36 protein-coding genes and 11 pseudogenes (1 of these 47 running past the window's edge) are annotated in these 57,671 nt (G+C 67.2%); 21 read left to right on the top strand and 26 right to left on the bottom strand.

Annotated elements, in window-relative coordinates; genetic code table 11:
- The 6 genes from AWW66_RS07120 to AWW66_RS07095 form a co-directional block, all read right to left on the bottom strand.
- Nucleotides 1–416: the 5' portion of a hypothetical protein gene (locus tag AWW66_RS07120; protein WP_157527235.1), read on the bottom strand. It extends 331 nt beyond the left edge of the window; only the first 416 of its 747 coding nucleotides appear in the window; the start codon lies at nucleotides 414–416; the stop codon falls past the left edge of the window.
- A 397-nt stretch (nucleotides 417–813) separates the two neighbouring features.
- A complete protein-coding gene (locus tag AWW66_RS07115; protein WP_067361511.1) occupies nucleotides 814–2,013 on the bottom strand; it encodes an McrC family protein in 1,200 nt (399 codons plus the stop codon).
- Entirely contained in the window at nucleotides 2,010–4,181 is a 2,172-nt protein-coding gene (locus AWW66_RS07110; RefSeq protein ID WP_245647982.1) for an AAA family ATPase, read from the bottom strand. The genes AWW66_RS07115 and AWW66_RS07110 overlap by 4 nt, the downstream gene beginning before the upstream one ends.
- A 71-nt stretch (nucleotides 4,182–4,252) precedes the next feature.
- Nucleotides 4,253–8,371 (bottom strand): Eco57I restriction-modification methylase domain-containing protein, encoded by a 4,119-nt coding sequence (locus AWW66_RS07105; protein WP_067361508.1) that lies wholly within the window; start codon nucleotides 8,369–8,371, stop codon nucleotides 4,253–4,255.
- On the bottom strand, nucleotides 8,368–11,265 hold the full coding sequence (locus tag AWW66_RS07100; RefSeq protein ID WP_067361505.1) for a helicase-related protein: 2,898 nt from the start codon (nucleotides 11,263–11,265) through the stop codon (nucleotides 8,368–8,370). The genes AWW66_RS07105 and AWW66_RS07100 overlap by 4 nt, the downstream gene beginning before the upstream one ends.
- Nucleotides 11,262–16,412 carry a DEAD/DEAH box helicase gene (locus tag AWW66_RS07095; protein ID WP_067361503.1) on the bottom strand — a complete coding sequence of 1,717 codons (5,151 nt, stop codon included), beginning with the start codon at nucleotides 16,410–16,412 and terminating at the stop codon, nucleotides 11,262–11,264. The genes AWW66_RS07100 and AWW66_RS07095 overlap by 4 nt, the downstream gene beginning before the upstream one ends.
- Before the next feature lie 285 nt (nucleotides 16,413–16,697).
- Between AWW66_RS07095 and AWW66_RS07090 the strand changes: the two are divergent.
- Nucleotides 16,698–17,238, top strand: a pseudogene (locus AWW66_RS07090) (transposase family protein); the annotation flags it as partial.
- An 8-nt stretch (nucleotides 17,239–17,246) separates the two neighbouring features.
- On the opposite strand, the gene AWW66_RS07085 reads toward AWW66_RS07090, so the two are convergent.
- A complete protein-coding gene (locus AWW66_RS07085; RefSeq protein WP_067361571.1) occupies nucleotides 17,247–18,485 on the bottom strand; it encodes an IS110 family RNA-guided transposase in 1,239 nt (412 codons plus the stop codon).
- 324 nt (nucleotides 18,486–18,809) lie between these two features.
- Between AWW66_RS07085 and AWW66_RS32495 the strand changes: the two are divergent.
- Nucleotides 18,810–19,061, top strand: a pseudogene (locus tag AWW66_RS32495) (transposase family protein); the annotation flags it as partial.
- A 31-nt stretch (nucleotides 19,062–19,092) separates the two neighbouring features.
- Here AWW66_RS32495 and AWW66_RS07080 read toward each other — a convergent pair.
- Nucleotides 19,093–23,214, bottom strand: a complete 4,122-nt coding sequence (locus AWW66_RS07080; protein WP_169807064.1) for a DEAD/DEAH box helicase — start codon at nucleotides 23,212–23,214, stop codon at nucleotides 19,093–19,095.
- A 425-nt stretch (nucleotides 23,215–23,639) separates the two neighbouring features.
- Between AWW66_RS07080 and AWW66_RS07075 the strand changes: the two genes are divergently transcribed.
- The gene (locus AWW66_RS07075) at nucleotides 23,640–24,659 is read left to right on the top strand and encodes a hypothetical protein (protein WP_157527233.1); all 1,020 of its coding nucleotides are present in this window, start codon (nucleotides 23,640–23,642) and stop codon (nucleotides 24,657–24,659) included.
- 255 nt (nucleotides 24,660–24,914) lie between these two features.
- Here the strand turns inward: AWW66_RS07075 and AWW66_RS07070 are convergent, their stop codons facing one another.
- The 3 genes from AWW66_RS07070 to AWW66_RS07060 all read right to left on the bottom strand — a co-directional run bounded on the left by AWW66_RS07070 (nucleotide 24,915) and on the right by AWW66_RS07060 (nucleotide 30,664).
- A complete protein-coding gene (locus tag AWW66_RS07070; RefSeq protein WP_083978288.1) occupies nucleotides 24,915–26,165 on the bottom strand; it encodes an IS701 family transposase in 1,251 nt (416 codons plus the stop codon).
- A gap of 155 nt (nucleotides 26,166–26,320) precedes the next feature.
- Nucleotides 26,321–27,901 carry a hypothetical protein gene (locus tag AWW66_RS07065; RefSeq protein WP_157527231.1) on the bottom strand — a complete coding sequence of 527 codons (1,581 nt, stop codon included), beginning with the start codon at nucleotides 27,899–27,901 and terminating at the stop codon, nucleotides 26,321–26,323.
- Nucleotides 27,902–27,979: 78 nt separating this feature from the next.
- Nucleotides 27,980–30,664 (bottom strand): LysM peptidoglycan-binding domain-containing protein, encoded by a 2,685-nt coding sequence (locus AWW66_RS07060; protein ID WP_245647980.1) that lies wholly within the window; start codon nucleotides 30,662–30,664, stop codon nucleotides 27,980–27,982.
- A gap of 237 nt (nucleotides 30,665–30,901) precedes the next feature.
- On the opposite strand from AWW66_RS07060, the gene AWW66_RS07055 reads away from it, so the two are divergent.
- The gene (locus tag AWW66_RS07055; protein ID WP_067361491.1) at nucleotides 30,902–32,842 is read left to right on the top strand and encodes an Hsp70 family protein; all 1,941 of its coding nucleotides are present in this window, start codon (nucleotides 30,902–30,904) and stop codon (nucleotides 32,840–32,842) included.
- A 245-nt stretch (nucleotides 32,843–33,087) separates the two neighbouring features.
- Nucleotides 33,088–33,615, top strand: a pseudogene (locus tag AWW66_RS07050) (DUF6244 family protein).
- A 1,466-nt stretch (nucleotides 33,616–35,081) separates the two neighbouring features.
- On the opposite strand, the gene AWW66_RS07045 reads toward AWW66_RS07050, so the two are convergent.
- The 3 genes and pseudogenes from AWW66_RS07045 to AWW66_RS34255 all read right to left on the bottom strand — a co-directional run bounded on the left by AWW66_RS07045 (nucleotide 35,082) and on the right by AWW66_RS34255 (nucleotide 37,640).
- Nucleotides 35,082–35,300 (bottom strand): hypothetical protein, encoded by a 219-nt coding sequence (locus tag AWW66_RS07045; RefSeq protein WP_067361489.1) that lies wholly within the window; start codon nucleotides 35,298–35,300, stop codon nucleotides 35,082–35,084.
- 225 nt (nucleotides 35,301–35,525) lie between these two features.
- A complete protein-coding gene (locus AWW66_RS34260) occupies nucleotides 35,526–36,101 on the bottom strand; it encodes a tyrosine-type recombinase/integrase (RefSeq protein WP_245647987.1) in 576 nt (191 codons plus the stop codon).
- A gap of 335 nt (nucleotides 36,102–36,436) precedes the next feature.
- Nucleotides 36,437–37,640 (bottom strand): annotated as a pseudogene (locus tag AWW66_RS34255) (IS110 family RNA-guided transposase).
- 386 nt (nucleotides 37,641–38,026) lie between these two features.
- Here AWW66_RS34255 and AWW66_RS07030 point away from each other — a divergent pair.
- The 5 genes and pseudogenes from AWW66_RS07030 to AWW66_RS07010 all read left to right on the top strand — a co-directional run bounded on the left by AWW66_RS07030 (nucleotide 38,027) and on the right by AWW66_RS07010 (nucleotide 40,703).
- On the top strand, nucleotides 38,027–38,428 hold the full coding sequence (locus tag AWW66_RS07030) for a hypothetical protein (RefSeq protein WP_211271858.1): 402 nt from the start codon (nucleotides 38,027–38,029) through the stop codon (nucleotides 38,426–38,428).
- 25 nt (nucleotides 38,429–38,453) lie between these two features.
- A complete protein-coding gene (locus AWW66_RS07025; RefSeq protein ID WP_067361486.1) occupies nucleotides 38,454–38,795 on the top strand; it encodes a cupin domain-containing protein in 342 nt (113 codons plus the stop codon).
- A 376-nt stretch (nucleotides 38,796–39,171) separates the two neighbouring features.
- A pseudogene (locus AWW66_RS34250) lies at nucleotides 39,172–39,576 on the top strand (CdiA C-terminal domain-containing protein).
- A 17-nt stretch (nucleotides 39,577–39,593) separates the two neighbouring features.
- On the top strand, nucleotides 39,594–40,046 hold the full coding sequence (locus AWW66_RS07015; RefSeq protein WP_067361481.1) for a SitI3 family protein: 453 nt from the start codon (nucleotides 39,594–39,596) through the stop codon (nucleotides 40,044–40,046).
- Nucleotides 40,047–40,253: 207 nt separating this feature from the next.
- Entirely contained in the window at nucleotides 40,254–40,703 is a 450-nt protein-coding gene (locus AWW66_RS07010) for a SitI3 family protein (RefSeq protein WP_067361478.1), read from the top strand.
- A 156-nt stretch (nucleotides 40,704–40,859) separates the two neighbouring features.
- On the opposite strand, the gene AWW66_RS35135 is transcribed toward AWW66_RS07010, so the two are convergent.
- Both AWW66_RS35135 and AWW66_RS35910 read right to left on the bottom strand, forming a co-directional pair.
- A complete protein-coding gene (locus AWW66_RS35135) occupies nucleotides 40,860–40,997 on the bottom strand; it encodes an excalibur calcium-binding domain-containing protein (protein ID WP_245647985.1) in 138 nt (45 codons plus the stop codon).
- Between the two features lie 42 nt (nucleotides 40,998–41,039).
- A pseudogene (locus AWW66_RS35910) lies at nucleotides 41,040–41,255 on the bottom strand (excalibur calcium-binding domain-containing protein); the annotation flags it as partial.
- Between AWW66_RS35910 and AWW66_RS36330 the strand changes: the two are divergent.
- Both AWW66_RS36330 and AWW66_RS33480 read left to right on the top strand, forming a co-directional pair.
- Nucleotides 41,155–41,757 (top strand): annotated as a pseudogene (locus tag AWW66_RS36330) (DddA-like double-stranded DNA deaminase toxin); the annotation flags it as partial. The pseudogenes AWW66_RS35910 and AWW66_RS36330 sit on opposite strands and share 101 nt — an antisense overlap.
- Nucleotides 41,758–41,863: 106 nt before the next feature.
- Nucleotides 41,864–42,271 carry an Imm1 family immunity protein gene (locus AWW66_RS33480; RefSeq protein WP_067361475.1) on the top strand — a complete coding sequence of 136 codons (408 nt, stop codon included), beginning with the start codon at nucleotides 41,864–41,866 and terminating at the stop codon, nucleotides 42,269–42,271.
- Between the two features lie 26 nt (nucleotides 42,272–42,297).
- Here the strand turns inward: AWW66_RS33480 and AWW66_RS06995 are convergent, their stop codons facing one another.
- The 4 genes from AWW66_RS06995 to AWW66_RS32470 all read right to left on the bottom strand — a co-directional run bounded on the left by AWW66_RS06995 (nucleotide 42,298) and on the right by AWW66_RS32470 (nucleotide 43,566).
- A complete protein-coding gene (locus tag AWW66_RS06995) occupies nucleotides 42,298–42,651 on the bottom strand; it encodes a helix-turn-helix domain-containing protein (RefSeq protein ID WP_083978286.1) in 354 nt (117 codons plus the stop codon).
- Nucleotides 42,584–43,165: a helix-turn-helix domain-containing protein gene (locus AWW66_RS36325; RefSeq protein ID WP_083978285.1), complete on the bottom strand. Its 582-nt coding sequence runs from the start codon at nucleotides 43,163–43,165 to the stop codon at nucleotides 42,584–42,586. Before AWW66_RS36325 ends, AWW66_RS06995 begins: the two co-directional genes overlap by 68 nt.
- Nucleotides 43,162–43,326: a hypothetical protein gene (locus AWW66_RS33475; RefSeq protein WP_157527228.1), complete on the bottom strand. Its 165-nt coding sequence runs from the start codon at nucleotides 43,324–43,326 to the stop codon at nucleotides 43,162–43,164. Before AWW66_RS33475 ends, AWW66_RS36325 begins: the two co-directional genes overlap by 4 nt.
- Nucleotides 43,327–43,413: 87 nt before the next feature.
- The gene (locus AWW66_RS32470) at nucleotides 43,414–43,566 is read right to left on the bottom strand and encodes a type II toxin-antitoxin system Phd/YefM family antitoxin (protein ID WP_083978284.1); all 153 of its coding nucleotides are present in this window, start codon (nucleotides 43,564–43,566) and stop codon (nucleotides 43,414–43,416) included.
- Nucleotides 43,567–44,158: 592 nt separating this feature from the next.
- Between AWW66_RS32470 and AWW66_RS06990 the strand changes: the two are divergent.
- The 3 genes and pseudogenes from AWW66_RS06990 (at nucleotide 44,159) to AWW66_RS06985 (ending at nucleotide 45,706) form a co-directional block, all read left to right on the top strand.
- Nucleotides 44,159–44,687 (top strand): annotated as a pseudogene (locus AWW66_RS06990) (DUF6244 family protein).
- Nucleotides 44,688–44,872: 185 nt separating this feature from the next.
- A pseudogene (locus AWW66_RS32465) lies at nucleotides 44,873–45,245 on the top strand (CdiA C-terminal domain-containing protein).
- A gap of 14 nt (nucleotides 45,246–45,259) precedes the next feature.
- Nucleotides 45,260–45,706, top strand: a complete 447-nt coding sequence (locus AWW66_RS06985) for a SitI3 family protein (RefSeq protein WP_067361470.1) — start codon at nucleotides 45,260–45,262, stop codon at nucleotides 45,704–45,706.
- A gap of 572 nt (nucleotides 45,707–46,278) precedes the next feature.
- Here the strand turns inward: AWW66_RS06985 and cas2 are convergent.
- Complete coding sequence (cas2, locus tag AWW66_RS06980; RefSeq protein WP_245647977.1) at nucleotides 46,279–46,605, bottom strand: CRISPR-associated endonuclease Cas2; 327 nt, start codon at nucleotides 46,603–46,605, stop codon at nucleotides 46,279–46,281.
- 582 nt (nucleotides 46,606–47,187) lie between these two features.
- Complete coding sequence (locus AWW66_RS33465) at nucleotides 47,188–47,442, bottom strand: hypothetical protein (RefSeq protein WP_157527226.1); 255 nt, start codon at nucleotides 47,440–47,442, stop codon at nucleotides 47,188–47,190.
- Between the two features lie 543 nt (nucleotides 47,443–47,985).
- Between AWW66_RS33465 and AWW66_RS06975 the strand changes: the two genes are divergently transcribed.
- Nucleotides 47,986–48,180, top strand: a complete 195-nt coding sequence (locus AWW66_RS06975; protein WP_067361467.1) for a hypothetical protein — start codon at nucleotides 47,986–47,988, stop codon at nucleotides 48,178–48,180.
- Nucleotides 48,177–49,289, top strand: coding sequence for a hypothetical protein (locus AWW66_RS06970; RefSeq protein WP_067361465.1), 1,113 nt, complete (start codon nucleotides 48,177–48,179; stop codon nucleotides 49,287–49,289). Before AWW66_RS06975 ends, AWW66_RS06970 begins: the two co-directional genes overlap by 4 nt.
- Nucleotides 49,290–49,786: 497 nt before the next feature.
- Here AWW66_RS06970 and AWW66_RS06965 read toward each other — a convergent pair whose 3' ends face one another.
- A complete protein-coding gene (locus AWW66_RS06965; protein WP_281179569.1) occupies nucleotides 49,787–50,938 on the bottom strand; it encodes an AbiJ-related protein in 1,152 nt (383 codons plus the stop codon).
- Between the two features lie 356 nt (nucleotides 50,939–51,294).
- Between AWW66_RS06965 and AWW66_RS33460 the strand changes: the two genes are divergently transcribed.
- The 4 genes and pseudogenes from AWW66_RS33460 to AWW66_RS35905 all read left to right on the top strand — a co-directional run.
- Nucleotides 51,295–51,840: a hypothetical protein gene (locus AWW66_RS33460; RefSeq protein WP_157527222.1), complete on the top strand. Its 546-nt coding sequence runs from the start codon at nucleotides 51,295–51,297 to the stop codon at nucleotides 51,838–51,840.
- Nucleotides 51,841–51,854: 14 nt separating this feature from the next.
- Nucleotides 51,855–52,541 carry a hypothetical protein gene (locus tag AWW66_RS33455; RefSeq protein ID WP_157527221.1) on the top strand — a complete coding sequence of 229 codons (687 nt, stop codon included), beginning with the start codon at nucleotides 51,855–51,857 and terminating at the stop codon, nucleotides 52,539–52,541.
- Between the two features lie 190 nt (nucleotides 52,542–52,731).
- Nucleotides 52,732–53,514: pseudogene (locus AWW66_RS06955) on the top strand (IS256 family transposase); the annotation flags it as partial.
- A gap of 36 nt (nucleotides 53,515–53,550) precedes the next feature.
- A pseudogene (locus AWW66_RS35905) lies at nucleotides 53,551–53,643 on the top strand (IS5 family transposase); the annotation flags it as partial.
- 43 nt (nucleotides 53,644–53,686) lie between these two features.
- Here AWW66_RS35905 and AWW66_RS06950 read toward each other — a convergent pair.
- Genes AWW66_RS06950 through AWW66_RS06940 form a run of 3 tightly spaced genes read right to left on the bottom strand, consistent with a single transcriptional unit; the run spans nucleotide 53,687 to nucleotide 57,451 of the window.
- Nucleotides 53,687–55,816, bottom strand: coding sequence for a hypothetical protein (locus tag AWW66_RS06950; protein WP_067361457.1), 2,130 nt, complete (start codon nucleotides 55,814–55,816; stop codon nucleotides 53,687–53,689).
- Complete coding sequence (locus AWW66_RS06945) at nucleotides 55,809–56,447, bottom strand: hypothetical protein (protein ID WP_157527219.1); 639 nt, start codon at nucleotides 56,445–56,447, stop codon at nucleotides 55,809–55,811. The genes AWW66_RS06950 and AWW66_RS06945 overlap by 8 nt, the downstream gene beginning before the upstream one ends.
- A complete protein-coding gene (locus AWW66_RS06940; RefSeq protein WP_067361453.1) occupies nucleotides 56,444–57,451 on the bottom strand; it encodes a hypothetical protein in 1,008 nt (335 codons plus the stop codon). Before AWW66_RS06940 ends, AWW66_RS06945 begins: the two co-directional genes overlap by 4 nt.
- Nucleotides 57,452–57,671: the final 220 nt, after the last annotated feature.

Here is a 57,671-nt window from a genome sequence, read left to right as displayed (position 1 = left end):
ACTTTGTCGTTGACCGCTCGCGCCAGCCGAGCGGCATCGACAGGACCGGCTACTCCACTCGGCCCGGCAAATTGCGCGAGTAGTCCATTTTGCGAGGCGATCGGGCCGAAGCGATCAGCGAGCACGAGAAAGGTGTAACCGTAGGCGGTGACGCTGGAGGTCGATGGCGACTGCAGTAGGCGCCGACGTACCTCCTGGGCGACCTTCTTAGCCGTGCCCGCGTCGGGTGCCGTGGGCGGCATGTTGCCAGCCTTCAGGACGAGCACGACACCGACAGGAATCTTCGCGATGCGTTGTTCGAGCGCCTTCCAGGCTCGTTGGCGGGCAAACGTCTCTCGGGGCGGCTGGTCGGTGTGAACCTCGACGAACATGACTGGGTTGCCGTCGGGCGATAGCACCGTCCAGTCCGGAGTCAAGCCACCGTACTGGCGTTCGTACGCTACGAGGTACCCCAGCCGACCGCAACGCAGCGCCTGCCGCCAACTCGATCGTGACCGGCCAGAAGAACTCATCCTTCCAGAGTCTGCCAGCTAGCTGCTCGGCGTCTGACTGAGGAAGCAAAGCGAGTTGCTCGTCGTACCAGTCCCGCCAGTGTTCAAACTCCGGCTCCACTGCGATGTCGAAGGTCAGCCGGCGGCGGTCGGGGGGCAGGCTGCCGAACTGCTGTCGATGGCGGGCAACGAAATCCTGCCCGAAGAATCTTGCAGACGTCACAGACTGATCATCAACCCGGAGTCAAGCAGGATCGCGCTGAGGGGCTCGTCCTGGGGTGAACACCGTCAGGACGCGAGCTGCGGACCCATTGAGATCATCTCAGCGAAGGGTGATTGCCCGATGCTGTGCGAGGACGGCGTCCCGGGCGAGGTTGTCGAGATCGGTGAGGATCTGGTGGGGTATGGCGGTCAGGTCCAGTGGGTGGTGGACGATGTCAATGCCGGTATGGCGGATCCGGCGGCGGGATGGTGCTGTGCCTTGGGCGTAGATGAGCCAGCCGGTGGGGAGATCGAGCGCGGTGCAATAGGCGAGCATCTGGTAGGCGTCGGCGTTGGGGTATCGCGAGCTGGGTCCTTCGAGTTTGTATTTGGCGTCGAAGACGGCGACCGGTCGCCGGTTGACGACGTGAACGACATCGGGCCTGATCGGGATGCTGCGGTCGATGTCGAGGTGGTCCTGGTACTGGGCGGCGGTGTGACCGGGGTACGGGGCGAGGGCATCGCGTAGCGCGGTGGTGACGAAGTCTTCGAACACTCTGGCCATGTTGACGACGAACGCCGCGATCGTGAGGTCACCGGGGCCGGGTTCCGCGGACTGGTATCGCAGGGTGATCTGGGCGAGGCGCAGCGCGGCGTTGTAGCGCTCGTTGAGCCGGCTGGGCCGCCATGACGGCAGCGGTGTCCCGGTGGGGAGGATGTGGACGCCGTCGAGCCGGCCGTCGAGGTGGGTGATCCGAGCGCGTGCGCCGGCGGGGAGGCGTGGCACGGTTGCCATCCGGCGCAGGGCGGTACGCAGGATCTGGTTCTCGGCGATGTCCGTGGCGTACTCGTCGTAGCGGACCTCGATGGGCAGGAGCACGCCGGGGCGGCGGGTGAACTGGTCGGCGAACCGGATGCGGCCTCGGACCAGGGGTAAAGCCTCGTCGACGGAGACGTAGCCTTGCAGGACGCCGGGCGCCAGCGCTCGTTCAGCCTGGCGGATCAGTGATTCGGCCAGGGCCGGCCAAAGGTCTGGTTCTGCGGTGGCGGTGACGTCTTCCGGGCGGAACCCCGGGTCGAGGGCGTAGCCGAGAAGGAACAGCAGCCGGGTGATGCCGGTCTTGGGTCGTACCTGGACGTCGAGGTCACCGATGCGGACAGCGCCGACCTTGCCGGTGGGCAGCAGGTGCCACCAGCCGTGGCCGTCGGGGTGGACCTCGACCAGCCGGGTGCTGCTGAGCGCGGCGGCGATGCCGTCGTCGAGACGCCGCCGTGTCCCTTTGGTGTCGAGTTCGTCGAGGGCGATGGGCGGTTCGCTCATCGTGCGGGTTCCGGCGGGTCGGCCGGTGGGGGTGGTGTGATGCGGTCGCGGATGGCGGCCAGTCCGAACCGGTTACGGATCTGGGCGCGGTTGAGCCGGCCGTAATAGTGCTCCTCCAGCAGCGGCATCAGGTCGTATCGCCAGACCCGTTCGAGGGCGGCGTCGGTGCCGAGGCCGGGGCGCATCAGGTAGGACGGGCCGATTTTGAAGTCGTGGTCCTGTTCGTCGTCGATACTGTCGTTGAGGGCGGCGAGCAGCGCAGCGCGTTCGTCATCGTGATGGTCGTTGGCGGCCAGCCAGTTGCCGAGGACGTCGCGGACCGGGGGTTCGTCGGGGTGCAGCTCGATGAAGGCGAATCGGCGCCGGATCGCGGCGTCCACCAGCGAGATCGAACGGTCGGCGGTGTTCATGGTGCCGAGGATGAACACGTTGGGCGGCAGGTTGAACGCCTCGGACGGGGAGTATTGCAGCCGTACAGTGGCGTGGCGGTACTCCAGCAGGAAGTACAGCTCACCGAAGACTTTGGCCAGGTTCGCCCGGTTGATCTCGTCGACGATCAGGACGTACGGTCGTTCGGGGTTGTTGCGGGCCTCGGCGGCGATCTCGCGTAGCGGGCCGGGTGCCTTGGCGAAGCTGACCGTGCCGGGAGCGGCACCTTCGACCGGGCGAAATCCTTCGAAGAAGTCCTCGTACGCGTACGACGGGTGGAACTGCACCAGTCGCACGGCGTCGCGGTCGGCGACGTGAGCCGCGAGTGCTCGCGCGAGGTAGGTCTTGCCGGTGCCGGGTGGGCCGTAAAGGATGATCTGGGATCGGTCCTGCCACACCTCGATCAAATCCTGCAGCCAGGGCCGTTCGATGTGCAGCTGGGCCGCAAGCGTGTCGGTCGCCGCGGTCAGTTTCGGCACGGCGAGCGGCGCCGGCTGCGAACGCTCAGCCGTGTCGGACTCCGGCAGGGTCTCGCCGTCGGCGTCGGCGCCGATCAGGCTGGCGAGGATGTCTAGGGCACCGGTCAGGTCAACCACGGTGCCCTGCTGGTCCAGTTCAGCGGGCAGCGGTGCCGGCAGCATCGCCACACCGACCGCGTCGTGGGTCAGCCACGCCGCGGATCTGCGTAGGCGGGCGCCGCTGTCGTCCGGGCTGTACTCCGCGTCGCCGTCGAGGATCGCGCCGTACAGGTGATCGTCGAGCAGGGTGACCACGATGTCGTCGGCGGCCATCTGCGACAGGAACGCGTGGTATTCGGTGGCCAGGCTCATCCGCTGGGCGTAGTCCAGGTGCTGGTAGCCGGCTTCCACCGCGGCACGGACCGCGGCCCGGGAAGCGCCGGGCGACGTCTCGCCCAGGTGGGTCGCGGCCAGCGAAACGAACGACTCCGCCCGCCATCTGCCCACCAGGTCGGAACCGCCTTGCCGAGGCCGTACCAGCCAGGCCCGGCGTTCCCCGGGCGGCCGTTCGGCCTGCTTACGCCATTGTGCGGCGAACGGTGGCCGGTAGTAGTCGACCGGCTGCCCCGTCTCCTGCTCGATCCGGGTCGTGATGGTGAACAGATCCCGGTTGAGGTCACCGGAGGACCGTTCGCCTTGGCCGAGGAAGGTGTCGCGGATCGCCTTCTTGTCGGTGATGCTCAGGATCGGCAGGAAGTGTGTCGGGAACGCCAGATACAGCAGTTCCTCGCGTAGAGATGGCATGAAACGGCGCTGGTAGACGGCGTCCTGCCAAGCCCACGGGTCGGCGAACGCGCTGGCTTGTTGCTGCTGCGGGACCTGCCACCAGTTGCCGAGGAAGTTGACCGCGTCGACCAGCCATTTCCACAGCATGGTGTGTGCGCCGGTGCCGCCGTTCCAGGTGCCCTGGGCGAACGCGGCCTGCACGTGCTCCGGGATGCTGACCGGCTCACGCATCCAGCTCAGCACCTCGACGATCCGTCCGTGCAGTGTCGCGGCGGTCAGGTTGAGCAGCGGTAACCCTTGCAGGGTGAGTAGTTCCGCCGCGAGCTGGATGGCATCGTCGGGCGCACCGTCGAGCTGACGGCGGAGCTTGGCCAGGAAGTGATCTTTGCTCGCGTCGGGTCGCTCGTTGTAGTGGCTGTGCAATTCGGCCGTGGTCTCTGCGGTCCAGACTCGCCGATGCGGGGTGAACAACGACCGGCCCTGGAGCAGGCCCAACTCCAGCAGCTCCCGCCCGACCTTGCGGACAAGGTCGTCCGGCCGCGCCGGCGTAATCAGCCCAGCCTCGCTCATCCGAGCGCTTCCTTCCGGGCCGGGTGGCGGATGCCGGCGCCGGGTGGCGGATCAAGGGTCGTGACGTACGGAACGCCGGTCACGGTGGCCTCCTGCATGGCGTCGAAGATCTCCAAGATCATTCGTTTGGTGCGGTATTCGCCGTACGCTTTCTCGTCGCGCTCGCGCACCACCTTGAAGGTGTTCATGATGTAGTCGACGTCGTCACGGGTCACGCCGTAGAGGTGGAAGTAGGCGGCGTCGAGTTCCGCCCGCAGCGTGGCCCGCCGGGAACGATCCCACACGAACGGCGGCCCATCGTCTCCCAACTCGACGGCATAGCCTTCCAGGTCGTACGCGGTGTAGCTCAGTTCAAGCACCCGAGGCGTGATCCAATCGCTGAGGCTGGCTGCACCAGACCAAGGCGATTCCTGTGCGTATATTTCAGGCGGCAGGATGGGAAGCTGCCGCATGAGGAAATACTTGAATGATGCTCCCGTGGCTTTCTGCCGTGCCGTAAAATCCAGAACGAACGCACTCAAGTTGGCCTGGAGTGCGGCAACGGGTTGATGTTGGGCGCGAGCGAGAAGGAATTTGTCGCCGACGGCCGTCCGGGGAATCACCGTCGAGATGATGGTGCGCTCGTCGACACTGCGGGCGATATCGCGCCAGCCGAGGAGCCAGTCGTGCGGCCATGCGGGTTTGCCTCGTTCGGGATCACCAGCGAGTTTCTCTTCGACCAGGGATTCGGGTACCCAGTAACGGGGTTTTACGCCGAGGGATGGATCGGCGTGTGCGGCGTCTTCGAGTCGCGGCAACGTGCCTTTGTTTAGCTGCTCCTGTGTGGCACCTTCGTATGTAGAAAACCGGTGGTCATAGTGATGAGCTAGCTTGGCCTCGTAAAGCGGCAACAGATTCTCGCCGTCTTTTGTGAACCGATTTCCTTCTAGGATCCAACCGGATTCCATCGCTACATCAGCATTGATGAAGTGCCGGGATCCGGTGGCCATGTTGAACAGACCTTGAGCGAAAGAAACGCTCCATGGGTTACCCAGGGGATCTTGGTCTCGCCAGAGCACAGGAATCCGATTGTAGATTCCGATGGTGATCTCGGCATCGCGACGCGCGACGAAGACGGGGCAGGTTCCAGTGTTCGGATTTAGGCGAAGGATCTCGTCGGGTGTGATCGTGTAGGAGCGCTCGGCGATCTGCCGAGCCTGTCGTGCCCGGAATGCCAAAACCGCTTGCCCGGATGGTCGGCCGGAAAGCACGAGAAGCGCGAACCGATATTGGTTGTGCACGCTGGGAAAGACTTTTTCCTCGTTCTCGAAATCGAAGATGGCAACCAGGCTTCGACGTTCCACTAGGTCGCGGAAGTAATGCTGCGTCGTCGCATCCGTCGCGATTCCGGTGGGAACGATGATGCCGAGCCGCCCGATCGGGCTCATTAGCGATCGAACTGTTTCGGCGAACACTGCGTAGGTATTCAGGCGGCCGGACGACGTAAGCAGATAACGGTCGGAGTATCTAACAAATGCGGTAACGCCTTCGATTCGGCGGCGCTCCTGCCGATACTTCGAAAAGAGAACAGGGTCTTCCTCGGCAAGTGCATCGATCAGCAATTCGCGGGCTGCATCGTTGGCTGCCTCCGCGATTGCAGGATCACGCGACGCGAAGAACTCCTGTTTGTTCACCTCGATCTTTTCCCAAGGTGGGTTACCGAGGATGCACGAGAACCCGCCGTCCCAACCTTGCGCAGTGGTCTCGATGGTGGTCTCGTCGACCCGGAAAATCTCGGGGAATTCGAGGTGCCAGTGGAAGAACCGGTACTGCGCGGCGAGGTGCTGGGCGTACCCGGTGAATTGGTCGTTGGTCCTGTCGAGAGGGTCGGCGGCGATGGCGCGCATGATGGCGTTGGTGGGTGGTTCGGGCACCGGGTATTCAGTGCCGGGGACGCGGGCGGGCATCGGCCAGACGAACGCGGCGCACCAGGTGTCGGCGTGGCGGTGTTTGGCCTGGTAGGCGTCTGACTGTTCGTGTTCTTCCCAGCGGGCGGCTTGGGAGCGGATCGCGTTGACGTCGTCGGGCAGGTCGAGTAGGGCGGCTCGCTGTGCGGCGAGGTCGGCGTTCGAGACGTCCGGCCCGCTGCTGAAGACGAATGCGTCCTGGGCGTATCCACGTTCGTTGCCGGCTTGGATCTCAAGTCTGACGGTGGCTTGCGCCTTGTTGTTCTTGCGGACGGCGGCGGCGGTCGCTTTGTCGTCGCCGTCGAGCTCTTTGAAAGCGCCGTCGGGAAGATCCCTGTGCAGGAGGGCCGGGGTGGCGCCGAGCAGGGAGTTGCCGATGCGGATGCGGGCATCGAGGAAGCCGAGGGGTTTTCCGGGTTCGAGGGCTTCCATCCAGAGCGAGACTTTGGCGAGTTCGGCGGCGAGGTCGTTGAGGTCCACGCCGTAGATGCAGTTGCCGGCGACTTCGCGTAGCGCGTGCTGGACTTGGGCGGGGGTGGGTTCATCGTCGCCGGAGCGGACTTGGGCGAGCCGGCGGGCGATGCGGCGGGCTGCGGCGACGAGGAAGTGGCCGGAGCCGCAGGCGGGGTCGCAGACGGTCAGGGCGAGCAGCCGGGTTTCCGCGTCGGCGGGATTGGCTGCGCCGGTGAGGGCCTCGTCGAGAAGCGGGTCGAGGGCGGTGTCGAGCAGCGCGGAGACGAGGCTGGGCGGGGTGTAGTAGGAGCCGGTGGTTTTGCGGTCGTTGCCGGAGATGGTGACGAGTCGGAACACGCGGTCGGTGAGGTCGAGGCGAGGGACGAGTTCAAGCAGCGATTCGTAGACGCTGCCAAGTTCCTCGGCACCGAGGTTGTGGTAGTCGACGGGTTGGATCCGTTGTCCGGGCAACGCGACCCAGGCGAGTTTGCGGATGGCGCTGAGCAGGTCTTCGTTGGTGAGTTCGCAGCCGAGCAGTGGGTCGAAGGGCAGGCCGTCGAGGGCGGGCAGGTGCGGGTCGGGGTCGAATAGCCCGGCCAGGGCGGGTAGGCCGAGGCCCGGATGTCCGTCGCCGCCGAGAGCCCGCAGTACGAGGCGCTGGGCGTGCCAGAGGTCGGGATGAGGGCTGCCAGCGCGGCTGCGGGACAGCCGGCGCAGGCGGGCGGTGGAGAAGTATTGCTGATACCGCTCTCGGGCTTGGGTGGCGGCGTCGGGGTGCAGGAGAGCGTTGCGGTCTTCGGCGACGAAGCAGAACAGCAGCCGGTAGACGAGGCGCAGCAGCGCGCGGTGGTATTGGGCGGTGCTGAGGTTTCCGTCGCGAAGGGCGGTGGTCAGCGGCTGGTTGGCGGGGTGGCGGATGAAGCCGGTGCCGAGTGCGGCGAGGGCGTCGGCGACGCCATCGCGGAGCCGTTCGAGCAGCCGGGTGCCAGCGTCGGCGGCTTCACCGCGCCAGATTTCGAGCCAGCAGCCTGCCGGTGTGGTGGTGCCGGTGTCGTCGGGGCGCTGTTCGAGCCGGGAGACGTGGCAGAGCTGCCAGAGCAGCAGGAATTCCGGGTACAGCTCGCCGTCGAAGATGGTTTCGAGGTCGAATTCGAGGTAGGCGGATCCGGCGAGGGCGGTGGAGTCGCGCAGCAGCCGCAGGCGTAGCCCGTTGGAAAGGATGCCCCACAGGTGGTCGTCACTGCGGTTGAGTAGCTCTTGCAGCATGGCCTGCGGGGCGCGGGCTGCGCCGGGCAGGTCGGGGTTGCGGTGGTTCAGGTCGGCGGTGGGGCCGAGCAGGTGGATGGGCACGTGTTGCCAGGCGTGACTGACCGGGTAGTTGCGGTCGTCGATGGTGTAGCCGCTGGGGAGGGCGGGGACCTGGCCGTAGCCGAGTTCGCGGAGCAGAACGAGTAGCCATCGTTGTTGGGCGGCGGTGGTGCCGTGGGCTCCGGGTGCCTGGGTGGCGGTGTGTTCGCGCCAGGCGGTCCAGGCGCTGCGCAGGTAGGACCAGGCGCGGCTGGCGGCGTCGCGGACGGTTTCTCGTCCGATGAGGTGGTAGGAGGCCGGGGTGAGGCCGGCCGGATTCTTGAGTTCTCCGGCTTGGATGCGGGCCAGCAGGCCCGGTGGGACGACACCGCCGACGGCGTGGATGGCCTGGAGTCCGGGACTGCTCACGCGGTTGCTCCCGTTTTCGGGTGTGCGGGGCGGTAGAGGTAGACGCCGAGGACGTCGACGGGGAGTTGGGGTTCGACGCTGAGGCCCCGGATGCCGAGCGCTCCGGCGCGGTCGCCTCGGGCTGCGGTGCGGACCCGGACGTGCGCGTCGCGCAGGGAATCGGCAAGGTCGTGGGCGATCTGGTTGAGGTGGCCCGTGATAGTGGGCAGGGCGGAGAGGATCCCGGTCATGATGTTGCGGGCGATGTCGGGGCTGAGGTTGTGGTCGGGCCGGGCGGCGAGCAGGATTTCGACTGCGTCACGGGCGAGCCACTGCGGATCGGACGGCTTGCCGGTGAAGGCGAGTGGGCGGGCTTCCTCGGCGACCTGGGTGTGCGGGCCGTGGCGGCCGGGGAGTGTGAGACTGGCGCGGATGCGGGTCAGCAGTAGCACGGTCGGGGTGGTGACGGCGTCGGTGACGATGACTCCGCACCGCCGGGCGGGCCGCGCCTCGGCCGGCAGAGCGGGGTCAAGAGCGGCGTCGAGAACATAGCGGGCGATGCCGGCCGAAGTGCTGTCGGTGCGGGTCAGGACGGCAGCGCCGCGCGGGGCGGGAAGGTCCCGGTAGAACGGCATGGCTTTGGCAGGTTGGCCGAGGGCATCGCGCAGACCGACGGGCAGGCCGGTGGGTTCGACGGTGAATCCGTACGGTTCGCGAGTGAGGATGCCGCCGCACTCCTGTAGGGCGGTGGCGACGAACCCGGCTACGTCGTCGGGGCTGCCGAGTGCGGCGCGCATGGCCTCGACCTCGCGGCGTACTTCGTCGGGGCGGATGGTGTGGTGGGCATAGCGGCTGCGACTGCGGCGTTCTGCCTCGGCGCTGCTCTGCCAGTCGAATTCGAGTTGCCGGGTTTCGGGCAGATCGAGTTCGAGGGTCTCCTGAACGTAGGTGGCGCCGCGTTTCATGACCCCATCCAGCAGGGCGGTGAGGACCTGGTCGCTGGTGGCCGGGACGGGGACGCTGATGCCGAGATCGCGGCGGATCGCCTCGTGCTTGCGGATCAGGACGTCCATGACGATCCGATCGATGACGTTGTCGGCACCGAAGAGGGTGACCGCGCGGACAACGTCGCGGGGCTGGCCGAACCGATCGACGCGACCTTCGCGCTGTTCGTGGCGGGTCGGATTCCAGGCCAGGTCGTAGTGGACCACGGCCTGGAAGTCGTGTTGCAGGTTGACGCCCTCGGAGAGACAGTCAGTAGCGATGAGGATCTTGTTGGTGGTGCCGGCCCGATCGGCGAGGTCCCGGACCCGGGCGGCGCGTTCCTCCGGGGGCAACTCGCCGGTGACCACCTCGACGACGGCTTTCGGGAATACCTCCATAAGGTGGTCGGCGAGGTAGTGGGCGGTCGGGATGAACCGGCAGAACACGATAGGGTGGAAGCCGTCCTTCAGCAGCCGTTTCACGGTGGCGGTGACCAGCGCCAGTTTGGTGTCCAGGCTGTTACGTCGTTTGGCGTCAGGCTCCTGCGCGATGGCCAAGGCCTGGCTGCGCAGATCATTCAGCCGGTCTGCGGCACTGCTGCCGGGGCTGTCGTCGACGACTGCTCCGGGTACGGCGTCGGCGACGTCGAGCGCGTCGTCGTTCATCAGGTCGAGCACCAGGGCGGCGCCGGTGGTGTCAGCCGCCTGTTCCGTGCTGGTGCCGGCGGACGCGGCCCGGGTGGTGAGGGTGGCCGCCGCCGCGGCGGGTGAGGAGGCGAGCGAGCGCAGCAGCGACAGGGCGGACCACCATCGGATGCGTTGCTGTACGCGGCTGCCGCTGCGGTCGGTGATCTGTCCCTGGACGTAGCCGAGGACGTCGTCGAGCAGGGTGCGGTATTGCGGCGACAGGTCGTAGGTGCGTTCGTCGGTGGCCCGGTCCGAGGGGAACTTCGTGTCGGCGCCGAGGTATTCGCGGATGTCGGCACGGCGGCGTTGCACCATGCGGGAAGCCAGGGTGCGCCGGCCGGTCTCGCCGGCCAGGTCGATGTCGCGCAGGGCCGGGTCGAGCAGCCCGATCAGGTTGCGAAACGTTTCTTCCTTGCCGCTGTGCGGAGTAGCCGTTACCAGGATCAGGTGCCGGTGAGCGTCGGCGGCGAGGTCTTTGAGCAGCCGGTACCGCTGGGTGCGGCCCCGGCCTCCGGCTCCGGTCTCGTCGCTGACGCAGGCGTGTGCCTCGTCAACGATGACCAGCTCCGGTGCGGCTCGCAAGAAGTCGTCGCGGCGCATGTCCGACTTGATGTAGTCGGTGGAAACGATCGTGTAGGGGTATCGCTCGAAGATCGACTGCCCGTACTCCAAGCCTCTTTCCAGACGGCGGACGGTCCCGGGTAGGACCGGTTGGGCCACGATCCCGAACTTCGCCTGCAACTCCGTCTGCCACTGCTCGGCGAGGCTGGGTGGGCACAGCACCGTCATCCGGCGGGCGCTGCCCTGCGCGACGAGTTCGGCGGCGACCAGGGCGGCCTCGACTGTCTTGCCGATGCCGACGTCGTCGGCGATCAGCAGCCGGGTGGTCTCCTGCCGCAACGCGAGTAGCAACGGCACGAGCTGGTACGGGCGTGGGTCGACGGCGAGCGAGGCGATGCTGCGGAACGGGCCGCCGCTGGCCCGGAAACCGATCCGGAGCGCATCGCGAAGCAGGCGGGCGCTGCGGTCGTCGCCGAGATCGGTGGCGTCCGGTGCGGAGAAGGTGGCGTGCGCGACGCCCTCCTCGACGAACACTCCCGCGATGTCGGCGTCACCCCCGGCAAGCGGCCTCAGGATCAGAAAGTCGGGGTCGCTGCCGGGCAGCACCACCCACTCCCGGCCTCGGGCGCTGACCAGCGAGCCGATTGGGAAGCCGGGCTGCGCCGGCAGGGAGATGGCGGTCATCGGCTGGCCTCGCCGAAGACGCCCGGGTTGGCGCGCACGACGCCGAGCACGTCGTCGTTCGCGTTGATGTGGATCACGTTCCAGCCTCCGAAGATCAGGGGTTCGGTGTCCCGGCTGCTGCGTCCCTCGAGGTCGATGAGGACAACGGTGGGTACGGCAGCGTTCGGGTAGACCCACTCGGCCTTGATGCCTTCGATCTCCACATCGGTCTGGCTGGGCAACACGTAGCCGTGCTTGCGCAGCAGCCGCAGCAGTCCGCCGAGCGCCCCGGACTCATTCACAGCTGCCTCGTGGACGTCTGTGCTTCGTCCGGCGGGAGGGCGTTCGTCGACCGGCTGGGTGCTCGCCTCGGCGAGGCGTCGCAGGGCAGAAACGATGAGGCGACGGTCGATCTGCTCGTGGACGAGCTGGTTGCCGTACGACAGCAGGCATCGGTAGCAGCCCCGTACACAGGCATCGACTTCCTCGGCTCCGGTGGCGGGGTCGACATGGATGATCTGCAAAGCCTCAATGGCGATACGCCGCAGAGCGTCCGGTTCTGACTGCAACCTGCGCAGCACCCCGGCGCCGCCCTCGGCCGCCTCGACCAGCAGGACTCGGCCGCGGTCGTCGGCGTCCGGCAGCAACTCGCTGGACAGCTCGGCGTCCTCGAGCTGGAATACCGCCTCGATGCCCCGCTCGACGGCGTACTGCAGAGTGATCGCTTCCTCGACGCTGACCGGCTCGGCCCACCGCAGCACCATGATGTTGCGGCGATCCTGCACGTACGGGGTGATCAATGCTTTGCGGTTGACGTCCTCGAAGCCGGCTTCCATCTCCTCGTCGGACGAGTCGGCCTCGGCGGTGCCTTCCTTCTCCGACAGCCAGCGCCCTTTCACCAGATCGAGCCAGAAGCCGTGGGTGTCCTTGTTCTTGCGGGCACGACGGCCGAGGTTGGTTACCCGGATCTCGGCGGCGTCGCCGTACGCCATCGTCGCCACCGGCATCAAGTCGGCGGTGAGGACCTCGGCCACGAGCCGTCCCGGCCGCCCACCGCGCGGCACGAACCGGTAGGTGGTGCGCAACTCGAACCCGATCCGGTTGCGTTCCTCCTCGTCCGCGCTGATCCGCTCACGCCGCCGGGTGATCACCGTCTGCATCTGCAACAGGTCCCGCCATGTGGTGCTGAGCCGCTGTCCGCAGTTCTCGCATACTTCGATACCGACCTGGCGAGGATGGTGATAGCCGCACGCGTCACACACCCGGGCTGAGGTGCGGACCACTTCGCCGCTGCCCTGGTCGTCGCCGCCGCGCGGCAGGCTGATCCTGGTGACCTGATAGCGGGCGCCCTCGTGATAGATCAGCGCCCCCGGCCCGAACTCGGAAACTGCGAGGAACCGGGGCCGCTGCAACCAGGTGTTGCCCCTGCCTCGGTTGCCGGGCACATACGCCGCCAGCGGCAGCCGCGGAAACGAGTATCCGGGCAGGAACCCTTCCGACGCGAGGTACCGGTAGGTATAGAAGTCGCTCTGCCCGGCGTCGTCGGACTGGTTCAGCAGCAGCTCGATACGTTGACGCGCCTCCCGGTAGCGCTGGTCGGCGTCTTCACGGACCTGCCGGGAGACCGTCGCATCGGCGGCTAGCTCCGTCGCCGCCTGCCGTTCGGCGTCGGCCGTGGTGTAGAGATCCCGCCACCGTCCGCATGCCGCGTCGAAGGTGTCGAACGCCGCGTCGACTACCTCACCGACCCAGTTCGGCGACCACCAGGCAGACTCTTCGAGCGCCGGGTGCAACGGACGCAGCAGCTCCTGCGCGGCATGCCGGGCCGCCGTCGCGACCTCGGGCAGCCGCAGTTTCGCAGCCAGTTCCGGACGCACCGGCTGCTGCGGCAGGTCCAGCGCCAGCACCTCGGCCATCGACCGGTCCAACCGCACGCCGGTCTCGGCCATCCACACCGCGTGCACATGGGAGCGGATCAGGTCCTCATTCGCCAGGTCCAGCCGGGGCGCCTGAACCTGCCCGGACACCATCAGGTGGGATCGCTCGAAATAGTACGAGTCGTGGCTGTTGCCGCTGGCACAGTACGTGACGACCAATGCCGGCTGGCCCGACCGCCCCGCACGACCGCTGCGCTGAGCGTAGTTCGCGGGCGTGGGCGGAACATTACGCATCCCGACCGCGTTCAGCGACGAGATGTCGACCCCGAGCTCCATTGTCGGCGAGCAGAACAGCAGCGGCAGCGCTTTTCCCTCCCGGAACTGCTGCTCGCGTTCCTCCCGGGCCTCCTGACGCACCTGCGCGGTGTGCTCGGCCGCTCGCAGCCCGGCGAGCTGGGAACCCACATCGAGGTAGAGGTCGCGGAAGAACGGCACCACCCTTGGACGCTGATCGGCCTCGAACCGGCGCCGAACAGGGTCCGGCGCGCCCGCTGTGCCCTCACCGGCCCGCAGCAGCATCGCTGACGACTTCATCCGGTAGGCGGTCTCGCCCCGCTCGATGATCTTCGCCAGCACGCCGTGTTTCTCCAGCAACTTCATTAGCGCTGCGATGACGTCATCGGCCACCGCCGGTGACAGCTGCTTCCCGAACCGGTCCTTGTGCCGCAGCCATCGACCAAAGCTGCCCAGCCCGGACAGGAACAGCGAATGCCGGGGCCGATACTGCCCACCTCGACCCGGGATGGCCAGCCCGATCACCGGGTCCGGTTCGGTATCGGGAACGGTCCACAGACCGGTCAGATGCTCGCGGCTCAAACGGCGCAGCCGGTCCACGAACTCCGGCGTCAGCGCCTCCGCATCGACGGCCAACACCCGCCGCATCTCGTCTAGCAGCACCCGCATGACCTCGTAACGTTGGCCCGGCTCCGCCTCGACCAGCAGCTTGTGCGTGCCGTTCCACTCTTCCTCGCTTTCGGACAGCGGCACCAGCAACGGGTAATCGATCACGAGCAGCCCCGACTGCTCCAGGTTAGGCAACGTAACCCGCCAGCCACGCTGGATGTCGCGCAGCACCCGGAACTCGACAACCGCGCGCAGGGCACGTTGCGCAGTGCGCAGATCCAGCGACTTCGGCGCCAACGCAAAGTCGCCCGGCTGCAACCCCAGCCGCCGGGTAACTTCGACGCCGATGTCGAGTGGGTCCAGACCGTCGTCGCCGGCCGCCGCAGCCCGATGCAGCGCCGCACGCAACTGCACCACGAGCGCGAAATCGTTGAAGTGGCCCGCCTGCAAACTGGCATCCTGGCGGTTGTCGACGAACGTCAACAGTTTGCGGGCGTCCAAACCCAGCGCGGCTTCCGGCTGCCCCCGCAGCGCCCGCACGACACTGGCGGCCACCACCGTCATCGCGCTGCTGCGGCCCTCCCGATCCAGGGTGACGAGCTTGCCGAACTCGTTGCTGCGGACCTGCTCGTACGACACGCCACATCTGAGGCAGAACCGGAACGCACCCGGCATCCAGGCCGCGATCACCCCGTCGACATCGCCGGCGGCATCCGCCAGCTCAGCGGTGCCGTCGGCCGCCGCCCGATACCGGACCGGCACGTCACGCCGTCGCGCCGGCACGATCTCGTGACCAGCGTCGTCGGCCCCTAGCCACGACACCGGCAGACGGCCCGCCGCCACCGGATCGGCCGGCCACTCCCGATCCGCCGACACGAACAGATAGCCGTCATCGCGGTCGGTGATCCGCAGCCCGTGACGGGCCCTGAACACCGCCCTCTTCAGGTGACTCTGCCGCCGGACGATCAGGTACTCCTGACCGCATTCACGACAGAACGCCAGCGGATACAACCGCCGCTCCGGACTGCCTGGTAACACAACCTGGAACGTCGTCTCGATTTCCCTGGCCGCGACAGGCTCCAGGGTGGAATAGACTGTGCCGCCCTTGGACAGGAACTGATGCAGCCGGAAGGCGAACAACGGCCGGCCGGTTTCCTCGTCACGGGCACGCGACCCCGCCAGCAGTGTCGCCCGGATAGCAGTGGCACACTCGGAATCCGGACGGCCGGTGATCCCGGACAAGACCGCTGCCGCGTCGTCGACCTTCATCGGCGTCTGCCGCACCAGACGGCCGCTCTCCGGCTCAGGCCGCACCCCAAAGTTGTCCTCAATCCACGAAGCCAACGGATCCGAGCCGAGCCGCTCATATCCGGCGCGCAACACTGGATCGTCCGACTCGGCATCGCCGCGAGCGGCAACCGCCGACGCCAGCGCCGCCGCCGACGCGTCGCGGGTGGTGGTCGCCCGCACCAGAGTCTCGGTGATCACATGATCCGGAATGACCGGCGCTCCGAAGATTCGGGAGGCCACATCGGCCACCTCGATCTGCTGCCGGGCCACCGTGTCCGCGTTGGCCATCGTCGCCGACGTCCCCACGCACTGCAATGACTGCCCCGCACCGCACGCATCGCGGACACGGCGGACCAGCATCGCCACGTCCGCACCCTGCCGGCCCCGATAGGTGTGCAACTCGTCCAGCACCAGAAACCGCAAGCCGTGCGCTGCCTCTACCAGTGGGCGCCTCTCATCCGGCCGAGTTAGCACCAGTTCCAGCATCACGTAGTTCGTGAGCAGGATGTCCGGCGGGTTCCGCAGGATCGCCCTGCGCTCATCCTCCGTCTCCTGGCCGGTGTACCTGGCGAACGTGACCGGCGGCCGGCCGCCGTACCCGAACTCCAGGAACTTGCGCATCTCCTCCCGCTGACTGTTCGCCAGCGCGTTCATCGGATACACCACGATCGCCCGGACGCCCTGCCCGGCGCCCTCCCGCAACACGCGATCCACGATCGGCACCATGTACGCCAACGACTTACCCGACCCTGTGCCCGTGGTCAGCACGTACGACGACCCGGTCCCGGCCACCCGCACCGCATCACTCTGATGCCGATGCAGCGTGATCGGTACCGAACCCCGATCCTCCGGCGCCTTCTTCACCCGGAAGATGCGCGAGCACTCCTGATGCAGCAAACCTTCACGAACAAGCTCGTCGACACGACCCCCGGACGCGAAGGACGGATTCAACGACGACCACGGCGCCGGCCACTGAGCCCCCCGAGCGCTCTCCTGCTCCACCCGAGCCCGGATCCGCTCGTCGTGGACATCCACGAAGCCCTCGCTGAAGGTGCGGTAATCCTCGATCAGTCGACGATGAACCTCGAACGCGTCCAAAACTCGCCTCCCGACCGCACCGATGCCGACAGCCCATTGGATCAGACAACCTCCAACACCAGCAGCCACGGGCTGTCGGCCAGAAACCGAGAGCTACCAACCAAATCCCGGCAATCCGGGCGCGCCCAGCCCACAAGTGCAGACCGAAACAACTATCAAAGAGCCTTTTCCAAGCTGATCTTGCAGGTCAGGGCGGGTGTGGCGAGCCCGGAGGTCGATGAGGGCAAGGCTCCAGGTAGGACAGCAGTCGACCAAGATCCGATGCTTCGACCGGGAGCCTCGCCTTTGCTGTCTTACCCTTCCGCGATCCCGCTGTCCAGCCGCACCCTGAACCACCTCGCCGAGCGCATCCGAGCGCACCGCAACCAGCGGCGATCCCGGTGGCGACGTCCCAACCCGGGCCGGCAGGCGCTGCTCGCCCTGGCGCACCTGCGCAACTGTGACACCGACAACCGCCTCGCTACTGGCTTCACCGTCGGTGTCGCCACCGCCTGGCGCCGCGTGCAGGAAGCGATCACGCTCCTCGCCGCGGTCGCCGAGGACCTCGCCACGGCGATGCGGCGCATCCGCCGCCTGGCGTACGCGATCCTGGACGGCACCCTAATTGCGATCGACCGCGTCGCAAGCCAGAAGCAGTACTACTCCGGCAAGCACAAGCGCCACAGCGTCAACGTACAGGTCATTGCCGACGCGGCCGGCCGACTCGCCCTGGGCCTCACCGGCACTGCCCGGTTCGACCCACGACCTCACCGCCGCCCGCACCCACCGCATTATCGACGCACTGACCAGCGCGGACGTGACCTTCGTGGACAAGACATCCGATGGGTATAACTGTCAAGTTGCGGCGGGGGCTTCGGCCGGAGTCGGGAAGGCCGTTGTTTCTCGGTAGCGCTCCCGTGTCTTCAGGCAGTGGTGCAGGCAGCCGAGGAAGCGATTGAACAGGTGGCGGAAGGCGGCGGCGTGGCCGTCGCCGGTGATTCGGCGCCGGTCGTAGTGGGCTCGCGCGCCGGGCGACAGGTTGAGCGCTGACAAACCCCAGGTGAAGCCGACAGCGGCGAGTCGGTCGTTCTTGATCCTGCGTTGAGAGACGACCAGGCTGCGGCCGGAAGCTCGCGTCACGGGTGCCGCCCCGGCGAAAGCCTTCAGCGATCGGGCATCGGCGAAGCGGGCGCGATCGTCGCCGATCTCGCCCAGCAGCCGGGCGCCGGCCTGGGCTGCGATGCCGGGGAAGCTGGTGATGATCTCGTAGTCCGGATGCTGCTGGAACGCTGTCTCGACGGCCGCCGCCAGGTGTTCGATGCTTGCGCACTCCGTGGTGAGCGTGGCCAGCAACCGCAGTGCTTGGACGCCCATCGCGTGCTCGACGAGCGGATCCTGACGCAGTTGGGGCCGGCGCAGGATGGCGTGGAGTTCGGCGGCGACCTCGTCGATGTTGCGGGAACGGCCGGCCCGGCGCAGCCTGGCGGCGATACGGGCTTTGGACAGCGTGGCTGCTGCGGCGGGTGTCGGGGCGAGCTCCAGCAAGGCCCGGGTCAGTGGTGTGGCCAGGTTCCCGCTGCGGTTGGCGGCGGCTTCGAGCATCGCCGGGTAGTACTCGCGCAGCAGCGACCGCAGCTCGTTGCCGGCCCGGGTGCGCCGCCACGTCGCGTCCTGGCAGGCACGAGCGAGGACGGCGATCGTGCGGGCGAGTTCGGTGTCGGCGGGCAGCGGCCGGTGCACATGCATGTCCGTACGCAGGATGTTTGCCAACACGACCGCGTCGGCGTGGTCGGATTTTTTGCCCGACGCCGAGTAACGTTCCCGATAGCGGGCGACGGCCATCGGGTTGATCGGGTAGACCGGGCGGCCGGTGGCGCGCAGCGCTGCGACCAGCAGCCCACGCGGGGTCTCGATCGCTACCGGGATGAGGCAGCCGCTGCTGTCGCCGACATCGGCCAACATCGCCAGAAGCGTCTGGAGGCCTTCGACAGATTCGGTGATGCGGGCCTTCGCTACCAGGGTGCCGTTCTCGTCGACGAGCGCGATGTCGTGGTGCTTCTCGGCCCAGTCGATGCCGCACGTGACCTTTAACATGTCCTCCATGCTGGGTTTTGGTCTGGTTCTTGCCCTGGTCGGGATCGCGCGGCGCCCTAATGGAAAGGCTCGATGGCCTGACATCCGATGAGCCGTCCTTGATCCCAGCAACCGGCACGGCTCCCCGTCTTACGTCGAGGGCTCCTGGCCCCGAATGACCGAGGGATGCTCCGTGCTGGCGGGCTCGAACCACGAACAGATCCAAGCGGACCCGACCCTGCAGAGCGGGCCGGACCCGCCGCAGCTCCCGCCTTGTCATGAGGCGTCAAGCGCCGGGGATACCAAAGGAGTCGCGACAAGCCCGACCCACTCTGAACCCATTAGGGCTACCAAGGAGCCCACGGCAGCGTGCGCACACCGTTCAAGCGGCGCCGCTACCGGCCGAAGCTGTCACCCCGGCAGAAGACGATCAACCGGACGCACGCCAGGATTCGCGTTCGCGGCGAACGCGCGATCGCCACCCTCAAGACCTGGAAAATCCTGAACAAGCTGCGCTGCTGCCCACAGCGGGCAACCTCGATCGTCCAAGCCATCCTCGTCCTGCACCACGTCGAAACCAACCGCTACCCAGGATGAAAATGGCTCACTGAGGATCGCCCCGGACCCTTCAGTCCGCCTCGTCCTCTGGCATCTCGGTCAGCCGGGACGGGTCTGGCGGTATCTGAGGCATCGGCCCCGGCCACGGCGGGTGCGAGCCAGCCACGTCCAGCGAGACGTTCACGCTCTCCGCGTCGATGACGCTGACCCGCTGCTCGGCCAGCCGCTCCAGCACTTCCTCGGCCTCCAGCGCGTCACCGCGCGCGTCGACCAGTCGGGCGACCAGGGTGAGCACGAACTCCGGTGGCACGAACCGGGCAACTGTCGGCTTCCCGGCAAGCTCGCTGTAGGCCGACGGCCGCAGCCGCGAATTGAGGATCACCAGGCCCTCGTCCGGCGCGAACATCTGCACCTCTTCCTGGCCCACCTCGTTGTGCGGGATCTTCAACAAGACGTCGACCGCTCCGGCGCTCCAAAGCATTTCGGTGTGCTCGGCTAGCTTGCGCCTCTCGAAGGCGATGCCCAGGCCACCGGCAATCTCTTCCCATAAATCGACGTACTCGTCGTGGGAGCTGGATTTGTGCAACTCCTCGCCGAATTCCTCGAAGGACATCCCGCCGGTGCCGGGCACGTACACGCCAGCCAACTGCTGCGCCACCCGGTGCCGGAACTCGGACTCTTCCCGTTCCCGCCGCTCCAGCCGATCCCGGGCGTTCTGCCGGCTCTGCTCGCTGATGCCGGGGTGGTCCACGATGCCGGGCAAGTCCAGCACCGTCGCCCAGCCCTCGGTCACCGGCTGCGCCTCCCACAGCCGGGCGAGCCGGTTGCGGTGCAATTCGTCGATGCGCAGCTTGACGATCGGCGCCAGCCAGGCCGGCAGCCCGACCTCGGTCTGTAGAGCCAGCAGGATCATCCGCGTGGACCAGTCGTGGTGATCCGAAAAAGAGATCTCGGCGGCGCCGCGGATCACCCCGGCGACCTGCTCACAGAGCTGCTCGATGTCGCTGTAGTGCAGCGATAGCTCGACCGGACGCTCGTTGCGGCGGGTCTCATCGGAGCGAATGGCCGCCGAGAACCGGGCCTTAATTTCGGCGTATGGGATGCCGCGGCTCCACTCGAAGGCCACCAGCGCGCGCAGCAGGGCGGCGGCGTCCCGGTCGTCGACCTCCTCCACCTCCCGTGCCAGCAGCTCGCGCAGTTCCCTCGACGCCACGACCTGTCCCTCGGCCACGAACTTGGCCGGCAGGGCGTACCGCTTCGTGCCGAAGTACTGGGCGCAATACTTGCGTCGCACCTCCTCCTCGTGGAGATAAGCCAGCGCGTATGTCTGGATGTTCTCCTTCAGGGACGGGTAGTGCCGCGGGTGCACCCCGGGCAGGCCCACCCATGCGGTCACCCCCTCGATCTCGTCGCTGCGGCAGGCGTGAAACAGTAGGTCGATATCGCCGGTGCCCTGCGTCGCCAGCCGGGATAGCAGTTCCAGGACGTGCGCGCTGCCCAGGGCCAGCCCGGACTTGGCCAGCGCCTCACCCAGCCGGGTGGGCCGGTGCTTGTCGTCCGCGTCCCGGTCGAGCAGGCCCAGGACGGACAGGCGCTCAATCACCTCGGCGTCGGCGGGCAGCTGCACGTCGGGTTCCTGGGCGGCGAGCAACGCCTTCAATACCGAGCCGACCCGGGTCGCCAGCTGCGGCATCCGCCGACCGAAGCCGTCCGAACAAAGCACGTGCAGCGAGAGCAGGGCGATGTCGTCTAGTTCCCGGATCCTCCCGGTCACTCGATCGGTGCGCTCATGCCCGACCACGTATCGCTCGAAAACTCCATCCATTGACGACAGCGACAGCACCGAGTCCGCAGTGAGACCGGCTACCCCCTGCAAGTCACGCTCGCTGGGAACCAAGATATAGAAGGCGCCGCGTTCCTTGTTCGCGACGCCGCGCCGACCGGCGCGTCCGGCCTTGTTGTCCAGCTCGGCTGGCATGCTGAGCCGGCGCAGCCGGTCCGAGCCGTACCCGGAGATACTGGTCGCGATCACCACGTCGGCGGGCAGGTTGACGCCTATCGCGAGCGTGTCCGTGGCAACCAGTACCCTTAGCACACCGCAGCGGTCTCGGAAGTCGTCCTCCAGGTCGCGCCGCAACCGTGGCGACAGCCGGGCGCTGTGGTACGCCACCCCGGTCCGCAGGCCGCGGACCACCTCGGACGCCAGCGGCAGGTCAGTGTCCTGCAACGCGAGGAACCGCCGCTCAGCGGCGTCCGCGTCAACGTCGGGATCGGCGAACCGGCCGATCTGCCACGGTGATCCGCGCCGCCGGGCAACGGCGCCCATGGTCGCGTCGAGTGACTTCTGGATTGCCAGAGCGAGTTCCTGGGCCGCTGTCCGGCCCGGCACGAAGACCAGGATCCGGGTCTTCCGGTCCTCGTTGAGTAGGCGGGTGACCAGCGAGACGGCCAGCGGCCCGGTGCTCAGCCCGCGAACCTGGATCCGGTCACGCGTGGAGTTGCGGGTGATGTCGGCGAGGTCGTGCTCCTCGGTCACTGGCTCGGGAAGCTGGGCGTCCCGCTCGGAGAGGCTCATTAGGTGCGCGTCGCGTTGCAACCGCCACCGGTTACTGTCCATCACGTACGTGTCCAGCGGTACCGGCCGCTTGCTGCTCTGCACGAAGCTAAATGTGTCCACTCCGAGCCAACTGCGCAGCACTTCGGTCGACTGCGCGGACATGGTGGCCGACAGGCCGAGAATGCCAGGCCGTTCCTCCTGAGGCATCAGGCGCACCATTGTCAACAGGCTTTCCAGTTTGGCCGCCCGTTTCTGATCCTCGACGAGGGTCTGCATCTCGTCAACCACCAGCAACGAGGTCTTGCCCAGGGTGCGCTGGCCGGAGATCAGGTAGCCGAGTAGCTTCTCGTAGATCGCGATGGCAACTTCGAATCGACCCTTGGAGACCGGCGAGTCGTTTTCCGGATAGTCCCGGGATGACGGATAGACCCGGATCTTTCGGTCACCTCGCCAGGCCTCGACCCAGCTCTCCCATTCACGGGACTCCTGAGCGACCAGCGCCTTGGTCGGGAAGATCATCACGGTGGAGTGCCCGGTGCCGACCGCGTAGTTCATCGCGAGCCGCGCCACAGTGGTCTTGCCCGTGCCGGTGACCGCGCTAATCAGCGCGGCCTGCCGGGAATCGGTGGCCCCGACCGCCGCGCTAAGCATCCGCTTCTGCACGTCTTCGCGCGCGCTCGCCATCCCGATCTGGTCGGCTGCCTTCCTCTGCACCGAGGCAGGCAGCAGCCTCAGCGGGTCCAGGCTGCTGTCGACCGGCTCCGGAACGACCGCAACGACCGGAGGCGTGGCTAGGGCGGGGGAGGCGCCAAAGAGTTCGTCGAGAAAACCGGGCAGATCCTTGTACGTCGCGCCATACGGCAGGTAGGCCAGTTTGCCCTGGAGCCGGTCGACGGGCAGGTCGACCGCCCGGACCAGGACGTAGGCCCGACGGCCAGTACCGCCGTAGCGCTGCTCGTACCATTGCAGGAAGCCGGTGAAGTTCGGATCGGCCAGACCCGCGCCGTAGCCGAGGAACATGAACGTGTGACTAGCGGCAAAGGCCTGAAGTACCTCAGTTGTCGTCTGGTCCGACGACAGACGCTGATAGTCCGAACCGGACAGTACGATCGAGTCCGGTAGCTCGTGCCGGCCATGAAGGTGAAAGACGTAATCTGCGGGATTCTCGTGAAAACGGTCCCGCTGATCAATTTCGGTCCAGGTCATCCCAAGTCGACTAGAGACGCCCTCTAGTAGTTGATCATAGTTGGTGGTGAGAACCGGGACTGGTTGCCGCAGAACCGACTCAAATCCGCGGTCAATCGGCCTGAGACTGCCGATGGTACGCCGGATCCAGTCGAGGAACTCCCCCCGCGCTTGCCCTTTGAAGACCCTGTTGATCCACTCCGCCGCCGTAATGTAGGAGTCCACCGAGGGGTCGGCCTCGATCAGTCCACGGAGACTGCCGACGGCATTGCCCCACTCAGGACGTAGGCCGCCCAGATAGTCCAATCCTGAGTCGATTAGCCCAGGCCAGGTTGCCGTTTGCGTGTTGCCACTGATCGCAACACTGAGGCCGGCGCCGCAGACCAGGACCACTTTCCCCGCGCGGGCACGCTCGACGAGATCTTGTTTCCAGGTCTCTTCGGGGGCCATATGCGGCATCGTACCCGACTCTTATTGCTGAGCTCGATTTTGGGTTCGTGTAGGCCGCTGAGCTGGGGATCTCGTCTGTTGGTTCACAATAAATCGGTCATTGTAGGTGTGTCGGCTTTGTCTCCATACGTACGGTGAAGACGGCCCCGAGGGCCAGAGGGTGCAAATCGTGGACTCCTTGCGGCGGGGCTCGCGGGACACCGAGCACATCGGCTCGGCGCAAGACGAGGCGCAGCTGGCAGTGCCGCAATCGGAAAGCCGAGACGCTCGTATCGCTTGGCTACCTGCGGGGTGGCGCAGACCACCAGGGTGTTCGCGGGCGTGAGGCCGAGCCCGGTGGCGTCCGCGATGGTCTTGAGGGTCACCTCGGCAAAGGCATCGGTTGGTGCATATCGAAGATCGGCACGACGACGGAGCGGAGTCCGGTGAGCATGCTGAACCCGCTTGATGGCGGCCTCGCGGCGGTGGTACGGGACGGGATTGCGCTTCGTGTTCTCATGGTTTGCCGAGGCGACTGCCCATACGATCGTCAAGTCGCCCATGGCGAGCCGGAGCAGATAATCGGCCCGAAAGCGGGTCAGCAGGTGATGCCGACCGGGGAAGAGGACGAAGGGCGCCACCGTGGTGATCATACCCGGCGACCGGGCCGACACCTCCTGGACGGGTGTCCGGGTCACAACACTGTAGACGGCATGATGGCAAGTATGCGGCGGCACGTGAAGCAGATCCTGACGGACATCCGGCATCGGCGGAACATCGATCTCTACGCGACCACGCTGGTCGTGCTGATCTTCGCAGTGCTGCTGATCGTCGGGGCAGATCTTCCAGACAGCGTACGGTGGTCCGTGCTCTTCGCTGGGCTGGGCTTCCTGCTGCTGCGGGTCGCGTTCGCAAACCATCGGGAGGACCGCTTCCTCGACCGCAGTGACTATGACCGCAACCCGGTCACAGACGACCTGCGCGACGCTAAGGATGTGTGGATCTTCGCGCCGGTCGGCTCGAACTTCCTCACGGAGGAACGCTGCGACATTCTGCGCCGCGGGCCGCTCGCACGGGATGGCGGCTCGGTGCGGATCGTGGTACTAGAGCAATTCGACCCGGGTGACCCGATCTCGGAGCAACTCGACGCGCTGCTAGACTATCCGGTGCAGACGGCGGCCGAGTCGCTGCGCGAGACGCGGACACGGCTCGCGACGATGGCGGAATGGCAGGTCAAAGGCACGTTCGCGTACAGGGAGATTGCCTTCAACCCGGGCTTCAGCCTGGTCGCGGTGAACCCTCACGCGGCCGGCGGCTACGCCAACATTGAGTTTCACGCCTTCCGCAACGACGCCATCCGGTCGCGCATGCACATCCATCTGACCCGCGACGACGGCGCCTGGTACGTCTATTGGCTGGACCAGTTCGAGGCGATCTGGCGCTCGACAGTGGCGGCCAAGCCATGACGGCTGTCTTCACCGGTGCGGGCATCAGCGGCGATCTGCCGGCCGCCCTCCCACGCGGGTTCGGCCTGCGTGACGCCGTGCTGAGGACCATGCACGAGGCCGCCTGGGACGCGTTCGGCCCGCTAGTAGTGCTTTGTCATGATCGGGGACGGTTTCGGGGTTTTCGTCTTGTGGGGAAGCGGGTTTTGCAGGTGGGACACGCGCCGATCAGCCTGGCCAGGAGGGCTTGTAGTTCGTGGAGTACGGCGTAGAGGGTCAGGCCGGCGCGGGGGCTTTTGGGTCGAGGCGTTGCAGGGTGCAGAAGGCGTGAGCGGCGGATACGAGGGTGACGTGGTGGTGCCAGCCTTGCCAGGTGCGGCCCTCGTAGTGGTCGAGGCCGAGGCCGGTCTTCAGTTCGCGGTAGTCGTGTTCGATGCGCCAGCGTAGTTTCGCCCATCGGATGAGGGTGCGTTTCGCGGTGGTGGCGCGTAGGTTCGACAGCCAGTACTTGGTGGGTTCGTCGCGGTCGGGTGGCCACTCGGCGATCAGCCACGCTTCGGGTAGGTCCTGGTCGCGGTGGGCGGCGAGCAGGACCCGTCCGGCTGGCCGGACCCGCAGGAACACGAACCGGGAGCGCATCTTCACCGGCCGGCCTGCCCGAGTGCGGGAACCGTCACGCCAGGACACCGGCTGGGCCGCGGCAGCGCCGTGGGAAAGGACGAGGTTCTTGACCGAGGTCGCGGGGTCCCGGTACCGCTGGGCCGGTGGCCGTCCGGTCCAGTTGGCCGGTGGCGCGGTACGGACCGCTGTCTGCTGCTGAACGCCGATCGTGGTGGCCACCTGCACCACATAGGACAGGCCACGTTCCGTCAGGCCGTGGCGGAACTCGCCGCTGTCGCCGTACCCGGCGTCCGCCACGATCAACGGGGGTCGCAGGCCCCACCCGATCACCTCGTCGATCATGTCCAACCCGAGGCGCCACTTCTCCCGATGCCCGACGCCGTCGGGGATCTGCGCCCGCGTCCGCCGCTGATCGACATCGGCGGCGGCCTCCGGCGAGCAGGGATCCCACGACTCGGGCAGGAACAACCGCCAGTCGACGGGGCACGACGCCATGTCGGTGACCAGGTTCAGACTCACCCCGATCTGGCAGTTGGTGACCTTGCCCGCCGTGCCGGTGTACTGCCGGGCCACCCCCGGCGACGCGGCACCGCACTTGAGCCAGCCCGTGTCATCAAGAGCCCACGCCGCCGGCGTGATCGCCTCATCCATCCGCTGCGCCAGGCGTCGCCGCACCGGCACCACGTCCCACCGACTATTCGTCACGAAATGGTTCAACGCCTGATCATGCACACCCGGCAGACGGCCCGCCATCGGCTGGATCGACTTACGCCGCCCGTCCACCATCAACCCGCGCACATACTGCCCGGCCCGATCCTGCCACCCGGCGCGGGTCAACGACCCGAACACCTCACCGGTGAACTCGGCCAGATCACCGCCCAGACGCTCTACTGCCCGAACATCCACACCAGAGCCAACGACTCACCACACCAACAGCCCCCGAAGTATGCCGAAATGTGACAAAGTACTACTAGTGCTTGGCAGGAAATTCGAAACGAGGTGGACTTCAGCCGCTACGACCCGATGCCGAACTGGTCAAACCCGTGGATCAATGATCTCGGCTATCTGCGCCACCAGGTAGCTCGTCCGCGCATGCCATGGTGCCAGGTGTCGGCTTGGATTCGAGAATCCTCGATGGCCTGCCTGTCGCGCTCGGATCGGTATTCGCGGTAGGGCTCGTGCGGGCTCCAGTCGCCGATGAAGGGCCGTAGGTCGTCGGGCTCGGGTTCGATGTCGAAGTCGATGGCGGCGATGGCGCCGTCTCCTCGGGTGGGGTCGAGGCGGTCGGCGGCGGCTCGCGCCCAGGCGACCCATCGGGCGCAGTTCTCCGAGTCGGCTGGGCCGTCGGGGGCGGCTCGCTCGAGTGCGTTGCAGAAGGCGCGGATCTCGTCGGCGGAGACCCAGGAGTCGTAGGCCAGACGGAACGCCATCCTGCGCTGGAGTTCCGCGGCCAGGGGGCGGGCCTCGTCGAGAGCCGCCTGCCACTGGAGTCGCTTCTCCGCTTCCCGACGCTCCTGCTCGGCGAGGTAGTCGTCGTGGGCTCGCTGGGCGGCCACACGGGCTTCCTCGTCAGCGACAATCCCGGCCTCGACGTCCCGAACGATCCGGGGAAGTCGCTTCTCCAGCGTGGTGCGTCTGTCGTCCGCCCAGGTGTCTTTCTTATCCCAGCCGGCGCGGACGATTTCCAGCCGCAGACGCCCGGAGGCAACCTTGTCGGTCTTGGGGAGCACCAGCCAACGGTTGCGTCGCAGCTGCCGGGTTTCCTGATCGGTGGGAACGTGCGGAACCTCGTCGTACTTCTCGATCAGCTTGACCCTGCGTCGGATCTTGTCGACCTGAAGGTAGACGGAGGGGTGCTTGGTCTTGGTATTCACCCCGACTCGGTGGCCTCGCCTTCGGGCCTCGGCGGCGAGGCCATGGATCAGGTCCAGCGCCCTGGAGACCGACGCCTCCGTGACCTCCAGTCCGGCCGGGTCCTTCTCCAGCGCGGCGAAAACGAGGTCGGGGTCGGTGGTGACGCGGCGAGTGTTAAGCCGGATCCGGTTCCAGTCCGTCTCGTCTGGGGCTTCGTCGTTAGACAGGCGGATGATCAGGTCACCGGCGGCGCGGCCAGTGTGCTTGAGGTGGAACCCGGCGGGCACGAGGCTGTGCTGCTTGGCGGCGTGAATGACCCGCCGGTACAGGGCGCGTTCCTCGGGGGCAGGGCTCTCGACTCGTACGGTTCCGCCCTCCGCCTGAAGGCGTTCAACGAGTTGTCGGGCCTGCTCGACCGTCGCGGTGGCTGTGGACTGCTTTGATTCGGCCGCCGTGGCGGCATCGACGGGTCGCGACTGGCCCTGGGCCGGCTTGCCCTGCTTGCCGGTGATGGTGGTCCGGTCGAGTTGGCGAGGGGCCGTCGTGGCCTCCATGAGGCGGTCTGGGTGGTCGGGATGGACGCCGTTGTCGAGGTAGAACCGGCCGGCGTCAGTGATCTGGGCCCGCCACACGCCGCCCCGACGGCTGACGTCGACGAGCCGACGGGTCTGCAGTGCCCGGGCCGAGAGGCGCTGGTCCACCCCGTCGGGGCCGCTGAGGTCGTCCCCCTCGCCGATCCGGCGCAACAACAGCAGTTGGTGTTCCTTCAACGGATCCCATCTCTGCACCCTCACGACCTTCGACGTCTTGGATCCGGTTCACAAGGAACGACACCCGCTTTTGGCAGACGCAGGAGGATCTGCAGATCACCGTCCGTTCAGGCTCGTACGGAGCTGGTCGGCCAGCGTGACCGTGTCGTCCCGTGGTCCGGCGTCGAGATCGGCGAGGGCTTTGGTCAGGGCACGGAGCAGGGTCCGGATGCCGTCGGCGTCGCCGAGGGCGTGGCGGGCGTGCATCGCCTTGGTGTAGAGGGCTTCGTTGTAGCGGTCGAGGCCGATCGCCTTGTCGAGGAGGTCGGAGGCGGCCTGCGGTGCGGTGTCGAGCAGGTCGTCGGCGAGTAGGAGGTGGGCTTCGGTGCCCCACCTGCGGACTGTCTCGCGGTGCGGCTGCAGCCACTCGTAGTCCTGGCCTTCGGCGAGGGGCGCGGTGGAGAGTTCGCAGGCGGCGGTGAGGAGGTCGCGGCGGCGTGGTCCGGTGGCGATGGTGGCGGCTCGCATCAGGTCGCGGAGTCGCCAGACGTCGACGTCCACGGTTGCGGGGTCGAGCCGGTACCGTCCGGAGGTTTTGATGACGTAGGCGTTTTTTGTGTCTGCGGTGCCGGCGCGGCCGAGGACGTGGCGCAGGTTCGAGGCGTTGGTGTGCACGCGTTGGTCGGCTTGGCTGAGGCGGGCGTCGGGTTCGAGGTATTCGCCGACGTCGCGGGTGGTGGCGCCGTCGGGGTGGACGGCGAGGTACACGGCCAGTTCCAGCGCCTTGGCGCGCAGCGGGCGGCCTTCCGCGGTGATGCCGTCGATACGCGGTGGGCCGAGTACCCGGAGCCGTGCCCGCCCGGCGTCCGTCTCCACTGAATGGCTGGGCGTGGCCGGGAGGGGCGGGTCCGTGCCGGCGGTCGTGCTCTCGGTGCGGCTCACGTGCAGGGGCACGCCGGCGTCCGGCACGGTCGGCGGGGCGGGCGGTTCACCGGTGTGCGCCTCGCGCAGGGTGGCCAGGATCTGGGTCGCGGTGACCGGTTCGAGCACCGGCAGCCGCAGGGGTATCGCCTCGGCGGGCGGCCCAGCGGTGAGGGCGTGGTGCCCGTTCGGGTCAACGGCGATGGTGGTGCCGTGTTCCCATGCGCCGAGCAGCAACGCGGTCACGTGCAGGTCCCCGCCGAGGTGGAGGGCGGTCTTGGCGCGGATGCCCGCTCCGGTGGGTGGGGCCTCGGTGATGAGCACGACCGGTGGCAGTGTCTCTCCGTCGGAGGCGTGCTGGTGTGAGCTGTCCAGGTCGGTCAGCGCCTGCTCGTCGAGGATGCGGCTGCGGTGCAGGAGCCGGGCCTCGATCGCGGTGAGGGCGGCGTCGGTGCTGTCGACGACGTGCAGCCGGGGCCATGGTGCGAGGCTGGTCGCGTCGGCGCCGAGGAGCGCGCCCAGGGTCCCGGCGTCGATGACGACCTCGCCGCAGGCGTCGGGCTGGTGGCGGTCGCCGGAGGCGAGGACGGCGACGAGGGCAGCGCGGGCGGCGGCGTACGCGCCGTCGCCGACGACACCGAGTCCGCCGGGCGGCAGCGACGCAAGGTCGGATACGAGGTCTGACGGCTCGTCGTTGTCGGGGTCGGGGGCTGACGGTTCGGTCGTGCGGGCCGTCACGGCGCGGCGGAGCTGGGTCACCGGGGCGGGCAGGTCGACGGGTGGGTCGGTGTCGGGTTGGCCGGTGTAGCGGCGGCGGCGGTGGAGCCAGACCAGTGTGGTGGTGGCGCTGATCGCGGCGGCGAGCGTCCAGGGCAGCCAGGTGGTGGTTGACAGCTGCACCCCGTCGTCATTCGCGGCCACCGGCGGTCGGGGTGCGTCGGGGGCGGTCGGCGAGGCCGGCGCCGGGCTGGCGGGGTGGGACTCCGCGGATGAGGGTTTCGGCGAGGCTCCGGTGTCGTTCGGGGCTGCCGGTGAGGCGGTGCTGGGGGCAGCGCTGGCTGTCTCGGTGCTGCCGGGCGCGGGATCCGAGGGGTCGGGGGCGGTGCTCGGCGGTGTGGGTGGCTCAGCGGGACCGGGCGTGGTCGCCGGGGGGTGCGTGGGCGGTGTCGCTGGTCTGGCGGCCTGCGGTGGTCGGGCGTCGGCCGGCAGTCGAAGTTCCCAGCCGGGATAGATGAGGTCGCAGTCGCGCAGGGTGCCGCCCGCGCCCGGGAAGTGGCGGTGCTTGTTCAACCGGCAAATCTCCGGCCATCGGTCCGCGTCGCCGAGCCACTCCTTGGCGACCTTCGACATAGTGTCGTTGCGGTCGACGGTGTAGACGTAGCGCTGGTCACCGACATAGACGAAGGCCGCCCCGCGGGCGGCTGCCTGCCGAGAGATGTCGGTGCGGACGGTCGCGGCGGCGGACACAGCGGACTGGTCCGGGCCCGCCGTACGGTCGAGGGAGCCGGCGGAGGTGATCGCGAAGGCAGCGGTGCCGGCCAGTCCGAACACGAGCCGGTGCAGCGGGGCCGGCAGTCTGAGCACCGGAATACGCCAGCGGGTCAGCACCGCGACGATCTCGGCCAGCAGGAGCAGCGCGAACACACCCCACAGCAGCCACATCACCCACAGCGCCACGCCGGTGAGAACGTCGGTGGTGAATCGTCCGCTGATGTTGTCGAACCATGCCAGGACCTGCGACCACGCCGGCAGCCTGCGGACGGGATTACCGCCCACGAGCCACAGCAGCGCCGGCACCACCACCAGGAAGACGCCGGTGCCGACGACCGCGCGCACGGCACCGGCCAGCGACCGTGACACGGGCGCCCGGCGCGGGGTCACGTCCCGAGGAGGATGGACCGTGGCGCGGTCGCCATAGTCCGCCCGGCGGTCGTCTCTGTCCGGGGACACTCGCGGCACCCGCCCCTCCCACCGTTGATCGTCAATCTTCCCGGGGTACACGAGAATGAACGACCCTGGCTATTCGATCAAGAGGAATTCTCACCATCCGCGCACAAAAGATCACCCGCGAGAATCGCGGTTGACGGCCCGGCGCCCTCACGGGCGAGACTGCCCCACATGCCAAGCGGGGGCGCCAGGGCGTCGATCGATCTCAGTTCCGCGACCATCGCCGTCACCGTTCACCGGCAGGGCGCCACAGTCCCGATCCTCATCGACGGCCGCATCGTCATGCCCACCGGCGTCGCCATCGGCCCCACAGGTCAGCTCTACGTCGGCCTCGACCACGCCGCCGCGCGGGCCCTCCCCGCAGACCACCGCTACGTCGACAACCCGACCGACCTGCTCGGCACACCCACCCACACCCACGATGCGGCACCACCCGACCCGGTGGAACTCCTCGCCGCCGTCCTACGCCAGACAACCTTCTACGCCGCCCACCAGATCGGACAACCGATCACCGAGCTCACCCTGACGATCCCCCCACACTGGGGACCACGACGCCGCGGACACCTCGACGACGCCGCCCACCGCGCAGGACTACCCGCACCCACCCTGGTCACCGCACCCGCCGCCCTCACCGCCTACGCCACGACCCTCGGCCTCACCGTGCCCCCAAACTCCTGCGTGCTCGTCTGCCAAGTCGACCGCCACCCGGCGACCCTCACCGTCCTCCAACTCGTCGGCGACCACTACCGCGAACTCGCCACCCAACAGATCACCACCCCCCACGACCTCGACCACCTCATCGCCCACCGCGTCATCGACGCCGCCACCCCCGACGACGACCCCCTCCGCACCACGATCAACCACCCCCCGGACGCCCCCGCCGACGACCGGCACGCCCTCCTGGAGTCCGTCCGCGCCGCCCGTCACCTCCTCGTCGAACACGACCGCGCGCCCGTCCTGCTCCCCGCACCCCGGCAGCCCGCCGTCATCACCCGCGACGACGTCACCACCGCCACCCAACCCTTCCTCGACACCGCCGCCCACACCGTCAAGGAGGTCCTCGACGCCGCCGACGTCGACACCGCACACCTCGCCGGCGTCATCGTGCGACCAGCCCCCGGCATACCCGCGCTCACCGAACGGCTCGCGCACGCCACCGGCACCACTCCCGGCGTCGTCGACCATCCCCACGCCCTCGCCGACGGAGCCCTGGCCCTCACCGCCGCCCACCAGCCCGGCCCACGCGCCGCCGCCGCACGGCTACCCCGCGTCCGGCTGCGCATCACCGACCTCGCCGGCATCCTCGCCCTCGGCGCATGCTCCCTGATACTGCTCCTGCAACCCGTCCTGACCGCCGACATCACGACAGTCGACAGTTACGTCGTCGGCGCCCGGACCTCCGTGCCCCAGATCGGCTCCTCCGGCGCGTTCGCCATGCTCACCGCGCTCGTCATCGCCCACCTCGCCCCCACCACCTGGCTCGCCGGCACCCCCACCGGATCACCAGCCGAACCCACCACCGGCAGCCTCATCCGCCGCGGATACCTCGCCGCCGCCGTCAGCGGGCTCATCACCGCCACGCTCTACGGACTCGCCACCGGCACCGCCCTCGAGTTGGACTACCGGCCATACCTGACCTGGACCCTCGGTGCCGCCCTACCCCTGGCCGCCTGCACCGCACTCATCGCCGTCACCGCACCCCGCATCCCCGCCGACGCCCTGCCCACCTGGCTCGCCCTCGCCCGCCCCGCCATCCACTACGCCCTGCTCGCCGCCGCCGGCATGTTCCTCATGCGCGCGGCGCTCAGCCTCACCATCCCGGTCGACCTCACCGGCATGCCCGGCCTCGTCGGTAGCCTCGGGGCAGCCCTGCTCGGCGCCGCCACCATCCTGACCATCACCGACAGCCGCGTGCTGCGCGCCCTCGCCGTCCCCGGCGTGGCCATCGCCTACGCCCTCGTGTTCACCTACAGCACCAAGAGCGCCCTGATCGTCGCCTACCTCGCCGCACTCACCTGGTGGGCAGTCCGGCTCACCACCAAAACCCTGCACCTCGCCTTCCCCAACGCCGGAGCGGCACTACACCGGCTCGTCAACCGACCCCACAGCTGAGCAACGGTCGGCGCCACGCGGTCCATCGCGGTCACACCTGCCTACCCCTCCCCCACACGCGGGAGGATCCGGCCGATCCCACCGTCGACAGGTGGTCGCGCGTGACCTGCTGCCGGCAGGCCAGGCGTTGCCAAGCTCGGCTTCGTCGGGTCAGCCCGGCCCCGGCGTCGGGGTGTCGCAGGGGGTCGGCGGGGCCGGGTCGGTTGCAGGCGTCGGAGTCCGTTCTCGGTCGGGGTGGCTGGTACGTGTCGAGCATCGAAGAGATCACCGGCGAGCTGCGTGCCCTGACGACCGGTGTCGAGCGGGCGCGGAGCCTCACCGCCGCAGCCGACAACTAGGCCGAGCAGGTCGCCGTACGGGCCGCCGGCGCGGGTTTCGCGGCGGTCGCCGCCGGCATCGCCCAGGTACGCGCCGCGATCTCCACCATCCAGGGCGGACTCGGCAACCTCACCACCGCGGTCGAAGAGGCGGCCACCGCCACCGCAAGGGTTCCCCGGGAGGCCACGCCGCAGGAGACCGTCGCCGCGCTGGCCCCGGTCGGACAGGGCGTCGCCGCCGCCCGGGAAGCCGCCACCTCGACGATCGCGCACATCGGTCACGCCCGACAGCTCGTCAGCGCGGTCCTTCAAGGCGGGCAACCCGGCCCACTCCTGCAGGCTCTCGACAGCATCAAACAGGTCCTGGTACTCGTCGTCCAACGCGGCACCGCCGCGCAGCAGGCGGTCGAAGCGGCCATCAGCCAGGCCCGACAGGTGGGGTCGGCGGGAAACTGAGGGGCTGTCGGCATACGGGTCCCGGTGCAGAGTCGGGTATGCCAGTTGTGCAGAGGTCAGGGCGCGAAGCGGTCGGGCGCTGCAGTGGCGGTCGGCTCGGCGACACACGTCCGTTGCTCACGATGAGTAACCGGTGGACGTGGGCCGCCGCCCGGATTGCGGCAGATGCGTGCGCCGAGGTTGGCAGGTCAAGGCAACCAGTTGAACCGCGTGGATTATCGGGACGGATGCCGCTATCCGATCGACAAACGATGGTGGAACTCTGATGGTCTTCAAGGCTGGGGGGCCGCGCCCGTCCGGTCGTTGAGAATCAACTCTCCGCGCCGACCGGCTACGGCAGAACTCCTTGAAGGAGACTCCCACGGTGCGCCCGGGTCGCGGTGAAGTAAGTGAACTGGCCGTATCGAACCGTATCCGGTCGTCGAGCCTGTCGGGCCAAAGAGATGACCAGACCACGAGACTCGGTTCGAGGCTATCCAAGATCTGTGGGTCGACCTCGTCATCAAGCAGATCCAGGATACCCAGACCACTCGGGGATGCTCAGGCTGCGACCGTATCCGGCTGCCCAACTGGATCACAAGCTCGAGCTTATCGCCCACCGGTCACGCAGAGCGGCCCGTGCGGCCGCGGAAGATCGAATCTCACGGCGAACGCTGAGGTCGGCCACCACGGCGGGAGTTCAATCGAGCAGCGATCCGTTCGGCGGCATGGTCTCGCCCGAACGCGGCGGGTCCAACGCCGACCAGCCACGGTCCTCAACGGCCCACGACAATGAGGATCCGTCCTCCACCTCCACCGTCATCTGCGGCAGAGCCCACCACGCTTCAGCGCTTGCCATCTTTCCCTGCGACTCGAACTCGGGACGCCGAGCCGGCAACGGAGAGCATTTGAGAGAGGTATTCGCGAACGGTGCCTCTCACGAGAATTTCCTTCGAGCCAACAGGCAAAACCACACGAACTGCTCGGCGTGAAGGATTTCCTCCCGAATCCGACCTTGAGGTGACCGGCAGCGCAATGCCACAATCTCCTCACGCGACTTAGTTCAACCCCACGGAACTTTGGAGGCTGGGTTGATAGATCCGGTGACGGGACGGACGCTTATCCCGGCCCCACATGGTCAAATCCCCATTCCCGGCATCCATCAACCCTGGTCTTATGTCCCGCCGCCATTTCCCCCGCCGGTGCAACCTCCGGCTACAGGCCGGCAGCAGAACTCCTCGTGCGAGATCCCTCAGTTGATAGTCGGAACGGCGAGTCAGTGCGTCGATCGGTCACCTTCAGTGCGTTGCGTGAGTTGTGGACGAATATTTTGCTCCACGCACGGAAGCTACGACCGAGAGAGTCAGCTCGGGTCATACGGGAGCAGCCTTCACCGAGCAAGATGGAACTTATGTCTGCCTTGTCAGAATTTGCAGATAGATCAGTGGGAGGAAGGGTCCAGGCGTTGGGAGGAAGAGGCTAGGCGCCTAGAAGAGCGCGCAGAAGAAGAGCGTCAAGCTCATGACGAACGCGTAGCCGAACGCGAGGATCGAGTTGGATGGCCAGCCGCCCATGCACGTATCGCCGAGCTCGAACGAGAAGCTGAGGACTACGCCTGGTTCAGTACGTACCGCGCCGATGGGGCCGTCATCTGGGCGGGTTCTTGTGCTGCAGTAGCGTTCGCCGGCGCAATCTGCGTACAGCATTGGTGGCCGCTGCTCGTCGCGTTGGCAGGACTCCTTGCTGTCCCCGCGCTTCGACGACGGCCCACTGCTGGGCGGGCTGACGAATTACTGAGAGAGGTCTCGCATCTTCGGACCCTACGCGGGTGCGGTGACCCTGCCTGTGACAGGTGCTGCACCGCGTAGGTAGATATCGCGTCTTCGGCCATGATCAAGTCAACGCACATCGGCAAAGTCGTGAGCGGATGGTCATGTTCCGGAGGCCATGTAGGCGGCGAGGATGTAGTTGGGGTGGCGGTCGAGGTTCTTGCGTGCTCGGTCGTAGCGCATGGTGGTTCTCGGGTCGGCGTGGCGGGCGGCGATCTGCACGTCGCGGAGGCTGACGCCGGCGCCGAGCATGGTGGTGACGAAGGTGTGGCGCAGCATGTGGGGGTGCATTCTCGGCATCCGGATCCCTGCGGCAGTGACGAGGTGCTTAAGCCGGCGGGTGGCGACGTGCCGGTCCATCCGCCGACCGTGGTGGTTACGCAGGATCGGCCCGCTGGTGCGTTCGTCGACGGCCTGGTCGATGGCGCGGGCGACTGCTGGTGGCAGCGGGACGAGGACGACCTTGCCGCCCTTGCCCCGCACGCGCAGTACGCGGTGGCCGTGTTCCTCACCGAGGTCGGCAATGTTCGACCCGCAGGCTTCGAAGATCCGCAGACCGAGCAGGCCCAGGAGTGCGACCAGGGCGAAGCCGTTCGGGTTCGGGGACTTGCGGGCGGTGGTGATAAGGGCTTCGAACTGGAGGTGGCCCAGTCCGAGGGTCGGTGACTCGGCCGGCACGGTGGGTCGGCGAACGTAGTCGGCCGGCGAGTGCTCCAGGATGGCGTCGATGACGCAGACCCGGTAGAAGCCCACCACGACCGACAGCCGGCGGGAGACGGTCGAGGGCTGGTACCGGCGGACGTCTTGCAGCCAGCGCACGTACCGCTCAATGTCGACCCGCGCAGCGGCGAGCGGGCCCAGGTCTTGGTTGGTGCACCACCGGAGGAGGACACACAGGTCGGACTCGGTGTGCACGCGAGTCTGGCCACGGTAACGGCCCAGGAAGGCCGACACTGCGGCGTGTACGACGAGTTGGTCGGTCGGTACGACGCGGGGGGTCCCTATGGGTTTTGTCAAGCGGCGAGGGCGAGCTTTTCTGCTGGTTTGTGCTGGTACGGGTTGCGGGTGCGGAGCATGGCGTGGAGGACGTCGACCCGGCGGCGGGCGAGGCAGATGAGCGCGGCGTTGTGTCTTTTGCCCTCTGCGCTTCCGGTCGTAGTAGGCCCGGCTCAGCGGGTCGGACAGGGCGGCGAACGCGGACAGGAAGATCGCGCGTTTCAGCTGCTTGTTGCCGCCCTTGGGTGGGTGCTCGCCGCGGATGCTGGTGCCGGAGCGGCGGGTGACCGGCGCGAGTCCGGCGTACGCGGCCAGGTGAGCGGAGGTGGGGAACGAGGTGACGTCGCCGACTTCGAGCAGGATCCGGGCTGCGGTCCTGATCCCGACGCCGGGCATCGAGATCAGGACCTCGGCAAGAGGGTGCGCATCGAGTATCTCCTCGACCTGGAAGGCGATCTGGTCACGCTGTTTCAGCAGTTCACGAACGCTGTCGGCGAGTCTGGGCAGGATCGTTTCGGCGGCGGTGGTGCCCGGGACGACGACGGTTTGGGCGTCCAGGGCGGTGAAGATCTGCTCGACAAGGCGGGCGCCCATCCGTGGTGCCCGCGGCATGACGATCTCGGCGAGTTTCGACCGGCCGGCCTTCCGCAGCCCGGCCGGGCCGCCGCACCGCGACAGCACCTCCAGGATGGCGTGGTGCTGGACTTTCGGGCCCAGCACGCGTTCGAGAGGCGGGTGGATCTGGGTGAGCAGGCCACGGATCCGATTCGAGACGCGGGTGACCTCACCGGCGAGGTCGTCGTCGTAGCCGACCAGCACCTCCAGCTCAGCGAGGGTGTCGTCGCCAGCGTCGACGCGACGCAGGGTGTGCGGCAGCGTCCGGGCGGCGTCGGCGATCACGAAGGCGTCGCGGGCGTCGGTCTTCGCGGTGCCGGGGTGCAGGTCAGCGAGCCGGCGCATGACCAGACCGGGCAGATAGGCGATCTGGTGTCCACAGGACCGGGCGACCGCGACGGGCAGGGCCCCGATCGAGGCGGGCTGGTCCACCACCGCCAGAATCCGCCCATGCCTGCCGAGCTTGTCGAACAGTTTCCGCAGCCCGGGCTCGGTGTTCGGCAACGCGGCATCGTGCAGCCGCTTACCTGCCGGGTTAAACGCGACCGCATGATGGTCGCTCTTGCCGACGTCCAGGCCGAGGAACACGCCGTACTCGTTGGTCACGTCTCGTCTCCCACGATGTCCAACATGGGCTCGGCCGCTGGTCAGAGCGTCGAACTGCCGGCATCCACGTTACGGAGAGACCCACCCCCACGGGGGTGGCCGGGTCCCTATCAGCGGTCCGCCGACGCCACCCGGCCCGGCGACAACACCCCCCGGATCATGCAAACGACAGGGGCAGTAAGTCATACCGAACCGAGCGACCGAGCAGTCCCCAGCTGGGGACGATCAAGAAGGTAACGGGGGTAACGGGCGGAGACAGGAGAGGTAGCCATAAGTCACCGTGCGTCACCACCGGTGATGAACACCAGTCCACCCGGAGCGGCAGGATCCGGACGTCATGCCCGGCGGGCCATTACCTCGCACATTCGGCCTGGCATCCTGCCGATGTGGAAGAGTGGACGTACAACGGAACGGCCTTCCAGATCAACTCGGCAGCAGTTGACCTCGACCAGAGTCGAGGTTTTACGATCCTGATCGACTGGCAGAAAATCATACAAGATGCTCAGGAGCAGAGAGTGATCGTCACCATCGCCAAGGTTACCGACCCCGCTCGGTTCCTAGAGATCTTCGAGACCATCGGCGCGCAGAAGCGGCGGGAGCACGGCTGCCGAGGCGCCCGGGTCTATTTCGATCCTGACGACGCGCACCGGCTGTGGTCCATCTTCGACTGGGACACGAAAGACTACGAAAAGTTCCTCGCCGACCCGGAGATTCCGGCCATCGCACGAGAACTCGGGCTCCAGGCACCGCCCGTACACGCCGTCGCCGCGACCGAGCTCGACGCCTAACCACCGCGCAGAGAGAGGCTTCGGTATGGATGTCACGTCCCTGCAGGTCCGCAGGTTCAGCTCGACGATTGGCGACGCCGCCGTCCGCTTCGGCGACCGGATCCTCATCGCGCCCGGCCTCGGTAAAGAGGCCGGCAGGTCGATGAGCGCCTACACGTCGTTCCTCTATGCCGGGGCGTCGGCCGACCTGCTGGCCTCCTACTCGGAGATCTGGGTAGTGCTCTGCGGAGCTCTACGAGTGGGCGCTGGAAGCGACGCCATAACGGTGCACGCAGGGGACTTTGTTCACGTGCCCGAGCAGGCGCCCGGGGTCGTTGAGGCCATTGAGGACACCACAATGGTCTGTGTGTCGGTACCCGCTCACTGACTTGTAACTCAGATCGGCTGCGCGATCATCCGCAGGCCCAAAGACGGCGACCAGCACCGTCCCATGACATCCGCACATCGGCATGAGCGGAAGCTACTGGAATCGACAAGGCCAACGTGTGTAGTCGATGACACCTGTGTGCTGGCGTCGCTCGACCGTCAGGTCGTCGCTGAGGCCGCGGATGTCGATGGCGGCTCTGCACTGCAACCCGTACGCCGACAAGGGCCTGGCCGGTCCCACGCCAGCCCCACGCCGACCCCCGAACCAGCCCCGGTCCGGGCAGGACACCGACGCCGTGTCCCCGCCCTGAAGCAGGCAACCCACCGGGGCCGTCAACGGCACACCGACCGGAGCGCCGGCCAGGATCCGCCCCAACATCGACGACAGCACCCACCGGGGTCTCGAACTGGAAAACGACTGCGCCACTACGGTGGCCGCCCAGGGCTACCGGGTGCACCAAAACCCCACCCCGCAGGACATCGCTGCCGCCGGGGACCACACCGGCGACAGACCCGAACAAGGACCCCGACTACCTCATCGAGGGCCACGTCTTCGACTGCTACTCACCCCAGGCCACCACCTCGGTCCGCAACATCTGGAGCCAGGTCCGCGAGAAGGTCGACGACGACCAGACCCAACGCGTCGCCGTGAACCTCAAGGCTGGGAAGGCGACCTGACCACCCTGCGGCGCCGATTCGACAACTGGCCCATCGACGGACTCAAGGAACTGGTCGCGGTGAAACGCGACGGTACGATCCTCCAGATCATCCGGCGAGACTGAGAAGGGACGAGGACCTCATGGCCGTGGAGTTCCGCCTGATCCTGGCCGGCGCCCCTCCCGTCGACGAGGTCGCCGCCCTGACCGCCGCCACCCCCGACGAGACACCACAGCCCGCGTCGATACCAGGCCTGTTCACCGCCCGCCTGTACAACCAACGCGGCTACGCCATCTCCGTCCGCGCCGGCACCCACGGCTACTACGAGGCGCACACCGACAACGACGCCCCCTGGGAATGGGAACCCGACACCTACGTCAACGTCACCTTCTCCCTGCGCGCCGACGACCTGGCCGACAAGGGCATCCCCAACATGGTGGCCGCGGCGCTCCGGATCCTGACCGGACGAAGCGAGGACGCGGCCCTGATCCAGGACGGCAACTTCCTCCTCCTCACCAGAACCGACGGCGTCACCCGCACACACCGCACCCACTGGTGGAACCACTACCACCTGGACCACCTCATCAACGGCTGACCTCTCCCGTTCCCGCCAAGGACACGGTCCAGCGGCAGGCCACATCCCGAAGGGTCACGGAGAACACCAGCGGCAGAGGTCATGACGAGAATCGGCTACCAGCTGACCCTGGCCGGGACAGGTCCCTACAGCAGGAGGCGAAGCTCGTCGCATCCACAGGTCTCGGCATCATCTAGATTCTGAGGCGAGACTGGGAGTGGGTGGCACATGGGCATCGATTATCGACTGACCCTGGCCGGGGACATCCCGCTGGAGCAGGTCGCGGTGCTCGTCGCACCGGAAGGGTCCTGTACGTCAACCGACGCCGGCCACCCTCGCCTGCTCACCGTCGACTGCACCACCGAACGGGGATTCGGTGTCAGCGTCTTCGCGGGTAGCAACGGCTACTTCGACGCCGAGGACGACGACGGCACCCCGTGGGAATGGGAGCCCGATCGGTACGTCAACGTCATCTTCGACATGGCCAACGACCAGCCGGACACCGCTACCGCCGACATGGTCGCCGCCGTGGCCCGGGTCCTGGCCGACCGGCCGGAGGACGCGGCGCTGGTCCTCGACAACAACTGGCTCCTGCTCACCCGAACCGCCGGCATGCTGCGCACACACCGACCTACGTGGTGGGACAACTACGGGCTCGCAGACATCTTCACCCGATAGCCCAAGCGTCACACCCTCGCAGCACACCACACGAAGGACCGGTCTCGGCGTCCCGCGCAGGACTCAGGTACGAGACGAAGCACCGACCGTCCGCCTCACGCCCAGACCGCGGACCTGATCCGCGACGGGCACACCAGCCGGAGCCCCCTCCTCCCCCTACTCGCAGGCGACGCCGTCGCCGTCGCGGTCCAGCCGCCGGGAGTACCCCGGATCACCACGCCGGATCGGCGCCTTTCCCGCCGCCCGCACCGCCGCGCAGTTGGCGTAGTACACGCCACCGTCGTTGTGGTCCAACTCCCCACGGTCACCGTTGCCCCGGCCAGGTTCGCAGGCCTCTCCGTCCCCGTCACGATCGAGCTCCGGCCGGTAGCCGGGCTCACCCTCGAACAGGGGTGCCACCCCAGCGGCGCGCGCGGCGTCGCAGTTCTTGTAGTACGGGGCCGGCCATCGGGTGGTCGGCTTCGGGGCTGGCTGCCGGGTGGTCCGCTCCGGAGCGGGTGTCAGGGTTGATGACTGTGACGGCTCGGCCGGCTCGCTGGACGGCGGGCGCACCGACACCGACCCCGTCGGGGAAGGCTCGGACGTCACCTCGATCCCGTCCACGCCCGTGCCCGCCTGCGCGGCCGGCGACGCCGCAGGTGGCTTGTCGTCGTCGGTGAGCGAGGCTACCGCTCCACCGCAGCACAGGACGGCGACAACGGCGCAGAGACCGATCAGCGGACTGGGATTCTTGGTGGGAGGTCGTTTTGCCACGCTCCGCAGTGTCGTGACCGGCAACGACGACCGTCACCGGCCGAACGGGCGGCGCGAGTGTCGGCTACCTGACGGCACACCAGTCACCTCCGGCGGAGGAGACCGATCCCTCGCGGCCGACCTCGATCACGATCCGCTACGCGGGCCGCCGGTCACCTTCTACGACCACGTGGAGTCCCAGGCCGCCGCGCGACTGCGCCGCACCGGTGCCACCAGCGGTGACCTGGCCATCGACAACACCGTCTGCGGCACCAACGACCGTGACCAGGCCTACCCGTGGACCTGCGACAAGATGTTGCCCGCGATCCTTCCGCCGGAAGTCGACTGCGGGTGTGGGTCACACGCGACGGCGGCGCCACATGGTGGCAGCGTGAGTACACCGGCACCGGAGAAAGGATCACCCGCCCATGACGCTGCTACTCCGCGACTACCACGGCCACCCCTACGACCTGCCCGACCCGCAGGAGGCCGGTCGGCGGTTCGACGAGCAGGTCGAGGCGGTCATGCCCCACGGCGGCTGCGGACAGACCCTCACCATCGGCCCCACCGACCAGCCCGTCCTCCGCGTCGACATCGACATCGACGCCGACCGGGCCGCAGCGCGGTGGCTGCCCGACAGCACCTACGCCACGGCCGTGGACACGGCGGACGGCATCACCGTCTACGAGTCCCCTGACGCCGGCCTCGTCGAGATTTCCGCCGCTGTCGCCCGCCTCGACACGGCCACGGCACGCAGGCTCGTCGTCGAGTACGTCGCCACCGGGCAACGGCCGACGAGCGTGCCCTGGACGCGGGCGATCCGACCGGCCCCGTGACCGCTGTCCGGCCCCGGACGCTCGGGTCAGCGCGCCAGGTACCGGTGGGAGCACAGGACCATCGTCGGTGGCGACGAGCCGGTAGACCCGGGGGCACGGCCGGGAACCGTCCGGGCCGCGAGACGGCCGGCGACGAGGCAAGCGAGGGCGCGCTGAACGGTGCGATCGCTGCACCCGATGTGATCGGCGATGACGTCCACGGCTGGCCACGTATCGCCCGAGTCGTTGGCGTGGGCAGCGAGGGTGCGGGTCACCAGGCGATCGGTGCCCTTGAGGTCATGGGTGGTCAACAGGGCGACCTTCACGTGCTCGTCACCGAACACCTCCAGCGAGAGCTTCAGATCGGCAAGGCGCGCAGGCGCCATCGGGCTGTCCGACATGACCGGGCTTCTGGCACCGATCACCACCTGGAGGTGGCGGCAGCGCGGCGCCGCGACGTTCCGGATACAGGTTTGGCTGGCGGTGAGGGTTTCTGTTCTTCGGAATCCAATCCCGCCAGCTTCGCGCGCCCGCCCCCTTCTGCTTCAGATCCCCTTCACCTTCGGGCGACACGCCCCCGGTGTCGGTGGCACCCCCACGGGGCGGGGTTTGGCGGGTCCGATCGTCAGATGGCACCCCGACGCTCTGGTTGGCACCCCCGCCGAAGATGAGCCGGTACACCCGGGTGGCGATTCCGGCGACCTTGGTGACGACCAGGCGGCCGAGTTGAATCAGCTTGGGGATGCACCGTTGCACGGTCCGCTCGGAGCAGCCGGCGTACTCGGCGATCGTGGCCACGCTGGGCCAGGCGTCGCCGGCCCGGTTGGTGTGCGCGGCGATGGCCAGCAGCACCCGGCCCTCGTTCTTCGGCAGGGTGCGGGATTCGAGTAGGGCCGCCTTGACGGTGAGGCTCATCGGGCGCCGCCGGCCGGGACGGTGGTCTGGGTGCAGCAGGTCGCGGCGGCGCCGATCCGGAGGGCGGCGCGCAGGCCGGCTGCGGTGCCGGCGTAGCTGGCGACGGTGCGTCGGGCGAGGGCGGTGTGCGCGCATGGGCGCACGTCAGCCATGATGTTCACGGGTCAGGACTCTTCTTCCTGATCAAGGGCCCGGCCGGTGGGTAGGATCACCGAGCCCGGGCCCGACTTAGTTGTCGGGCGGCGCCGCTACGATTCGTCGGCAGGCTCCTCGTACGGGATGAGCCGGGCGACCGGGCGGCCGTTGCGGGTCAGGATGATGTCGGCGCCCTGCTGGGCTGCGGTTACGAGATCACCGAGCCGCTTGCGGGCGTCTTCGATCCCGACCTTCCTCGTGCTCACGAGCTAAACCTTAAGCTCTCCACTGTGGTCCGTCAAGTTGACGCTTAAGGTGTCCGGGCCCGGACCGTCGGTGGCCTGCTGACCGGTACCACCCCGCCACCACCCGGGCGCGGCCGGCGGCTGGAGAGTGGCCACGCCGACCCACCCACCCTCCGTTACGGCGGCCGGGTCCGGCAACCGCACCGGACCCCGCCTGTGGACAGCGCTCGATCTGTGGATATCCGCCTGATCAAGGTCTCGGTGTGCTACCGATGATCGCGATGTGGAGCGCCTCGACCTTGACCGCGACCCGAACGCACCACGACCGCGCGTACGCACCGGCCCCAGCACTCCGGCAGGTGCCCGCTCACCCACAAGATGCGCACCGGCGCCGCGCCGACTCCGCCCGCTCGAGATCTCGCGCTTGTCGAATGGCTTGTCCATCGATCGGGGTCGGCGGGGTCGGTGCGGGCAGCCAAACAGGCCGCCACACGCCCTCGACTGGGTCACCTGCCGATGCAGCAGACCCGCGGTCTCTACGAGCACGGTGGGAAGCTGGCGTGGCAGGTAGGTTCTCGTCAGGTGAGCCGCTCTTGCGGAAGGTGGTCGTTACATGGCGGGCGTTGACGAGATCACGGGTGAGCTTCGGACACTGGTGGCCGGAGTCGAGCGGGCGCAGAGCCTGACCGCCGCCGCCGACCGTCAGGCCCAGGACATCGCCGTACGCGCCGCCGGTGCCGGCTTTACCGCCGTCGCCGCCGGCATGGCCCGAGTACGTGCCTCCATCTCCACCGTCCAGGGTGGGTCGTCCGCCCTCGCCACCAGGATCGGTGAGACCACCACGGCCACCGCGACCGTGCCCCGCGAAGCCACACCGCAGGAGACCATCGCCGCACTGGCCCCAGTCGGCGAGGGCGTCACCGCGATCCGCGAGGCCACGACCGCGACGATCAATCAAGTCGTCGATGCGCAGCGCATGGTCACCACGATCCTGCAAGGCGGGCAACCCAACCCGCTCCTTCAGGCCCTCGATGGCGTCAAACAGGTCCTCGTGCTGCTCGTGCAGCGGACAACCGCCGCGCAACAGGCCGTCGAGGCGACGATCCGTCCAGGCACGCCAGCTCGGATCAGCGGGAAACTGAGCTGGGCTGGCGGCTTCACCCCGACCAGCCCTTCCCTCAACACCGGCAACCGCTCCGGCTCCACCGCTGTCCCTGAGATCCTCTCGGCCGGTTGGAGCAGACCACTCACGGGCGTTCCCGGCGGAAGGCCGACCGGGCCCCGAACCAGGATCGACCCCGACGTCGATGACAGCACCAGACGATCGCTGGACTTGGAGAACGACTGCGCGGACACCCTGGCTGCCAGAGGCTACCGAGTCCACCAGAACCTCATTCCGGCGAGCATCAGCGACGCCTGGGCCCGTACCGGTGATGACGGCGACCCGGAGAAGAGTCCGGACTACCTCGTCGAGGGGCACGTCTTCGACTGCTACTCACCCAGCGCCCGCACGCCGGCCCGCAACATCTGGAGTCAGCTCCGAGAGAAAATCGACAGACACGCAGTCGTCAACCTGAAGGACCGGCAGGGCGATCTGACGGCCCTTCACGCCAGTTCGACCAGTGGCCCATCGACCGGCTCAACGAAGTCGTCGCGGTCACCCCGCCGGTACGATCATGCAGATCCTCCGGCGACGGTGAGAAGGGGCAACACCATGGGTGTGGAGTTCCGACTGACCCTCGCCGGCGCCCTCTCCCTGGCCGACATCGCCGCCCTCACCGCCACCAGCCCCGACGAACAACCCACGCCGGCCAACCCGCACCTGTTTAGCGCCAACCTCCACGACCAACGCGGCTACGCCATCAGCGTCTACTCCGGCACGAACGGCTACTACTGGGCCGAAGCCGACAACGACTCCCCCTGGGAATGGGAACCCACCGCCTACGTCAACATCACCTTCGACATGCGCACCGATGACCTCGTCGACAAAGGCGTCCCCCACATGACGGCGACCGTGGCCCGGGTCCTGGCCGGCGGAGACGAGGACGCGGCCCTCATCCAGGACGGCAACCACCTGCTGTTGACCCGCACCAACGGCACCGTCCGCAAGCATCGACCACGCTGGTGGAGCCACTACCACCTGGATCACCTCATCACCTGATGCGTATGCCCCGGGCCTGTCTCGCCAACGGCGCTGCCTTCAAGGAATGGTTCGGTATTGGGTGGCACGGAAGCCGGCCCCGCCCGGTCGAAGCAACCACAATGCAGGGCAGCTCCGGAAAGGAACTGCGGCCCACCACCTCGCCGTCACCTGGGGCAGCACCATGCACACGCCTCAATGAAGGCTGCTCCGGGAGGGAGCTGCGGCCGTCGTCGAGTCGCTCGGCGGAATGCTCGTCTCGTCTCAATGAAGGGCAACCCCGAGAGGAGCTGCGGGCGAGGCCACCCCGCCAGCGCGCAGGTTGCTGAAGCCCTGCCTCAATAGCCCGGAATGAGCTGCGGGCTGCGGCACGTCCCGTCGCACCCGCACGCCATCACGCCTCGATGAAGGGCAGCCCTGGGAGGAGCTGCGGTGGGTCGGAATCTTACCCGCCTTGAGCTGCGCCGGGATCGGCCTGTTGCGAAGGGTGCGCTCCCTCGGTCGATGTGACACCATCGAGACGACGGTCGGGCCGTCCTACACGGCATCCGATCTGGGTAAACACCCCCGCGAAGGGTCCACGCTCACGACCGTCACGACGGAGCCTTCGCCAAAGTGCTACAGGATCGCCGGCCCGTGCCCAGTGAGGGTACGGCTGCAGCCACGAAATCGAGCGACCGGCGTTGGTTCTCACGGGGGGCACCCAGGTCGCAGAACACGACCGAATCCTTGCTCTGGTCGATGAGATCGGCGAGCTGGGTACGAAGCCGTAGCAGCTGCGCCGGGCGGGCGTCGACGATGAACACGCTGTACTGGACACGGTCGCCGTACGATTCGAGCTTCTTGGTCACCTTCGTCCGGCGGATGTCGTACGTGACGTCGTACGCGACGAGGAACCGCCGCACGTCCTCCGTACTCATCGGATCTTGAGGCCCTGGTAGCGGGGCGGGGTGTCCCGTCGATGACGCCCAACACCAGTCGCGCCTGGATCTCCATCGCGCGCCGCCACGTCACCTGCACCCTCCGGACGCGAGAATGAGTCGGTACGCTGCCGATAACGTGATGGAGTTGTTGGTGCGGAGGCTTTCACCGAGGTGGAGTTGATGCCGCCGGGGCTGGCCGTTGGCGCGGCTGGTGCAGGGTCCTTCGATGCTCGTGTTGGAGTGGTCAGCCGGATGGTGATGGTGCTGAATCCACAGCGCTACACCTGCCGCCACTTCGTGTCCGGGTTCGACGCCGCTGTCGGCCGCCCGTCGTACATGGCGTTCCCGGGTGGAATCCCACGCGAGGTCATTCGCGGCCCGGTCGACCACCGCGATGAGTACCCGGCGACAACGGCATCCGGTGGGAGTCCAACGCCAAGCCGTGGCCGGAGCTGCCGCCCGAGATCCGCGAACTCCTCGGTCAGTAGACGACCTGCCCGACCCGGTGCCGAGCATTGCCCACGGGTGCTACGAGGGCTCGCTGGCTCACGCCCGGGTCGGGCCTCACCCCTGTCGGGGTCAGTCGACGACGGTGGCGGTGACCTCCGGGCCGGGGATCGTGCCCCGCCAGTCGGGCTCGTAGATGCGGAGCCGGCGGAACTGCTCGGCCGGTTCGGCCACCCCGTCGACGATGGTCGGGATGGTGATCGTGACGGTCTGGCCCGCCTCGATCCACACCTGGCACGCAGGCGCGTCGACGTGCTCTGGGCGCTGCTGCGCGACCATCGCTGCTTCCAACCAGTCGCCCGACTCCAGCGACCTGACCGTCTGCACTGGGCCATCCGGAGCATGACGGCTCAAGCCCACCACATCGACCCCACCAACCGTCGGTGCCGCGAGGTTAGCAACGCAGCGGGTGCCCGTCGGCGTTGGCCTTCGCGGAGCCGATGCGGATCGCCCGGTCGAAGGCGACCGCGTCGCCCGCGCATCAGCCACGGATACGGCTGTCTCCCCCTCGTGCCGTTCACGCCGGGAGGGAGGACGCAGGTTTAGCGAACGTGCATTCGATTGCCGGAGGTTATGTCGGGGCGGGCCAGCGCAAACAGACGCGATCCGGTAGGCGTCCCGCCATGTGGGAAGGCTGCAGAGCAGAAACAGCCTCTCAAAAACCGCCCTTGGACGACCACATAGCGTCGGAGTATCAGTACCTTTGTGGTCGCCAAGAGGAAGATCGTCATTGGCGTCAGCACCACCTGCGCCGGCCGCTGATACGGCACTGTGGGGGTGGCCGAAGATGGCGAAGGCCCGGCCACCGGGGATCCCTGACAAAGATCCGGTGAGCGAGCCTCCACTGCTGAACCCTCTGGAGCGTGACACATGTGGGGCATCCCTGACCAGCCATGGCTGATCCTGGCCCTGGTGGCGGCCGTGCCGCTCGTCCTGATCACGATCGCGGCGGTGGTCGTGGCGATTCTGTCGCTGGCGGCCCGCCGCCCCGCGACCCGCAGACACGCGTTGGCCGTGCTCGGTGCGCTGACCACCTTCGCTCGGGTGTTGCGGAGCGCTCGGTGACCGACGAGACCACGCCGGCCGTCGAGGCGGCTGGCACCCGCGTCACCCGGTTGAGGCGGCTGCGAGCGGCCCTCGACGGCGGAGACCGCCAGAAGCTGCTCGCCGACGGGGTCGCTGAACGACTCGACCACCTGTGGCGCACCGGCGGGAGGGACGACACGACCGCGATGGGAATCCGCCCTTCGCATATCAAAATTCGCGCGCCGTTCGTGTACGCCCGTCGGGATGACGCACGCAGTCCGGTGGTGCCGCTGCTGGTGCAGACCCAGGGCCTGCAGCTGCGCCTGCAACTTCTGCTGCTGTTCGACGCGCAGTGCCGCTACAGCCCCGGCACCCCAGTGCGGAACCCGCGCAACATCGTGCGTCGGGCCGATGACCAATACGCCGGCTGGCGAGAGCTCGTGCTCTCCGACGTACGGCCCGCGAAGTCCTACGGCGGTGACAACGCGCCGCCGCGAGTCAAGGCCGAGCTGCGGCGCCGGCAGATCATCGAAGCGCTAGCCCGACTCGAGCAGCGACACCTCGTAAAAATTCCCAGGCAGGCCAAGGGCAACCGGCGCTACGACGAGTTCCAGCTACTGTCCGAGGTCGCCAGCAGCGAGCACCCTGACTACACGGTCCCCAGCCGGGCCGCAGTGACGCTGCCCCGAGAGTTCTTCACCAACCTGTGGGTCTGGGTGCTGTCCGACGCCGAGATCGCCACATACTTGATGCTGCGCTTCGTGCGGGCCCGCCGCCCCCGCCGCCACGACGAGTCCGGGGTCTTCGTCACCTCGGGCTGGCGCGAGACGCTGTTCCGGCTGCACCGGTCCACCTGGCGCTCGGCCGACATGCTCTACCGCCTACGCCTTATCGACAAGATGCCCAGCGCCGGACGCACCTTCCGTACCGGCAAGGTCGGCGACCCGAAGATGCTAGCCGAGAACGCCCGCAAGCCGGTAGTCCGATACAAGATCAATGACGAGGCGCTTCAGGCCCACGCGCTGACCACAGCGTGGCAGGTCCTGACCGGCCCCAGCGAGCAGGACCGGGTACGCCGCGAACACGGACCGCTGGTGGAAACCATGGACCCCTTGGTGGCGTTGTCTCTCGGACTCGACGCCGGCTGAACCAGCGGTCAGGCCACGGGTGCGGCGGTCAGAAGCACCCGCCAGGTGACTTAGCTCGTCGTGCGCAGGCAGCAAGCGCCGCTCACCAGTCATCCTTGGCCATGAAGTCGTAACGACCGTGTCCCACATCGCCTGGAGGGTCTCGTCGGCCGCCCGGGTCCTCGACCTCACGGGCGGCTGCCGCCTGTGACGTCATTCTGCGACTGCCGCCGGCGGCGCTCCTGCTCCGGGTCCGCCCACCGCTCCGTTCGATAGCGGTCGGCGTCGCTCTGGGACTGCCTCACGTCGCCCGGCCTCCGACAGCGGTGGCGTGACCAGGTCACGGTCCCTCGCGCGGTCCGCGGTGCTCTGCGCGATTCGGCGGATCGCGCCCTGCCGGTGGGAGCTTGGCCCACCGAGGACGCACCTCACCCATCATCCCATCGCGGCCGATCGATGACAGTGGGTCCAGCGTCACCGGGTGCGTCTCGTGAGCGCGATCGGGCTTCGGGCAGCGCTCATGCAGCGTGCCGGTGGGCGAGCCGGTCGAAGAAGTCCTCCAGACGCCGGGTAGTGGCCAGACCCTCAACGAGGTCGACGCCACCGAAGCGGTACACCTCGTATCCTGCCAGCCGCAGCTCGCGATCCTCGGCTGCCATCTCGGCGTACCGACGCGAGTTGGCGTACCGACGCCCGTTGGGCAACACCTCGTCGTCGACGTAGTGCTGCACGCCATCGCACTCGATCACCACCCGGACCCGGTGAGGCAGCAGCATCAGAAAGTCCATCCGCTGGCGCAGGAGCGGCGCCGCGTCCGGCGGGTGGTGGCTGCGCGTGTGCGGGTCGTAGTGGAGGTAGACCTGCGGGATCAGCGCTGGGATGTCCGGACCCAGCCGCAGGTACCGCTCGGCGTAAGTGCGCAGGACCCGCCGCTCGGCGTCGTTGACACCCAGCGACTGGTCCAAGCGGCGGTACAGGCTCGACGAGACCTCTCGTACTGGCGCACCGGCCATGCCTTCCCTTTCGGCCCACCAGTCGGCCAGGGCAGCCCAGGTCAGCCCTCGCGCCGGCAGCGGCCGGTCGTACATCAGGCAGTTCTGCACGTTGCCGGTGATGCGCAGGTCGTTGTTGACCGCGTCGATGAGAACGATCTCGGGTTTGGGGCCGATCGCGGCGAAGATCAAGTTCTTCATGGTGCCGCGTACGCCGCCGCCGATGCGCTGCGAGGCGAAGACCGGGGCGCTGCTGATGTCGTCGACCTGGACCAGTTCGTAGCCGTCGTGCACGAGTACGCCGTTGAGGAATCCGATCAGCCGCGCGACCTCAGCCGGGTCGGTGCGCACGGCGGGGTGCAACATCTCCGCGAGCAACCGCAGCAACCTGTCGTCGCTGTCGGCCAAGCCGAACCGTGGGTCATCGAAGATCCACTCCTCGGGCCAGTCGTCGTTCATGACGCGGTGCTGAACGATGTCCTGGTACGCAGTGGTGTATCGGGGGTCGTGGCTGGGCAGCTCGTCCAGGTCGTAGAGCCGGGCGAGGAAGTCGGTCTCGGGAAGGGCGCCGCTCCAGAAGGCGTACGACGGGGCCAGGAACTCCCGGTAGCCGGTCGGCACGCTGCCGCGCAACCAGTCCAATCCGTCCAGGAGTCGGCGTCGGGTGACTTCGGTGATGTGTCGGTCCGCGGCGATCGGGGCCTCCGGCGTAGTGACGAAGGGAAGAGGCCGCGGGCGGCGGACCTGGGGCTGTCATACCGTCCCGACGCTTGCGCTGTCAAACTCGGACTGGGCCGCGCTGCCGCAACCCCGTCGCTGCCGGGGCCGGTTAGGTTCTGTCTTGCGGATCTTGGTGGTCGGGGACGGCGCGTCGCCAGTCGAGGGTTTCGACGAGGTTCACACTGCCCCCTGCCTGGGTCGTTTGAGCCCGAAGTTCACGAACGTCACTTGCGGCGGATCGGTTTCGCATCCGCTACCCTCCGTCCGTGCCGTCTTCCGCTCTCACCACTTGGCGATCCGACCGCTTAGCATGCGTGCAGGAGTTGATGGACGCCCACGCTGCTGTCGGTGGGCAAGGGCCAGGTAGGCGGGTCGGAACAGCTCAACTCAACTGGTCGATGGTCTTGCGGCTTGCAGGCGAGTTTCAGGGTTTTGCACGGGATCTACATGATTTAGGGGTTGACTACTTGGTGCAGTCGATTGCTCCGCCCGGCTCGCCACTTGCCAGTACCCTGCAGGTAAACTTAACCCTCAAGCGAGACCTCGATCGAGGCAACGCACAGCCAGGTTCGCTGGGCAATGACTTTCTACGCTTCGGTTTCCAAATCTGGCCGGCGCTCGCCCAGAAAAATCCGCGATCGGCGCAATGGAATAAATCCCTTGAAGCATTGAATAAAGCACGGAACGCAATTGCGCATGCGGAAGATCACAAGCTCAAGGTGCTAGCTGCGGATGGCTACCCGATGCACCTGAGGACGATCAGGACTTGGCGCAGCCACCTAAACAGCTTGGCAGGACACATGGACATGGTTGTCGCGGACTCCCTAGCGGTACTGACGGGGAAGGGTGCACCATGGTAGGAAGGAGGTCTGCCATGCCCGAGCGAACCAGACGCAGCGACCCCAACCTCGGCCCCTCGGTCGGCGAGAGAGTTCACGTCCGCTGGGGCCTTGACCTGCTCCCCGGTCTTCTAATTGAGCGCTACGACAGCAGCTCCGGTGGTCGCGCCGTAGTACGTCTCGATCCGCAGGGGCCTGGAGACGCCGAACCCCAGACAGTCACTGTTCCTATCTCGGAGGTCCATCCAGCAGAAGACGTGGAAGAACTCGATCCCCCGGGAACCTGGATCTCTCACTCCGAGTATGAGCACGAGGTCGTCCGAGCCCTCAGTCGTGTATTGCGTCGGATAAAGTGGGCGGATGTTACCAAGCTTGAGCATAGTCCCGATGCACGATATGACTACCTTGCTGATACAAGTCGGGGGCCTCTTGTAGTCGAGGTTAAATACTCGCACCGGGAGGATTTCACGGAGGCGCGTGCAGGTGAAGTGGCGCGACAATTAGCTGCACATCCTGCTGCTTTGAAGTTCTTGGTATCAAATGCGCGATTCCCTGATCGGTCTCTCCGCCGCTTAGCTCCAGGGCGCGTGATGCCCGTTACTTGGCGCTCACCCAAGGATGATATCCGTCTGGATAAGATCATTCGTGCCGCCCTGAAAGAATTTGGAAGCCTTGATGAGCGAGACGCCGTCACTAGGCGGGATCTGCCTCTAAGCGACTGAACAGGATAAGAACAAGCGTCGCACAGTCTACGACTGGTGTCCTCGCGCGGCGGGTCCGTCGTGCTGCTTCGATGTTTGAGCGGTGGCCGGCGCTCCATCAACACAGCAAAGGGGTGAGGATTCTGTATGCGTGTGGCCACGGGATACGCTCCTGCTCCAGCAGCAGGCCAACGCCGTTCTGTGCAGCGTGATGACCGACTGGTCCCACCGACCTCTCGACGCCATCTACGCCGCCGTGTTCATCGACGCCATCGTGGTCAAGGTCAGGGACGGGCAGGTCGCGAACCGTCCGTTCTACGCCGCGATCGGCGTGTCGCTCGACGGGGAGAAGGACATCCTCGGGCTGTGGGCCGGCTCGGGTGGTGAGGGCGCGAAGTTCTGGATGAGCGTGCTGACCGACCTGCGCAACCGCGGCGTCAAGGACGTGTTCTTCCTCGTCTGCTACGGCCTGAAAGGGCTGCCGGAGGTAGTCACGAACGTGTGGCCCCGGACGATCGTGCAGACCTGCGTGATCCACCTCATCCGCAACACGTTCCGGCTCACGTCGCGCAGGTACTGGAACGAGTTGAAGCGGGACATCAAGCCGATCTACACCGCGGTCAACGCCGACGCCGCCAGAGCGGCCTTCGACGACCTGGCCGACACGTGGGGCGGGCGGTATCCGGCGGTGATCCGGCTGTGGGACAACGCCTGGGCGGAGTTCGTTCCGTTCCTCGACTACAACCTGGAGATCCGCAAGGTGATCTGCTCCACCAACGCCATCGAGTCCCTCAACGCCCGCTACCGGCGGGCGGTCAAGGCCCGCGGCCACTTCCCCATCGAGCAGGCCGCGTTGAAATGTCTGTACCTCGTGACTCGGTCCCTGGACCCCACCGGCACAGGCAGGACCCGATGGACGATGCGCTGGAAACCCGCGTTGAACGCCTTCGCCATCACTTTCAGCGACCGCTTCCCGACCGCTGAATCCTACTAACCAAGATCGCCGGAAACACCGTTGGCGAGACAGGCCCTGACCAAGACCTGGGTCGACGCCGGCTTCACAAACCGCGTCGTCGAACACGACGCCACCCTCGGCGTCGACGTCGAGACCTTCACCAAAGACCGCAGGTCAACATGAGGACCAGCTTTTGACGCTCCTGGCCCGTTCAGCCCACTTCGTTGTCGATAAGCCCAAATCTCCCTCGGTCTGGATTTCTGGTGAACTCCTCCACAATGAACGGCGTGACGATCGGCGGCGGGGTGTTGTCCACGATGATGATCTGGGCACCACGCCCTTCGCCCTCTAGCCAGTTGATGATGTGACCGTAGAGCCGCTCCACCAGCGTGACGTCAGCAAACTCCTTGTCATCGTCCTTGGCGCTGCCGCCGAGGTTCTTTTGCGGGCTGTCGATCAGTAGGAACCCCGGATGATTGCCGCCCTGTTCGTAAGCGACTTCGAAGATCGCCAGGATCCATGCAAGGGTCTGCAGTACCTGTCCGCCACTGGAAGCGGATGTATATGGCCGGTCCCGGACAGACGGGACAAACCTTCCGTCGACGCTGCCCGTGTTGTCGTGCTTGGGGTAGCCCACGTCAGAAAGGATCTGGCGGAACCGGGCTCCTAACGCGGCGATCATTGCGCTTCGGTCGGGCCGGGTTTTCTGCCCCCGGGCCTCCGCGCGTAGGTCGGCGAGTTCGCCTGCCATTCGCGTGATGCGTCGACGGCGGACTTCGATGCCGCGCCACTGCTTCATCGAGGAGTTGGCGCGGTCTCGGCGGACGATGGCGTCTTGACGTCTTGCCAGGAGTTCTTCCCGGGCGACTGTGAAGGGGGCGACGGTGCCTGATGCTGCCCGGTCGACCTGGGCGGCCAGGCTCGCCTCGTTTTCGTCAGCGCGCTCGCTGGACTCGCGGAGTGCGGGGAGACTGTCGTTTAGCTCGGCCCAGTATTCGTTGAGTTCTTTCAGCCGGCGGCGGGTGCTGGCGAGTTCGGCGGTGACGGCGGCCCTTGCGTTAGCGTCCTCTCTGCTCGCGTGCCCATTGTCTTCAGCGGAAGCATCGGCGGTGGCGGGCTTGTGGTCGGAGGGGGATGAGGTGCCCTGTTGCCTGAATCCGGCGACGGCTGTCTCGCGGGAGGCGGCGGCAACACCGAGTGTCAGGGACGTGACGGGGCCGGCAAGGGGTTGGGCGCACAGGCTGCACGTGGAGCCGCGTACAGTGGGCGGTGCCGGTAGTTTGCCGAGGCAGGCTGGGCATACCTGCACCGATAGCTGATCGAAGATCGACTCTGCTTGTTTGAGGAGTGTCAGCTTGCGGATGTCGTCGTTGTACTGGGCCCGGAGACTGGCGTAACGACTGACGAGGGCTTCGCGGTCACGGACCAGCTGGCGAGCGCGGATTGCCTCGCGGGCGGCCTGCTGATGACGACGCCGCAATTCGACGGCCATGTCGGCGGCAGCGCTCTCGGAGGCGTCGAGTCGCCGTAGAGCGTCCCGTACCGCCGCCATTTCTCCCTCGGCGTCGTCAAGGACGCCTTGTAGCTGCTCCTGTGACACCGCGCCCTGCTCGCGTACGAACCCTTCAAGTGCGGCAAGATCACGCCGGGCATTCGTGAGGTCGTCGTTAAGCTTCTTTATCCTTCCGGCAAGGTCCGCGCCATCTGCCTGGTGAACATTAAATACGGCATCCACCACTTGTTGGAGCTTGCGGTTCTTGGCGTGATTGCCTTCGAATAGCAGCTGAGAGCTACCGACGCGCTCGTTCAGTACCATGCAGAGCCACATAAGGTCACGGAAGCTCAGGGTCTGCGTGTCGGTCTCCGACTTGGCGGGCGCTTCAGGGAGCTGGACATCCTGCAGGTCAACAGTCGTCAGCAACATCCGCGACAAACTGGCCGCGTCGGAGGTGGGCTCGATGGGGTGAGGCTGGGGAACCGTCTCGCCAGCCCGGTCCAGCGGCTGGTCGAACAGCAATGCGAACTTCGACTCGATGCCGCGTTCAATCGTGGCCACCCCGCCGGGCAGCACCACCTCCAACAGTGCCGCGCGCACCTGACGCACGATTTCCTCGTGGTCCGGGTAGTACGACCCGCCCAGGGCATAGGCGATGAACTGCAGCACGCTGGTCTTGCCGGTGTTGGTCCGCCCCGCAATGACGCTGAGCGGCCTAAAGCTGCCGTCCGGGAACCGGAAGTCCACGTCATAGGGCCGAGTTACCCCCGCGAGGCGCAGCCGCTGGAGCCTGATGCCTCGCCTGGTTGGGGGGGCTTCCGGCCGGTCGGCGATTGGGTCAGACATCAGGGGTCTCCTCATTGACACGATCAGCTGTCCCGCCCTGAACGTGGGTGGCCTCCGACCTGTCCTCCTGGTCCTCGGCGTCGGTGGCGCCGTAGAGATCGAGAATCAACTGGGGCTCACGGAGCCACTGGCCTGCCTGTCTTGCTAGCGCCGCGTCGCTGCCGAAGCGGGCCAAGCGTTGGACGACCAGCCGAACGCTGGTCATGTACTGCTCCGCGTACAGTGCTGTGAATTGGTGGGCAGTGTCTAGACCACGAGCAGTGAGGGTCCACCCGCCAGCGCGCAGCGTCGCCAGATCGTAGGCGGCGAGCAGCGCCAGGTCGTGCTGGAGCCGGCGGCGCCGGTTCACGAATCGATGCCCGGTCGCGGCGTAGGAAAGTTGCCGTTCGTCGAACCCAGCGAGGTGCAGTTGCGCGCGGGCTTTTTTCTCGTCACGTCCGATCACGAGGAACGGGTTGGCGGAGAAGAAGTCGTAGTAACCGAGGCGTTCCAGTCCGAGCCCTTGGGTGTCCGGTCCGGCGACAACCCGCATGAGTAGCAGGAGTTGCGTGATCCGGAACAGCACGTGGTCCTCTGGCAGCACCGGCAAGGGGGCGACGTCTGCCGCTGGGCGGCGACTCGGCGCGCTCATGATCCCACCGCTACCGTTGTCGCTTCAGGGTGAGCCACGTGGGACGGGCTGGTGTGCGCTGCCGCGACCTCACGCCAACCTTTCACCCATCCGGCTCGTCTGGTCTCCACAACTCGGTGCATCATCCCGGCGCTATGCACCGCACGCACTGGCAGCTTCCCAGGAGCCGGCAGCCGCCGCACTTCGTCCATCACGATGCGGAACAGCTCGCGGGCCTGGGCTTCCTCGTCGCGATCGGCGCTGGCAGCGGCGGATGCGGCATGCCGTTCCCAGAGCTCCCAGACGCTGTAGTCCAGTTCGAGCAACGCGTTTCGTTCCTCCGGCACCCCACGGTTCGCCACGTCGCGGGCGAGGACTTCGGCGTTGAAGAAGGCGACTTTCTGGGAGTTGATCTCACGCAGGCCAGTGGCAACCAACTGGGCGACGAACAGCGCCCCTTGGTAGTCCTCATCAGCGGGCAGCGGAACCACAGCATGGCTGGAGGTACCACCCGGGAGTGCACGCTCCCGGGACGGACCGTAGAACTCGTGGAGTACATGCTCGGCGTCCGGCGACATGAGCAGACCACGAAGCCTGGGGGGATCCCACAGGTCGATGACGACTCCCGGGTATGCCCTCTCCCACACCTTGACGCGTCCGTCCCACCACTTGCGCTCGGGACCGTCCAGCTCTCGCGGCACGCAAAGGGTCCACGATTCCACTACGTAGCCGTGCTTACGGGCGTGGTACATCGCAGATCTCAACGACTCACGCACCTGGGCCCGCTGCGACTTGCCCAGCCCATCAACGAAGTACTTGGACTGCCAGATATTTACCTTATCGACCAGGCTTCCCACAAAGGTGTCGATGCCCCAGTCGCCCGGGTTCGCGCGGACCTCGGTCGCCCCCGGATACTGCACCTGGATCAGGGCCGTCAGCATGCGATGGAAGTCGACGCGCGCCGCGTCGAGGCTACCGAGGCGGAAGCGGTGCTCCTCGAAGTCGACCCGGGACGCGAGTGTCACCGGCCCCCCTTCGACAGCCGCGGCGCCTCTGCCAGCTAGATGACCAAGGTAGTCGGACGCAGGCCGGGCAGGACACCCTCAGCATGTCGTTTATATGACTGATCGAGCTCGTGGAGCCCCGACCAGCCATCGTGCTGGTGGTTTTCGGGGACCATTCGATACTAAGAACTCCTAACGTTGGAGTTGGCGCCAGCAGATGAGGGCGCAGGCGAGGCTGAGG

Source organism: Micromonospora rosaria, assembly GCF_001567585.1.
Lineage (GTDB): Bacteria > Actinomycetota > Actinomycetes > Mycobacteriales > Micromonosporaceae > Micromonospora > Micromonospora rosaria.
This window is presented reverse-complemented; position numbering and strand designations above follow the sequence as displayed.

Excerpts from the sequence above, each read along its gene's own strand:
- AWW66_RS07115 (WP_067361511.1), bottom strand. The coding sequence starts at position 2,013 with ATGAGCGAACCGCCCATCGCCCTCGACGAACTCGACACCAAAGGGACA.
- AWW66_RS07100 (WP_067361505.1), bottom strand. The coding sequence starts at position 11,265 with ATGACCGCCATCTCCCTGCCGGCGCAGCCCGGCTTCCCAATCGGCTCG.
- AWW66_RS07085 (WP_067361571.1), bottom strand. The coding sequence starts at position 18,485 with ATGTTAAAGGTCACGTGCGGCATCGACTGGGCCGAGAAGCACCACGAC.
- AWW66_RS07080 (WP_169807064.1), bottom strand. The coding sequence starts at position 23,214 with ATGGCCCCCGAAGAGACCTGGAAACAAGATCTCGTCGAGCGTGCCCGC.
- AWW66_RS07055 (WP_067361491.1), top strand. The coding sequence starts at position 30,902 with ATGCCAAGCGGGGGCGCCAGGGCGTCGATCGATCTCAGTTCCGCGACC.
- AWW66_RS07045 (WP_067361489.1), bottom strand. The coding sequence starts at position 35,300 with ATGCTGTACGCAGATTGCGCCGGCGAACGCTACTGCAGCACAAGAACC.
- AWW66_RS07025 (WP_067361486.1), top strand. The coding sequence starts at position 38,454 with ATGGATGTCACGTCCCTGCAGGTCCGCAGGTTCAGCTCGACGATTGGC.
- AWW66_RS07015 (WP_067361481.1), top strand. The coding sequence starts at position 39,594 with ATGGCCGTGGAGTTCCGCCTGATCCTGGCCGGCGCCCCTCCCGTCGAC.
- AWW66_RS07010 (WP_067361478.1), top strand. The coding sequence starts at position 40,254 with ATGGGCATCGATTATCGACTGACCCTGGCCGGGGACATCCCGCTGGAG.
- AWW66_RS33480 (WP_067361475.1), top strand. The coding sequence starts at position 41,864 with ATGACGCTGCTACTCCGCGACTACCACGGCCACCCCTACGACCTGCCC.
- AWW66_RS06995 (WP_083978286.1), bottom strand. The coding sequence starts at position 42,651 with ATGTCGGACAGCCCGATGGCGCCTGCGCGCCTTGCCGATCTGAAGCTC.
- AWW66_RS36325 (WP_083978285.1), bottom strand. The coding sequence starts at position 43,165 with ATGAGCCTCACCGTCAAGGCGGCCCTACTCGAATCCCGCACCCTGCCG.
- AWW66_RS06985 (WP_067361470.1), top strand. The coding sequence starts at position 45,260 with ATGGGTGTGGAGTTCCGACTGACCCTCGCCGGCGCCCTCTCCCTGGCC.
- cas2 (WP_245647977.1), bottom strand. The coding sequence starts at position 46,605 with ATGAGTACGGAGGACGTGCGGCGGTTCCTCGTCGCGTACGACGTCACG.
- AWW66_RS06975 (WP_067361467.1), top strand. The coding sequence starts at position 47,986 with ATGTGGGGCATCCCTGACCAGCCATGGCTGATCCTGGCCCTGGTGGCG.
- AWW66_RS33455 (WP_157527221.1), top strand. The coding sequence starts at position 51,855 with ATGCCCGAGCGAACCAGACGCAGCGACCCCAACCTCGGCCCCTCGGTC.
- AWW66_RS06950 (WP_067361457.1), bottom strand. The coding sequence starts at position 55,816 with ATGTCTGACCCAATCGCCGACCGGCCGGAAGCCCCCCCAACCAGGCGA.
- AWW66_RS06945 (WP_157527219.1), bottom strand. The coding sequence starts at position 56,447 with ATGAGCGCGCCGAGTCGCCGCCCAGCGGCAGACGTCGCCCCCTTGCCG.